Annotated in this window: 54 protein-coding genes and 1 pseudogene (1 of these 55 running past the window's edge); 30 read left to right on the forward strand and 25 right to left on the reverse strand. The window is 61.6% G+C overall.

Annotated features, from left to right (window positions below):
- Window positions 1–54: 54 nt before the first annotated feature.
- The 7 genes from QRN59_RS10375 to QRN59_RS10405 all read right to left on the reverse strand — a co-directional run bounded on the left by QRN59_RS10375 (window position 55) and on the right by QRN59_RS10405 (window position 7,362).
- Window positions 55–1,047 (reverse strand): hypothetical protein, encoded by a 993-nt coding sequence (locus QRN59_RS10375; RefSeq protein ID WP_284982430.1) that lies wholly within the window; start codon window positions 1,045–1,047, stop codon window positions 55–57.
- 51 nt (window positions 1,048–1,098) lie between these two features.
- A complete protein-coding gene (locus QRN59_RS10380; protein ID WP_284982431.1) occupies window positions 1,099–1,473 on the reverse strand; it encodes a hypothetical protein in 375 nt (124 codons plus the stop codon).
- 95 nt (window positions 1,474–1,568) lie between these two features.
- Window positions 1,569–2,294 (reverse strand): hypothetical protein, encoded by a 726-nt coding sequence (locus QRN59_RS10385; protein ID WP_284982432.1) that lies wholly within the window; start codon window positions 2,292–2,294, stop codon window positions 1,569–1,571.
- Window positions 2,291–3,259: a hypothetical protein gene (locus QRN59_RS10390; RefSeq protein ID WP_284982433.1), complete on the reverse strand. Its 969-nt coding sequence runs from the start codon at window positions 3,257–3,259 to the stop codon at window positions 2,291–2,293. The genes QRN59_RS10385 and QRN59_RS10390 overlap by 4 nt, the downstream gene beginning before the upstream one ends.
- A gap of 94 nt (window positions 3,260–3,353) precedes the next feature.
- Window positions 3,354–5,468 carry a phage tail tip lysozyme gene (locus tag QRN59_RS10395; RefSeq protein ID WP_284982434.1) on the reverse strand — a complete coding sequence of 705 codons (2,115 nt, stop codon included), beginning with the start codon at window positions 5,466–5,468 and terminating at the stop codon, window positions 3,354–3,356.
- Window positions 5,469–5,494: 26 nt separating this feature from the next.
- The gene (locus QRN59_RS10400; RefSeq protein ID WP_284982435.1) at window positions 5,495–6,811 is read right to left on the reverse strand and encodes a hypothetical protein; all 1,317 of its coding nucleotides are present in this window, start codon (window positions 6,809–6,811) and stop codon (window positions 5,495–5,497) included.
- Window positions 6,812–6,930: 119 nt separating this feature from the next.
- Window positions 6,931–7,362 carry a hypothetical protein gene (locus QRN59_RS10405; RefSeq protein WP_284982436.1) on the reverse strand — a complete coding sequence of 144 codons (432 nt, stop codon included), beginning with the start codon at window positions 7,360–7,362 and terminating at the stop codon, window positions 6,931–6,933.
- A 440-nt stretch (window positions 7,363–7,802) separates the two neighbouring features.
- On the opposite strand from QRN59_RS10405, the gene QRN59_RS10410 reads away from it, so the two are divergent.
- Window positions 7,803–8,225, forward strand: a complete 423-nt coding sequence (locus QRN59_RS10410) for a helix-turn-helix domain-containing protein (RefSeq protein WP_284982437.1) — start codon at window positions 7,803–7,805, stop codon at window positions 8,223–8,225.
- 26 nt (window positions 8,226–8,251) lie between these two features.
- On the opposite strand, the gene QRN59_RS10415 is transcribed toward QRN59_RS10410, so the two are convergent.
- Window positions 8,252–9,409 carry a hypothetical protein gene (locus QRN59_RS10415; protein ID WP_284982438.1) on the reverse strand — a complete coding sequence of 386 codons (1,158 nt, stop codon included), beginning with the start codon at window positions 9,407–9,409 and terminating at the stop codon, window positions 8,252–8,254.
- 202 nt (window positions 9,410–9,611) lie between these two features.
- Between QRN59_RS10415 and QRN59_RS10420 the strand changes: the two genes are divergently transcribed.
- From QRN59_RS10420 to QRN59_RS10445, 6 genes are all read left to right on the forward strand, one after another.
- The gene (locus QRN59_RS10420) at window positions 9,612–10,457 is read left to right on the forward strand and encodes a hypothetical protein (RefSeq protein ID WP_284982439.1); all 846 of its coding nucleotides are present in this window, start codon (window positions 9,612–9,614) and stop codon (window positions 10,455–10,457) included.
- Window positions 10,458–10,610: 153 nt separating this feature from the next.
- The gene (locus tag QRN59_RS10425; protein ID WP_284982440.1) at window positions 10,611–11,168 is read left to right on the forward strand and encodes a hypothetical protein; all 558 of its coding nucleotides are present in this window, start codon (window positions 10,611–10,613) and stop codon (window positions 11,166–11,168) included.
- Between the two features lie 159 nt (window positions 11,169–11,327).
- Entirely contained in the window at window positions 11,328–12,842 is a 1,515-nt protein-coding gene (locus QRN59_RS10430) for a type I restriction-modification system subunit M (protein WP_284982441.1), read from the forward strand.
- Complete coding sequence (locus tag QRN59_RS10435) at window positions 12,835–14,040, forward strand: restriction endonuclease subunit S (protein WP_284982442.1); 1,206 nt, start codon at window positions 12,835–12,837, stop codon at window positions 14,038–14,040. Before QRN59_RS10430 ends, QRN59_RS10435 begins: the two co-directional genes overlap by 8 nt.
- A gap of 1 nt (window position 14,041) precedes the next feature.
- Window positions 14,042–17,116, forward strand: a complete 3,075-nt coding sequence (locus tag QRN59_RS10440) for a type I restriction endonuclease subunit R (protein ID WP_284982443.1) — start codon at window positions 14,042–14,044, stop codon at window positions 17,114–17,116.
- A gap of 5 nt (window positions 17,117–17,121) precedes the next feature.
- Window positions 17,122–19,623 carry an HsdM family class I SAM-dependent methyltransferase gene (locus QRN59_RS10445; protein ID WP_284982444.1) on the forward strand — a complete coding sequence of 834 codons (2,502 nt, stop codon included), beginning with the start codon at window positions 17,122–17,124 and terminating at the stop codon, window positions 19,621–19,623.
- A 513-nt stretch (window positions 19,624–20,136) separates the two neighbouring features.
- Here QRN59_RS10445 and QRN59_RS10450 read toward each other — a convergent pair.
- Together QRN59_RS10450 and QRN59_RS10455 are read right to left on the reverse strand one after the other, a co-directional pair.
- Complete coding sequence (locus QRN59_RS10450; protein ID WP_284982445.1) at window positions 20,137–20,457, reverse strand: histone-like nucleoid-structuring protein Lsr2; 321 nt, start codon at window positions 20,455–20,457, stop codon at window positions 20,137–20,139.
- A gap of 12 nt (window positions 20,458–20,469) precedes the next feature.
- The gene (locus QRN59_RS10455) at window positions 20,470–21,249 is read right to left on the reverse strand and encodes a hypothetical protein (RefSeq protein WP_284982446.1); all 780 of its coding nucleotides are present in this window, start codon (window positions 21,247–21,249) and stop codon (window positions 20,470–20,472) included.
- Between the two features lie 255 nt (window positions 21,250–21,504).
- Here QRN59_RS10455 and QRN59_RS10460 point away from each other — a divergent pair, with 255 nt between their 5' ends.
- A complete protein-coding gene (locus QRN59_RS10460; protein ID WP_284982447.1) occupies window positions 21,505–21,999 on the forward strand; it encodes a DUF4429 domain-containing protein in 495 nt (164 codons plus the stop codon).
- Window positions 22,000–22,201: 202 nt separating this feature from the next.
- Here the strand turns inward: QRN59_RS10460 and QRN59_RS10465 are convergent, their stop codons facing one another.
- The 5 genes from QRN59_RS10465 to QRN59_RS10485 all read right to left on the reverse strand — a co-directional run bounded on the left by QRN59_RS10465 (window position 22,202) and on the right by QRN59_RS10485 (window position 27,380).
- Complete coding sequence (locus QRN59_RS10465; RefSeq protein WP_284982448.1) at window positions 22,202–23,437, reverse strand: hypothetical protein; 1,236 nt, start codon at window positions 23,435–23,437, stop codon at window positions 22,202–22,204.
- Between the two features lie 363 nt (window positions 23,438–23,800).
- Window positions 23,801–24,088: a hypothetical protein gene (locus QRN59_RS10470; protein ID WP_284982449.1), complete on the reverse strand. Its 288-nt coding sequence runs from the start codon at window positions 24,086–24,088 to the stop codon at window positions 23,801–23,803.
- A 75-nt stretch (window positions 24,089–24,163) separates the two neighbouring features.
- Entirely contained in the window at window positions 24,164–24,721 is a 558-nt protein-coding gene (locus QRN59_RS10475) for a DUF5067 domain-containing protein (RefSeq protein WP_284982450.1), read from the reverse strand.
- 308 nt (window positions 24,722–25,029) lie between these two features.
- Complete coding sequence (locus QRN59_RS10480; protein ID WP_350225229.1) at window positions 25,030–25,251, reverse strand: aldehyde dehydrogenase family protein; 222 nt, start codon at window positions 25,249–25,251, stop codon at window positions 25,030–25,032.
- A gap of 8 nt (window positions 25,252–25,259) precedes the next feature.
- Complete coding sequence (locus QRN59_RS10485; protein WP_284982451.1) at window positions 25,260–27,380, reverse strand: GmrSD restriction endonuclease domain-containing protein; 2,121 nt, start codon at window positions 27,378–27,380, stop codon at window positions 25,260–25,262.
- Window positions 27,381–27,745: 365 nt separating this feature from the next.
- Here QRN59_RS10485 and QRN59_RS10490 point away from each other — a divergent pair, with 365 nt between their 5' ends.
- Window positions 27,746–28,567 carry a nuclease-related domain-containing protein gene (locus QRN59_RS10490; RefSeq protein ID WP_284982452.1) on the forward strand — a complete coding sequence of 274 codons (822 nt, stop codon included), beginning with the start codon at window positions 27,746–27,748 and terminating at the stop codon, window positions 28,565–28,567.
- Between the two features lie 907 nt (window positions 28,568–29,474).
- Window positions 29,475–29,675 carry a hypothetical protein gene (locus QRN59_RS10500; RefSeq protein WP_284982453.1) on the forward strand — a complete coding sequence of 67 codons (201 nt, stop codon included), beginning with the start codon at window positions 29,475–29,477 and terminating at the stop codon, window positions 29,673–29,675.
- Between the two features lie 395 nt (window positions 29,676–30,070).
- On the opposite strand, the pseudogene QRN59_RS10505 reads toward QRN59_RS10500, so the two are convergent.
- Window positions 30,071–30,454: pseudogene (locus tag QRN59_RS10505) on the reverse strand (response regulator transcription factor); the annotation flags it as partial.
- 390 nt (window positions 30,455–30,844) lie between these two features.
- Here QRN59_RS10505 and QRN59_RS10510 point away from each other — a divergent pair.
- Window positions 30,845–30,979: a hypothetical protein gene (locus tag QRN59_RS10510; RefSeq protein WP_284982454.1), complete on the forward strand. Its 135-nt coding sequence runs from the start codon at window positions 30,845–30,847 to the stop codon at window positions 30,977–30,979.
- A 382-nt stretch (window positions 30,980–31,361) separates the two neighbouring features.
- Window positions 31,362–31,847: a GNAT family N-acetyltransferase gene (locus QRN59_RS10515; RefSeq protein ID WP_284982505.1), complete on the forward strand. Its 486-nt coding sequence runs from the start codon at window positions 31,362–31,364 to the stop codon at window positions 31,845–31,847.
- Window positions 31,848–31,900: 53 nt separating this feature from the next.
- Here QRN59_RS10515 and QRN59_RS10520 read toward each other — a convergent pair whose 3' ends face one another.
- Window positions 31,901–32,095 carry a hypothetical protein gene (locus QRN59_RS10520; RefSeq protein ID WP_284982455.1) on the reverse strand — a complete coding sequence of 65 codons (195 nt, stop codon included), beginning with the start codon at window positions 32,093–32,095 and terminating at the stop codon, window positions 31,901–31,903.
- Between the two features lie 672 nt (window positions 32,096–32,767).
- Between QRN59_RS10520 and QRN59_RS10525 the strand changes: the two genes are divergently transcribed.
- The gene (locus QRN59_RS10525; RefSeq protein WP_284982456.1) at window positions 32,768–33,619 is read left to right on the forward strand and encodes an AbiV family abortive infection protein; all 852 of its coding nucleotides are present in this window, start codon (window positions 32,768–32,770) and stop codon (window positions 33,617–33,619) included.
- Here the strand turns inward: QRN59_RS10525 and QRN59_RS24540 are convergent.
- Window positions 33,616–33,843 (reverse strand): GNAT family N-acetyltransferase, encoded by a 228-nt coding sequence (locus tag QRN59_RS24540; RefSeq protein ID WP_350225230.1) that lies wholly within the window; start codon window positions 33,841–33,843, stop codon window positions 33,616–33,618. The two genes, QRN59_RS10525 and QRN59_RS24540, sit on opposite strands and share 4 nt — an antisense overlap.
- 155 nt (window positions 33,844–33,998) lie before the next feature.
- Entirely contained in the window at window positions 33,999–34,838 is an 840-nt protein-coding gene (locus tag QRN59_RS10530; RefSeq protein WP_284982457.1) for a DUF998 domain-containing protein, read from the reverse strand.
- A 271-nt stretch (window positions 34,839–35,109) separates the two neighbouring features.
- On the opposite strand from QRN59_RS10530, the gene QRN59_RS10535 reads away from it, so the two are divergent.
- Window positions 35,110–35,667, forward strand: a complete 558-nt coding sequence (locus tag QRN59_RS10535) for a dihydrofolate reductase family protein (RefSeq protein ID WP_284982458.1) — start codon at window positions 35,110–35,112, stop codon at window positions 35,665–35,667.
- A 331-nt stretch (window positions 35,668–35,998) separates the two neighbouring features.
- Here QRN59_RS10535 and QRN59_RS10540 read toward each other — a convergent pair whose 3' ends face one another.
- Window positions 35,999–37,096: a helix-turn-helix transcriptional regulator gene (locus QRN59_RS10540; RefSeq protein WP_284982459.1), complete on the reverse strand. Its 1,098-nt coding sequence runs from the start codon at window positions 37,094–37,096 to the stop codon at window positions 35,999–36,001.
- A 364-nt stretch (window positions 37,097–37,460) separates the two neighbouring features.
- Window positions 37,461–37,772, reverse strand: a complete 312-nt coding sequence (locus tag QRN59_RS10545; RefSeq protein ID WP_284982460.1) for a hypothetical protein — start codon at window positions 37,770–37,772, stop codon at window positions 37,461–37,463.
- Between the two features lie 89 nt (window positions 37,773–37,861).
- Here QRN59_RS10545 and QRN59_RS10550 point away from each other — a divergent pair, with 89 nt between their 5' ends.
- A complete protein-coding gene (locus QRN59_RS10550; protein WP_284982461.1) occupies window positions 37,862–38,515 on the forward strand; it encodes a hypothetical protein in 654 nt (217 codons plus the stop codon).
- A gap of 246 nt (window positions 38,516–38,761) precedes the next feature.
- On the opposite strand, the gene QRN59_RS10555 is transcribed toward QRN59_RS10550, so the two are convergent.
- Window positions 38,762–39,361, reverse strand: coding sequence for a hypothetical protein (locus QRN59_RS10555; RefSeq protein ID WP_284982462.1), 600 nt, complete (start codon window positions 39,359–39,361; stop codon window positions 38,762–38,764).
- A gap of 150 nt (window positions 39,362–39,511) precedes the next feature.
- Between QRN59_RS10555 and QRN59_RS10560 the strand changes: the two genes are divergently transcribed.
- Window positions 39,512–40,024 (forward strand): hypothetical protein, encoded by a 513-nt coding sequence (locus tag QRN59_RS10560; protein WP_284982463.1) that lies wholly within the window; start codon window positions 39,512–39,514, stop codon window positions 40,022–40,024.
- A 206-nt stretch (window positions 40,025–40,230) separates the two neighbouring features.
- Window positions 40,231–42,894 (forward strand): UvrD-helicase domain-containing protein, encoded by a 2,664-nt coding sequence (locus tag QRN59_RS10565; protein WP_284982464.1) that lies wholly within the window; start codon window positions 40,231–40,233, stop codon window positions 42,892–42,894.
- A gap of 147 nt (window positions 42,895–43,041) precedes the next feature.
- Here QRN59_RS10565 and QRN59_RS10570 read toward each other — a convergent pair whose 3' ends face one another.
- Both QRN59_RS10570 and QRN59_RS10575 read right to left on the reverse strand, forming a co-directional pair.
- Entirely contained in the window at window positions 43,042–43,278 is a 237-nt protein-coding gene (locus QRN59_RS10570) for a hypothetical protein (RefSeq protein ID WP_284982465.1), read from the reverse strand.
- Window positions 43,279–43,341: 63 nt separating this feature from the next.
- On the reverse strand, window positions 43,342–44,868 hold the full coding sequence (locus tag QRN59_RS10575) for a recombinase family protein (RefSeq protein WP_284982466.1): 1,527 nt from the start codon (window positions 44,866–44,868) through the stop codon (window positions 43,342–43,344).
- 767 nt (window positions 44,869–45,635) lie between these two features.
- Here QRN59_RS10575 and QRN59_RS10580 point away from each other — a divergent pair.
- On the forward strand, window positions 45,636–46,598 hold the full coding sequence (locus QRN59_RS10580; RefSeq protein ID WP_284982467.1) for an AraC family transcriptional regulator: 963 nt from the start codon (window positions 45,636–45,638) through the stop codon (window positions 46,596–46,598).
- Here the strand turns inward: QRN59_RS10580 and QRN59_RS10585 are convergent.
- Window positions 46,584–47,300 (reverse strand): type 1 glutamine amidotransferase domain-containing protein, encoded by a 717-nt coding sequence (locus QRN59_RS10585; protein WP_284982468.1) that lies wholly within the window; start codon window positions 47,298–47,300, stop codon window positions 46,584–46,586. The two genes, QRN59_RS10580 and QRN59_RS10585, sit on opposite strands and share 15 nt — an antisense overlap.
- Window positions 47,301–48,234: 934 nt before the next feature.
- On the opposite strand from QRN59_RS10585, the gene QRN59_RS10590 reads away from it, so the two are divergent.
- The 12 genes in view from QRN59_RS10590 to glyA are tightly spaced (at most 40 nt apart) and all read left to right on the forward strand, a layout consistent with a single transcriptional unit that may run on beyond the window.
- Complete coding sequence (locus tag QRN59_RS10590) at window positions 48,235–49,272, forward strand: DJ-1/PfpI family protein (RefSeq protein ID WP_284982469.1); 1,038 nt, start codon at window positions 48,235–48,237, stop codon at window positions 49,270–49,272.
- A gap of 40 nt (window positions 49,273–49,312) precedes the next feature.
- On the forward strand, window positions 49,313–49,747 hold the full coding sequence (locus QRN59_RS10595) for a nuclear transport factor 2 family protein (protein ID WP_284982470.1): 435 nt from the start codon (window positions 49,313–49,315) through the stop codon (window positions 49,745–49,747).
- An 11-nt stretch (window positions 49,748–49,758) separates the two neighbouring features.
- Window positions 49,759–50,241 (forward strand): nuclear transport factor 2 family protein, encoded by a 483-nt coding sequence (locus QRN59_RS10600; protein WP_284982471.1) that lies wholly within the window; start codon window positions 49,759–49,761, stop codon window positions 50,239–50,241.
- Window positions 50,242–50,255: 14 nt separating this feature from the next.
- Window positions 50,256–51,788, forward strand: a complete 1,533-nt coding sequence (locus QRN59_RS10605; protein WP_284982472.1) for a ferritin family protein — start codon at window positions 50,256–50,258, stop codon at window positions 51,786–51,788.
- Entirely contained in the window at window positions 51,785–52,096 is a 312-nt protein-coding gene (locus QRN59_RS10610; RefSeq protein WP_284982473.1) for a toluene-4-monooxygenase system B family protein, read from the forward strand. Before QRN59_RS10605 ends, QRN59_RS10610 begins: the two co-directional genes overlap by 4 nt.
- Window positions 52,093–52,407, forward strand: coding sequence for an MmoB/DmpM family protein (locus tag QRN59_RS10615; RefSeq protein WP_284982474.1), 315 nt, complete (start codon window positions 52,093–52,095; stop codon window positions 52,405–52,407). The genes QRN59_RS10610 and QRN59_RS10615 overlap by 4 nt, the downstream gene beginning before the upstream one ends.
- Window positions 52,400–53,452, forward strand: a complete 1,053-nt coding sequence (locus tag QRN59_RS10620; protein WP_284982475.1) for a ferritin family protein — start codon at window positions 52,400–52,402, stop codon at window positions 53,450–53,452. Before QRN59_RS10615 ends, QRN59_RS10620 begins: the two co-directional genes overlap by 8 nt.
- Window positions 53,449–53,778, forward strand: coding sequence for a Rieske 2Fe-2S domain-containing protein (locus tag QRN59_RS10625; RefSeq protein WP_284982476.1), 330 nt, complete (start codon window positions 53,449–53,451; stop codon window positions 53,776–53,778). The genes QRN59_RS10620 and QRN59_RS10625 overlap by 4 nt, the downstream gene beginning before the upstream one ends.
- Window positions 53,775–55,025, forward strand: coding sequence for an NAD(P)/FAD-dependent oxidoreductase (locus QRN59_RS10630; RefSeq protein WP_284982477.1), 1,251 nt, complete (start codon window positions 53,775–53,777; stop codon window positions 55,023–55,025). The genes QRN59_RS10625 and QRN59_RS10630 overlap by 4 nt, the downstream gene beginning before the upstream one ends.
- On the forward strand, window positions 55,022–55,783 hold the full coding sequence (locus tag QRN59_RS24545) for an iron-sulfur cluster assembly protein (RefSeq protein WP_350225231.1): 762 nt from the start codon (window positions 55,022–55,024) through the stop codon (window positions 55,781–55,783). Before QRN59_RS10630 ends, QRN59_RS24545 begins: the two co-directional genes overlap by 4 nt.
- A 25-nt stretch (window positions 55,784–55,808) precedes the next feature.
- Window positions 55,809–56,108, forward strand: a complete 300-nt coding sequence (locus QRN59_RS10645; protein ID WP_141474104.1) for a putative quinol monooxygenase — start codon at window positions 55,809–55,811, stop codon at window positions 56,106–56,108.
- Window positions 56,109–56,128: 20 nt separating this feature from the next.
- Window positions 56,129–57,154, forward strand: the 5' portion of a protein-coding gene (gene glyA, locus QRN59_RS10650) for a serine hydroxymethyltransferase (RefSeq protein WP_284982478.1). Its footprint extends 252 nt past the window's final position; 1,026 of the gene's 1,278 nt are visible here — the first part of the coding sequence; it begins with the start codon at window positions 56,129–56,131; its stop codon lies off the right edge, out of view.

The following is a 57,154-nucleotide window of genomic DNA, read 5'->3' on the forward strand; positions in this document are numbered from 1 at the left end:
CATCCACGCGCCGGGGCCGCTGTTTTCGTGTGCTTCCGCTGGGTTTGCTATGGCTCAGCGGTGGTGCGCGAGCTCGGTGTCGTCGTGCTCCAGGTCGGCAGCACGGTGCTCAACTTTGCGCTTCAGCTGGTCGTACGTCGGCCGTGCCGGCGGGGCGGTCAAGGCGACCTCGTCGTCGAAGAATAGGTCCTCCGACTCGTAGGCTTCTGCGACCGGCTCGTCCACCGTCTCCAGGGCACTGGCAACCCGCTCACGGTAGGTGTTCTCCGGGGTGCCCTCCTGTGCAGCACGCTCCAGACGAAGTTGCTCCTCCTCGGCGGCCAGTTCGGCAGCGACGGCCTGCAGGCGCGCACTCATGTCGTCCTGTGCTTCCGGCTCTCCCTGCTCGGCCGAAACGACGCTGGTCGCTTCCTGCGTGTGCTCGAAGTCGGCGTCGTCGAACAGGGTGGCCATCTCACCCGAACGCTGGCGCAGGCTCTGTCCCTCGACCACCCGGGGCTCCACATGCGGTGCGCCATCGGTCGAGAAGTCCGCGAAGTATTCGGCAAGGTCGTAGCCGGAGGACTCCATGTCGACGTCGAGACTGCCAAGGTCATGGACCTTGACGAACACCACAGGAACATCCGGGGCACTCTCGGTGCTGCGCGCCGGATCACCGGCCGGGGCCAGCACGATCGCGTCCATCGTGGCCGGCAGCTCCCATTCGATGCCGACAACCTGTTCGGGCACCGTGAAGCCGGGGGAGAAGTACCCCCGCTTCGCCAGCAACGCCAGCTGCTTGTTGTCGAACTCGTAGAACACATCCACCGTCTCGCCGCCCCCGGTGGGGAAGGTCAGCGCATCGACGCCATAAGGCAGTCGCCGATGCGGTCGCACGCCGCGCAGCTCGCCGTTCAGGTGCAGATACGGCCTGAAGTTCTGCTCGGGTCCGTGGTGCGCCAGTTCCATCGTCTCGACGAACACGACGATGTCCGCCTGCTCATTCTCGATGCGCGTGGTCTCAACGCCTCGCTCGCGCAACACGCGGTGTGCCCACACATCGGTCATCGCCAATCCTGCGATTCGCATATCGGTTTCGCTTTCTCTCTTCTTGGTCGGTTACTTGCCGTTGGTCCTCCGGGCTACGCGGTGCTCGCGGATCGAGGCGATCCGGCGGCTGCCCGCGCGCCACAGCCAGCGCATCAGAGCGATCTCAGCAACCGCGAGCAGCGTCACGACGAAAAGGAGCGGGACGATCCACAGCGCCACAGTGCCGCTGGTCGTCAGCTCGTTCTGTGCGGCACCCGAGGCCTGATGCAGGTAGAGCCCGATCATCGGGATGATGCAGACGGCGGTCACCATGACCAGCAGGTAGTCGACGACCAAAGTCGCTGCCCGGATCACGATCGCCCACACCACCACCGGCAAGCCGGCCTTGGGCCCCTCGGCCGCCGCCGATCCTAAGCTCCGCTTCGGATACGTCTGCTGCGTCATTCCCGACCTTCTTTCCGCCCTATCAGGATTCAACTCGAATAAGAGGATAATCGTATCAGTTGACGAGTCGGAAGGGCAGTCGAATAACTATTTAATCATCCCGACTGCCGGGTCTCGCCTGACGCCGGGAAGCCGATCATCTGCGTCAGCCTGCCGGTGACATCGGTCGTCACGAGGATCAGCACGCGCCTCGTCGCAGTCGGTTTCGGCATCGGGTTGCCCTGGGCGTCGATCGCCGCGGGTCCGTTCGAGCCCACCACGGTGTCGGCCATGACCGCATATCGGTAGTTCGTCGCCGACACCTCGACTACCTCGATGTCGACGTTGCTGCCGAGCTTCGAGTTCAGGCCGATCGCGTCCAAGTAGTAGTAGCGCTTGCCCGACCGGTCCTGGTTGAACTGCGCCGGCGGCATGAAGGACTGCAGGAAGGCGTCCTCCTCGGTGAGGTCGAAGCGGCTCTTGAGCGTCGCCCGGGCCGTCTCGTAGGCATTTCCGGAGTTCCACCTGAACGCCATTGCCAGCAGCTGCTGGATTTCCACCGTGTCCTTCTTCACGCGAGAATCGCTCACGCCCAGCGCCCGGGAAGCGTTCTGGGCAGTCGTCTGCTCGATCTTCGCCTGTCGGCTGGCGGCGTCCTGCCGAAGCTGTGTGATCTGCGCAGTCTGTGATGCGACTGCCTGCGACTGGTCCGCTGCGCTGATCCCCGCCAGGCATCCGCCGACAGCCACCATGGCACCGAGCACCAGCACCCAGCGATTCCTCGACGAGAAGCCCTGCTTCTGGGTCTGCTCCGGCGTTTCGATCATCTCGGCCATCGTCATTCCCCCTTCCCTGTTCCGGTCAGCTCCGGCAGGAGCTCCGCCTTCGCCGCATCGGTCATCGACAGATGCTCGGCACCCTTGGCCGTGGTCACGACATCGAGCTGGCTGAACGTCCCGGTCTTGTTGGTGTAAGTCGCACTGGCCCAGGCGAGCACGGTGCTGTCCTGCTGCGCGCACGCCCACACGACGCGCACAGTGCCGGGTGCGTCGAGCTTGGGCATCACCGACTTGACGTTCCATGCGTACGTCTTCGGATCCGATGCCTTGAGCCCGTCGAAGCGGACGTACCAGGGAAACCGCGGATCGATCTGATCGCGCGAGAAGTAGGGGACCGTGGTCCAGACGTAGGCGAGCTTGGGATCGACAACGAACGACGCCGTATCCCAGGCCGCGGCCAGATCCTTGCGATGCTGGACCGCGGCCAGCGACTCGGCACTCGGTGTGCCGTTACCGCTGCTCTTCGCATTGTTCATCGCGGCGTACAGAACTGCATAGCCCTGCTGTCCTTCGGCGACCCTGGTCGCTGCCTCCGAGGCGCGTGTAGTGAGCGCGGCGATCGCCGCTGCGTCGATCGGCTTCGCGCTCTGCTGTTCTTGCGCCTGCCCGGCCGCGGCCTGCAGCTGGGCGATCTCGGCGGCGTTCTTCGCGCTCTGCTGATCGAAAGCACTGGTCGCGAGGCTGTTGAACACCGCCATGCCAACCAGTGCACAACCGAGACCCATACCGATGACCCGACGTGCCGATCGGCTCTTCATCCCGGGCGTATGCGCGGCCTTTTTCTCCCGCCTTGCCGTGGTCCAGCCGTCGAACTTCGCCTCGAGGACCGCGCCCTCCACAGGAGCCTTCAGCTCCGGCTTTTGGAAGTTCCAGCGCTTCTTCTTCGCAGGCCCCGTTGCCGCGTCCTTGTCCGTGCCGACATCGGCCCGGAAAGAACGCTGCTCGAGCTCAGTCGTTTCTTCCGTCATGTTCTTCCTCGTTCGGTCTGTCGTGTCTTCGACATCGCATATGTCTGGGGGCGGAGGCGATGGTCCAATGGGTCACCGGACCATCGCCTACCTGCTACGTCGTCGGCCGGGGCGGATTCACCTGGCCGTCGGGCAGCATCGCATCGGACATATCCACGAACTGCCACCCTTCGGCGGCCATCGCGGCTGCACTGTCGACGCGCACCCGGCCCATGAAGGCGCAGTACCCTGCCTCGCCGAGAATGACCTTGTCACCCTGGACGCCGAGCACCACGAGCGTGTGTCCGGCAGAACTGGTGCCCGGACCCGAGCCCACCGAATACGGTGTCGGCGTCGAGCTGAGCTTCTTCCCGGTGGTCTTGGCCACGTATCCGGCGGTGTCGATGCCGTCGCCCCAGGCGTACTGAGTGAAGGTCGTGTACTTGTTCAGGAAGTAGTTCGAGAACGACACGCAGTTCTCCGCGTGATTGTCGCCGCACGAGCCAGGGCCACCAGTGGGGCCGTACTTCTCGTCAAGCCACTTGTCGCCCTCCTGGTTGTAGAGGTCGACGAGCTTCTGAGCCTCATCCTGGGTCATGCCTCCGCTCTTCGGGGTGATGCTTCCGACACGTGATGCGTTCGCCTGGCAGGCGTTGCCGCCGAGGAACGTGCTGATGATCTTCGTCGCGTCCTTGATGAAGTCGCCGCCCTTGTCGATCGCGACGACCAGGCTCTGATTCACGCTCCAGCCGCTGATGATGCCGAACCACTTGTCGGCATTCGCCTCACGCTGCGCGGTGGAGTTGTCGGCCGAGCGCTCCCACTTGTCGTGGTAGTACTTCGCCGCTGCCCCGGGGGTCGGCTGCGGCGTCGAGATCATGCCCTGAACCACCTCGACGTCACTTGCGTTGTCACCGTTCTTGTCGAACATGAACGTCAGCTGCAGCTTGATGTCCCACCAGTCCGCGCCCTTCGCCGTGGCGTAGTTGCGCAGCAGGGTGTTCCGGCCGGAGGTCCACTGGCCCAGCCCAATGCCGTTGCTGACGTTCGTCGCAGCGGACTGCTTCTCGGCCGTCATCGTGTAGGTGCGCGTTGGAAAGGTCTGCACACTGGTCGGGTCGATTCCCGACTCCTGGTCCCAGTTGCCGAGAATGCCAGAGATGTTCACGTCCGACATTCCCGCGGACTTCAGCGTCGAATGGACCGTCTTCGCCATCTTCTGCACGTTCGCGTCGGTCGGACCACGATTTCCGATCGGGATGGCGTTACCGTGCGATGCCGGGCGGCAGTCTGCAGCCTGAGGTGCGTTATACGCTGCCACGTTGACGCTGAACATGCCGATGATGCCCGCCAGGAGCCCGAGGATAGTGAGACCCGAGACGGCCGCGACACCCGCTGCCGCAACCGACGTCGAGATCGCCGCTCCGCCTGTGACGAAGGCGATCGCGTTCGCCACCGCCGCGCCGGCCGCCTGGAATGGTGCAGTGAAGAAATTCCAGACCGCCCCGCCGATGCTTGCGGCCCAGGCCAGGAACATCTGCAGAAGGGTCAGCGCCTTCGCAAGCAGCGCGAAGAAGAAAGACTTCAGCCAGTTCAGGAACAGCAACAGCGTGGCGAAGAACGCGGCGTTCGGTGCTGCCACCGCACCGCCGGCACCGGCGGCCGTCTTCCCGATACCACTCTTCTTGTGATCTGCCTCGGCGTCGGCGTTTTTGTTCTGGTCCCGCGCGTAACTGGTACCGCCCGCCCCGAGCTGCTTCTCGTCAGGCTTCTGATCCTGCTCGTTCGCAGACTTGGCGTCGCCTTTCGACTTCTCATCGTCAGGCTTTCCACCGTTCTTCTTCTCCTGCGCCTGCGGGCCGGCTTCTTTGGCCGCACCGACACCTGCGCCTACCGCTGCACCGGCTCCGCCGCCCTGGGTCGCGCCTTCGGCCGCACCCCGTGCGGCTGCGACCACGAAACGCTTCTGATTACCGTTCAACCGGTCGCCGATGAGCTTGTTCGCAGCCGCCTCGGCGGCAGAACCCACGACCTGACTCTTCACGTCACCGGTTTTGTCTGCCACACCGCCAGCCGCACCAGGGCTCGCACCAGCGGGCCCCGGCGAAGCGGACGCCCGTGACGCATCTGCGTCCGGACCGCGCTTCGAAAGCTTCGGCTTCTCGTCCATGTCTCCTTCTTCCTTCTCGTAGATGGGGATGCCGCCGCGCTCATCGCGCAACCGCGGCATCCCTTGCTTTCGGCGGTCGCGTCAGATCAGCGGTAGGTGGTGAGGAAGCCCTCGCCGGTATTGGTCGTGCTGTTCGAGCGCACGTCCTTCAGATCGACGTCGAGCTTCAGCAGCTCGAGCAGCAGCGACCCCTGGTACTGCGCCTTGTTCGTCGCGTAGTCCTGGTACGCCTGTGAGAGGTTGTTCATCGCGGTGGTGAGCGGGCGCATGGTCACATCCGAGGTCCGGTAGTCCTTCGTCAGGCTCTTGCCGTTCGAGAGCGTCCACTGGATGTCGTTGATCCCGTTGGACGCGCTGGCGTTCGTACCCTGGGTCTCCGCGGCCTTGGCCTGCAGGAACTCGATGTAGCTCTTGCCCTTTGGCACGATCCCGTCCAGGTAGCCGTCGTATACGTTCCCCGAGCGCCAGTCGAAGTTGAACCCGCCCCGCACGACGTTCTTGGCATAAAGCGCCAGCGTCGACGTCTTGTCTTTGGTCTCCGACGCACGGTGCCCGGAGATCTCATCGCCTGCAACGATCGTCGGCACGGTCGGCGGGCGCAGGAACAGGCCGTCGACCTTGGTCGTGGCCAGATCGTCCGTGTACGAGGAGATCTGCGTCAGATTCGTACGCATTTCGGCGAGCTTGGTGTCCAGCGCCGTACGGGCGGCGTTCTCCTTGCTCTTGAGTGCAATCTCGTAGAAGGCCCGCGCCGGATCGAAGTTCGCAGCATCAAGCGTGGCCAGAGGCTTCGTCCCGGTCGCGCCCGGGTTGATGAAGACCCGCCACTGGTCGAACTTGGCGAACGACGCATCGCCGACTACATCTTCATTGCGCGCACCGGAGGCCTGCTGCTGGCTGAACGTGAGCTCGGCCTTCGCCCTCAGCGTGAGGTTCAGCACCTGCTGCTCGAACGGCTGCTTCGCCTCGAGCAGCACTCCCACGTATCCGGTCGATCCGAAGACGTAGAACGAGCCGGAGACCCCCGAGGTCGCCAGCTTCTCCGACTTGAGCTGCTCGTTCGAGCCCAGCAGGAACGCCTGGTAGTCGGAAGCGTTGTAGCTGATCTTCGCCCGGTCGTCGAAGTGCATCATCACCAGCGTCTTGTTCTTCAGCTGGTTCGTGTAGACCCCATCAACGTTGCCCTTGAGCTGCGTCTTGGAGGTGGTGAAGGTAGGCGTCCACAACGCCGTGTCGGCCAGCTGCGCACGCCCGGCCACGAACGCGGAAGCGCCAGAGGTCGTCAGCACGAGCAGCCCGGCGAGCGAGAGCACGCCGAAGAAGAGGCCGAAGCGTTCGATGGCGTGGTGCGAGTCGAGCTTGAAAGTCTTCGTGAACGTGGTGAGTCGGTCCTTGATACTCATGGTCTGTGTCCTGTGTCTTCATCTGTCTGCCGATGGGAACGTGAGCTGTGCCGACGCGAAGGACCGGGTCGGCAGGGCGGATCGCCCAGGCCGCCCGGTCCTGTGGTCGCGTTCTACGGTCAGCGTGCGGGGGAGCCGGGAAGCCCCGGGATCCCGCCGGTATTCGTCGCGTCTCCCCACGGCTGGACGATGATGGTGCCGCCGTTGCCGAGCTGCTCGATCGTGGTCTGGCCGCCCGAACCGACCGTGCTGATGAGCGTCCAGCCGCCGGTGCCCAACGCGCCGCCGACAAGGATGAGCAGCAGGATCTGACCCCAGCCATGCTGGCCACCCGACTGCTGGTTGCCCATGAGCTTCTTGACCAGGAGCACGCCGCCCCAGATCAGGCCTGCCACGCCGAGCAACATCAGGAGCAGACCACCCACGGTCTGAATCCAGGTCTTGGCGTTGGTCAGAAGGTTCTTGATGTCCCAGGCTGCGGTCACGTCACCCGGGAGAGTGGATTCTGCGTGAACCAGCGACATGGTCGCGGCCTCGTAGATTCGATTCATTGCTTGTCCCCTCGTCTTTCGGTCTACAATCCGGCGGGCGCGCGGACTCATTGAAGGCTCCTACATGAATAGTCTATCGACTCATGAACTATTCATCCACTCGAATCGCTATCGAATGGTTGCGAGCTATCGCGCACCCTTGCCGGACTTGCCCTGCAGGCGACTCGACAGGATGTACTGACACGCTCGGTACGCTGGTCCCTGATGCCGGCAAGGATTCCTCCGTGGTCTCTATCGCGCCACTAGGTCTGACGATTCACTGACGCGCGAGACAGGACTTTGCTCGCCATTCGTGTGCGAGTCGCCGTTTTCCCTCAAAAACGAGGCAAATCTGGCGCATACAATCACTGTGGATACCGCAGACCCGTGCCGGTATCGTGCGCTGCGCGCAGATGCGCAATTGCGTCGACCGCCTGAGACCGAGCCATGAGGACCCCGACATGAATGCACTGCCGTCCGACATCTTCGCCCGCCGCCTACGAGCAGAGCGCGAACGACAGGCTATGAGCCAGGTCGAGCTGGCGCGCCGGATGGCTACCATCCTTGGCGCGAACGTAGACCCGACGGCGATCACACGGATCGAGCAGCAGACCCGGTCCGTTCGCCTCGACGAAGCCGTAGCCATGGCCACAATCCTGGAGGTGCCTCTTTCCTCACTCGTCGTCGACAACGACGCTGAGGAGAGTGAAGCGCTCCTGCAGCGGTATCTGGCCGATCTTGCGGCCGCCCACCATCAATGGGAGCAGACGCGTCAGGAGATCGGACGGCTCACCCGGATCGTTCAGTCGCTCACCGGCGGTTACAAGTTGCTGCACCCTGAAGCCACCGCCGAGCATGCCGAACAGCAGGACGACAAGGCCTGACTTCGAGGGCCGTGTGCTCCGGGGCTTCAGAGCCCGAGACGCATAACGCTGTTGCGTGCCGCGGGGTTGAACTCGCGATCGTAGACGTTCACAGTCTCGGCCTTCCGCCAGCGACCGGCGCGCATGATTTCTTCGGTGCTCGCACCGTTGCGCCTGGCCTGCGTCACGTGCCCCGCACGCAGCGAGTGAAACCCGTACGCCGAGGGATTCATCCCGGCCTCTGCCATCCGCGCGAGCAACATCGTATGCAACGCATCGCCGGTGACACTTTGCTCGTGGATCCGGGCACTCTTGCGGTTTCTATAGGTCGCCCTCAGCAAGGGAGCATCTGACATCAGATCTGCGCTGCTGATGAGCCCTGGGCCGGTTCCGGCCTTTCCGCACACGTGCTCTTCAAGCTGGTAGGCGAACAGCAGCGTCATGGTCTGCCGACGATCGACTGCGTTCTTAAGCGCGACCCAGCGATGCACCGCACACGGTGCACACGTCGACGGTGTCTCGCCATAGGGCAGCACAACGACGTCGGGCAGAGTGTTGTCCTGATCGGCCTTCGATGCACCGACGTGAACATGCACGCCATCGAGCCGGTGCAGTGCGACGCTGTTCAGCTGAAGCCCTGCAGCTTCACTGCGACGAAGCGCGCCGGCGAAGCCAAGCCAGATCGCCAATGTGTCTCGTGCGGCCGAGACGCCGGCAGGATATACGTCGTGCTCCATCGAGCCGATGATTCGCAAGACGTCGTCCAGAAGCAACGGTCGCTTCCGTTCCGGCCGCACGGCACGCAGTTTCGCCAGGCCGCGAACCAGGCCGCTCACGCCACGGTGACCGGTTGGATCGAGCACTCCGTCGCGCAGATGCCGGTCCGCAACACCAGCGAGGCGCTGGCGGATCGTCGCGACGGAGAATCGGGGGAGACCGTGCTCGTCCAGCTGCATCGACATCCAAGCGACGTACCACCGCACGGTCTCCGGATGTGCCGGGAGCGGTTCCAAACTGTGCGCATCGCAGAACTCCTCGAAGGACCGCCACGCCGATTCATAGGCGCGACGCGTATTGGCCGAGAGAGTGTGTGTTTCCAAATCCAGTGAGACAGCCTCGAGCTCCCGCAGCTCATCATTGATCTCCGGCTCGAGAACCGCATCCGGAGCCTCCACTGCTGCCAGTCGTACTGGTGAACCACCCATCACTCCAGTGTGCAGAAGACGAGGGCAAATTAATAGCGGGTCCCTGATAAGGGCTCTTATCAGGGCATGGACGAGGTTTGCCCTCGCGTGACGCGATGGTTGTCGAGTTGCTCACTCCGAGTGCATGCCCATGCATGCGGAAGCTGATTTATGCAGCCAATAATCAGTAGCGCGCCCAGCACCCGGTGGGACAATCAAGAGGGTGACGACTGCCTTGCCCGACCTCTGGACCGACTGGTGCTCTGTCGCGGGCAAGCCCGCCGAACGGGTCGACGCCGCAGCCCTCGCTTTGTTCTCCCGACAGGCCGGAGCCTCCCAAGCTGTACTGGCGTCGCTGCGCAGAATGATCAGTCCGAAACCGGTCGTCGCCCCGGCCTGGCCCCGCGCCCATTGGGACGACCCCGAATCGCTCCGCCGGCTCGTGAAGCGCGCCACCGTCCATGTCCAGGACCCCGCGACCCACTGGGTGTTCCGTCTGCGCCTGCGGCGGATGCTCTTCGCCGCGGTACTGATCGCGCCGCCCAGGCACGGGGGACTGGGTCTGGACCGGGCGGGCGCACTAGGGCTTCGCCACGACGGGATGAAACAGCTGCGCCCACGCATCGGCATCGCCCCCGATCCACAGTCATGCCCTGCATGCGCCGTGTGGTCTTGGCTTGAAGTAGTCGGTACCTACAACGGATGGTCACAGGGGGCCGTCCGCGCCCTGGGCCACCGCCGCGACGAGGCGGGTGGGGAGCACAGGCATCTGCTGCCCGACGCCAGCCCCGACTGGCACCTCTGCGTCGGCATGCTGCCCGCCGTCGACCGCTGGGGCTGGATCGACTCCTACTCCTCGATGCACCCCTCCTCGCTGTCCGCGGTCATCAGCGCCATGAGCTTGGTGCTCGAAGGGCCCGAGCCGGTCCCGGCCCCGGTGCCCCAGCCGCGCCCGATCGGCCAGATCAGCCCGAGCCGCAAGATATCGCGGGAGGAAGAGCGGAGGATTCTCGCCAGGGCCGACGAGCTCACTGCTCGTGTCGCCAAGATCCTCCGCGAGTACGGCTGAACGATAAAGTCGTTCCTGTGGGATTCAACTGGGAGCAGGTCCTCGAGACCACTGACGTTGGCCTCTCCGACGCCTACGACGAACAGGCGTCGCGCTGTACCAAGACTATCTGCGATCAGCACCGCCGGGATCGCCCGTCGACCTGGGCGGTCGATGTACGGCGAGTGGGTCACGATGATCTTCTGGTTGCCCGCACTGCTCAGGAGATCTGCCGCCGTCCGCTGGCTGGTGGGCCGCGAGCTCCTCGTTGAACTGATCAAGGAGGGCCTTCAAGCCGTCCTCGCTGGTGCCGAGGTCTGCGGCTGCCAGGAGTGTGCGGGCCCTCCATCATTGATGCGCCGCGCGTTGCCCTCAAGTAGCGCCAGCCGAAGGCCTCAAGCTGATGGCGGCTCGGCCCTCGTTCATGGCCGCTCTCCGCAAAAACACCGGCGTATCGACACCGCTTCGTCGTCCTCGGGATCGGGCTCGACCACCATCTGGACCCAGAGGTACTCGCTGACCTGGTCCTCGGCGATGCTGATCTCCGACGGGAAAAGACGACGGCTCTCGTCAGTGAATCCCGATCACCAGGCGTTGACCACGAGAGGCTGCTCCTGGTCGCGCAGGTCGCTGCATTCACGGAACGCCGCGAAGGGCGACAGCCCGGGTCTCACGCCCCGCTCCAGCGAAGAACTGGACTCGAGCCACAGAGCATCAGTCCCTTCGAGATAATCTGGTGCGTCCCCCGGTCGCCGGTTGCCAGGCAATGTCCCAGCCCACGACTACGATTCGTAGGAGAGATATAGCTGGGCGAATCGTTCAGCGCTCACCTTGTCATGTCCGCTTGACGTCGGACATGACCTATCAGCAACGAGCAAAGGCATCAACTTAGTGACAATCACCCAGCAGGAGCTCGAGTCCCGTCTGTGGGACGCAGCCAATGCACTGCGCGGCCCTGTCGATCCGGCCGACTTCAAGACATACGTTTTTCCCATGCTCTTCTGGAAGTGGGTCTCGGACACTTGGGTGCACGAGCACGACGCCGCGCTCGACGAGTACGGTGACGACCTCGACGACGAGATTGAGGCCGACTTCCATCGGTTCGAGATGCCGGAGGGCACACTGTGGTCGGAGACCACGACGAAGGTCAAGAACCTCGGTGCCGAGATCGCCCGAACGTTCCAGCGGATCGAGAAGGCCAACCCGCGCTCACTCGCAGGGGTGTTCGGCGACGCGTCGTGGGGCAACAAGGAACGCATTCCCGAGTCGGCGCTGCTGGGGCTCATCAAGGCGTTCAACCAGATCCGCCTCGATCCGTCGACTGTCTCCCACGACCTGCTTGGCGCGGGCTACGAGTACCTGCTGAAGAACTTCGCCGACGAGTCCGGGAAAAAGGCGGGGGAGTTCTTCACGCCCCGTGCAGTGGTGAACCTGCTGGTCGCGATCCTCCAGCCGGAACCGGGCGAGTCCGTCTACGACCCGACCTGCGGCTCTGGCGGGATGCTCGTCGCTACCATCAATCAGCTGCGCGACGCGGGTATGGACCACCGCACATTGCGGGTATACGGCCAGGAGATCAACCTGACGACATCCTCGATCGCCCGGATGAACCTGTTCCTGCACGAGATCGAGGACTTCGACATCAAGCGCGGGGACACGCTTCGTGCGCCAGCATTCAAGGACACCAGCGGTGCAGTGCGCCAGTTCGACGCCGTGATCGCCAATCCGCCATTCTCGCTGTCGAACTGGGGAGCCGAGCGTTGGGCGTCCGATCCACGTGCGATCTGTGGTGTGCCGCCGGCGAAGAACGGCGACCTAGCCTTCGTGCAACACATGGTCTCGTCGATGAACCCTGGCACCGGTCGAGTCGGCGTAGTTATGCCTCACGGGGTGCTGTTCCGTGGTGGTGCAGAGGCAAAGATCCGGCAGTGCCTGATCGAGAAAGACCTCCTAGAAGCTGTGGTCGGTTTGCCACCGAACCTGTTCTATTCGACCTCGATCCCTGCATGCCTGCTGATCTTCCGTGACCAGAAAAGCCCCGAACACAAGGACCATGTACTCTTCATCGACGGCTCGGCGCGGTTTGACAAGGGTAAGAACCAGAACGTAATGGCTGAGCACCACGTCAAGGCACTTGTTAATGCCTACCGCACCGGTGAGGCCCCCGACGGCGAGGACGGTTCGGAGGTCCGTCTCGTGCCGTTCGAGGAGATCGAGGAGAACGGCTTCGACCTGAACATCGGCCGATACATTAAGGTCGCAGCCGAGGAGACCGCCGACCTCGGCACCGCGCTCGTCGCATACGCTGACGCTCGGCAGAGACGGATCGAGACCGAAAAGGCGATGTTCGAGGGCCTGGTGGCGGCAGGGATCGACCTGAGCATTTTCGAGGTGCCTGGTGAGTGAATGGGGGAAGGGGACGCTCAATGACGTTCTCGTGGAGGTGGATGTCCGGAACACGGATGAGTCCATCTCCCTCGTTCTGTCAGTCACAGAGGGTCGTGGGATCGTCCCGCAGGCAGAGGTCTTCAAGAAGCGCATCGCGACGGACGACACCACCAACTATAAGGTCGTCCAGCCGCTCGACATCGCCTGGAATCCGTATCTGCTGTGGACCGGTGCCGTTGGGCAGTGGCTGCGCAGAGCGCCAGGTGTCACGTCGCCGATCTACCCGATCTACCGGGCTCGGCCAGATCAGGATGGCCGCTATTGGGGCTTGCTTCTCAAGAGTGGATTGCTCACGCCCTACTTCGATAGCACCGCGGTGGGCTCGATTCAGCGTCGACGACGAACGACGCGTCCTGTGTTCCAGGCGGCATCTGTGTCGATTCCTCCTCTCGCTGACCAGCGCCGCATTGTCGACGTCATGGCCGCGGTGGACGCGCAGATCGAGGCGCTGGGGGCCGAGGTCGTTGCGGCGACACGAATACTCGACGCCCTTCGTGCCGATGTGCCTGAGGCCGAGGAAGTGCCTATCGCATCAGTAGTAGACGGCATCGACAGTGGTAAGAGCGTTCAGACCAAGGGGGAGGCACCGATACATGGCAAGGCACGAGTCCTGAAGTTGAGTGCAGTGCAGCTCGGCCAGTTCGATGCCAACGAAGCAAAGAGACTCGATGATCCTTCTGGGTACACGAAGACTCACCTTGTGGACGAGGGAGATCTGCTGATCACGCGATCGAATACACCCGAGCGCGTCGGCTATGTTGCAGTCGCCTTTGATGTGCCGCCAGACACCTACCTCCCTGATCTGATTTGGCGAATCCGTCCAGACGAGTCACGGTGTCTAGCCTCCTACCTGGCGCATCTGTTGTCATCTGCCGAAATGAGGTCCCGTATCACGGCTTCGGCGTCAGGCACGAGCTCTTCTATGCAGAAGATCAACAAGAAAGGCTTCGGGGCTATCAGGGTTCCTATTCCCGACACGATCACAGCGCAGGAGGCCTACATAACGAAGTGTGACTCGTTGATTGACGCCATCCGCGCACTCAAAGCAGAGCTTGCTCATCTCCGCACCTTCGGCTCCGCCCTCCTGACTACGCTCCTGAACCAGGAGATCGAGATCCCTGAGTCGTACGACTCCTTCCTTGAGAGGACAGCCTGACATGGGATGGACCGAAGCCAGCACCATCCAGCGCTCCTTGCTTGAGTGGGCCGAAGAAGCCGGATGGGAGCACATCCCCGGTGACGAGCTGCCGCGTGACGACCACGACGTCATCGTCGAGGGCTGGGCGCGTGAGGCGCTGCTCGCGTTGAATCCCGAGTTAGTCGACAGTCCCGAGTCCGCGGAGCTGGTGCTTCACGAGGTCAACCAGACGGTGCTGGATGCCCAGAACGGACTCGCTTCCGCCAACGAGCGGCTGACGGTAATGCTCCGTGGCGATCACTCGTTCACGTCTATCGACGGCGAGCATGTGCCTCGCCGGCTGATCGACTTTGAGGTCCTCGATAACAACCGCTTCACCGTGGCCGACGAGGTCAGGATCGCGGGCGCGGTGAAGGCACGTCGGTTCGACGTGGTCTACTACGTCAACGGGTTTCCGCTCGTCGTCGCGGAAACGAAGACTCCGGTGAAGCACCAGGTGTCCTGGGTGAACGCGGCGAAAGACATCCACGACGTCTATGAGGAGGAGTACCCGAATTTCTTCGCGACCAACGTTTTCAATGTCGCAACGGAGGGCCTCGAGCTTCGCATGGCCCCTGTCCGCGCGTTTCCGGATCCTGACTCCGACATCTGGGCTCCGTGGGGCTCGACGGAGGACGACCCCAGGGTGGTCACCGGGCCAGCTCGTGTCGAGCGCGCCGCTCGGCTGCTGCTGCGGCCGGAGACGATCCTACCGATCCTCAAGGACCTGGTGATGTTCCGTCACGCACGGGACGCCTCCGAAACCGACGTCAAGTTTCTCCCACGGTATCCGCAGTTCGAGGCCGCACTCGCGATCCACGCCAAAGTGCTCGCCGATCGCCCTGGTGGCTTGATCTGGCATCATCAGGGCTCGGGCAAGACGGAGCTCATGGCGTTCGCCGCGGCCCGCCTCCTGAGGGACGACGCCGTCCTTGAGAAGTTCGGCGGCGCGCCGACCGTAATCGTCATCGCCGACCGCAAAGATCTCGTTCGGCAGACCGCGGAGATGTTCGAGACCGCCGGGATGCCGCGCATGACGGTGCCTCACGACAGGCAGGAACTTCGCGCGCTGCTGCGGAGCGGTGAACCTGGCGTCATCATCACGACGGTCCACAAGTTCGCCGAGGCAGGGCACCTGAATGACCGGTCGAACATCATCGTCCTCGTCGATGAGGCGCACCGATCCCAAGAGGGAAAGTTCGGGGACGCGTGGCGCGCGGCTGTTCCGAACGCAAAGTTCTTCGGCGCGACTGGCACCGCGATCCAGGACAAGGACCGCTCGACCTTCAAGCTCTTCGGTGACCCGTCGGATCCGGACTTTGTCATGTCGCGATACACACCGGAGCAGTCGATCGCCGACGGGTTCACCAAGCCGGTCATCGTCGAAGGTCGCTCGGTGGGCTTCAGCCTGGACAAGGAGGCGCTCGACGAGGCCTTCGACGAGCTGGCCGTCGAGGAGGACCTGGACGAGGAGGAGAAAGTCTACCTGTCTGGCAAGGCGTCCCACATCGAGACGATCCTCTCCAACCCGGACCGCGTCGCCGCCGTGTGCGCCGACATCGTCGACCACTTCCTGGCCTACGTAGCGCAACTCGGCCAGAAGGCACAGGTCGTCGCGTACAACCAGAAGCTGGTCATCGCGTACGCGCGCGCCATCGAGGCGGAACTCGAGCGCCGTGGCCCGGTCATGCCCGACGGTCGGCTCCGCGAGGTGGGTGTGGTGATGCATGTTGCCGACAGCAAGGACACTCCGAAGGAGTACCGGAAGTACCTTCTCACGTCCGAGCAGGAAGAGGCCCTGAAGCGTCGGTTCAAGAAGGTGGACGACCCGATGTCGTTTGTCGTGGTCACCGCCAAATGGATGACCGGCTTCAACGCACCCATCGAAGGGGTGCTCTATCTCGACAAACCGGCCAAAGAGGCGAACCTCTTCCAGACGATTACGCGACCCAACCGACCCTGGAAGAACCCGATAACCGGACAGCGCAAGGACTACGGCCGCGTGGTCGACTACATCGGCCTCGCCAAGGCCATCGGCATTGCGATCGCCGGCCCCAAGGCGGGCGTGGACGAAGACGACGACCTGAATGTCGTTGACGCCTCCAAGCTGGCGGGAAAGTTTGTCTCGGACCTCACGAAGCTCCTACATCTTTTCGCGGGCATCGACACCACGGACGCATCGTTCGAGTCGCTCGCGACAGCGCACGAGCGGATCCCCGACGGCAGCGCGCAGCGCACTGAATTTGTGGAAGGCTACGTCGCCCTGCAGACCGTTTGGGAGTTCCTCGATCCGCACCCGATGCTACTGCCCTTCAAACAGCAGTACCTCTGGCTGGCGAAGGTGTACGAGTCGATTCGGCCGAAGGACGTCTCCAAGGCTTTCCTGTGGGCTCGTCTCGGCGCGAAGACCACTGAGTTGATCCACGGCCACATGAACGAGGTCGCCGTGAAGTCGATGGCGTCCAGAACCGTGACCCTTGACGCAGCGGGGCTCGCGCTGGTGAAGCGCATCGCTGAGCAGCTACGGCTGCCCACGGCCGAGCCATCGGGGGACCAGCAGATCGACGTCTACCAGCAGGTGCTCGACTCGATCGAGGCGCGACTCCACCGCCGTCTCGCGGAGAGCGAGAGCCCGGTGTACAAGTCACTCGCCGAGCGGATCGAGAAGCTCCGAACCAAGGCGATCGAGAACGTCGAGGACTCTTTGGCGTTCCTAGAGGAGGCCCTCAAGATCGCACAGGACGTCGTCGCCGCTGATCGTGCGGCAGAGGAGGGCGACGAAGAGACACTCGAGCGACTCGCCGACCCGAAGCGCGGCGTGCTCACGCAGATTGTCGAGGAGAGTACCCCACCGGGGCTGCATCAGATCGTGCCGGAGATCGTGGACCGCATCGACGCGATCGTTCACGAGGTCGCCTACACCGGGTGGACTTCGAGCGACTCGGGCGACAAGTCTGTTCGACGGGAGCTGCGCGCGGTGCTGAAAAATTACGGGCTCCCGATCAAGGGAGATCTATTCGACCGAACCTATCAGTACGTGCGGGAGAACTACTAGTCGTGATGAAAGCTCACCATCCAGCAGTTCAGGCGGCTCTCGATCTTCTGAAAGACACGAAGGTCGAGGGCGACCTCTATAACACGCAAACCACGAGTCTGTCCTTGGCGCGTGCGCTTGCTATCGGGAGCCTCAGCCGACTAGACCCTAGTCTCAGATCCATCGACATCTGGGACCCAGCGGTCGGCTCGGGCTTTGCCGGGTTCATGCTAACCGCCGCGCTTGAGTCGACCGGGGTGCATGTCCGCTTTCGCGGCCAGGACATCAGCGAAGCCGCGGTCGCGGCGAGCCGGCGTCGATTCGAAGCCGTTACCGACGCCGAACTCGCCGTCGGTAACACTCTGGCGCACGATCAATTCGGGGACTTCGAAGCCGATCTAGTGATCGTCGATGCGCCGTGGGGCATGAACTGGACGAGTTCAGCGGCTGCCGTGGCCGCTCGTCAAGAATCGGGTGCATTCGGTTTCGGCATTCCGCAGCGCACCGACAGCACGTGGCTCTTCATCTCCCTGGCTCTCGAAAAGCTGCGCCCGATCGCCGAAGGTGGCGGGCGGGTCGCAGCTCTGGTCAACCCCGGTGCGCTGAGCGCAGGAGGCGAAAGCGCCGCCGTAAGGCAGAAGATCGTGGGGGCCGGACTGCTTGAGTCGGTCACGCGGCTGCCCGAGGGCCTCGCGCCGAACACCTCCACACCCTTGTATCTCCTGACCTTCACGAACAAAGTGCGCGAGGTCGACCAGGGCAAGGCGAAGATCGCTGATCTTCAGGCCCAGTTCACGACTGAGCGCGGACACCGTTCGATGCCGGTTTCCGCCTTCAGCGAGCTCGAATTCGGGTTGCGGACGGGGAAGCCCGGGCCGCGCAACCGCAGCATCAGTGTCCGTCAGTTCATCCGCCGCGAGGCGCGGCTCTCACGGCTGACCAGCGAGGGCCGCCAGCTCTCGTGGCGTCTCACGACGTACAACGACACGGCGATCGACGATCATCTGCTGGAGTCTCGATACGGCCCTGATTCCGGAGTGTCAGTAGACGAGGCGTCCCGCGAGATCATGGACCTGAACCCCGGCCACATCTTTGGGGACGACTCACGTGAACTGCTGAAGGATATGGATGCCAAAGGTTGGCCCTGTGTCCGTCTGAGCAGCCTTCTTACAAGGGAACCTGAAGCCACCAAGGACGGGGTTGCCGGCGGGCCCGAAGGGCAGATCTTCATCCCGACCACCCGAGCTGGCAAGGTATCAGCGGAGCTGTCTGACACAGAGTCCCGCGGGCGGCTTCTCGCGATCCAGCTCAACAGCGAACTCGTCCAGCCGAGCTTCTTAACGGCATGGCTGAACTCGGAGGAGGGCGTCTTGAGCCGGCGTCGAGCGATCGAAGCCAGTAGTTCTGGAATGCATCTGAAGGCGCTGAGGTCAGACTCCAATTCTTTGATGCGTTGGGCCGACGAGCTCATCATTCCCGCGCCGGACCACAGTACACAGCTCGCGATTGCATCGGCAGACGAACAGCTTGGCTCGTTCCAGGCTGAACTGAGTAGCCAACGCGCAGGCATCTGGGCCGCTCCCGAGAGTGCGGAAGAGGTGGTGCACCGAATCGCACAAGCGTTCGACGACTCACTCGATTCCTGGCTGGACCAACTGCCGTTCCCCATCGCTTCAGCGCTGTGGACTGCTGCCACCGCATCGTCGCCCGGAGAGCAGCAGCGCGCATACCTCCACGCCTGGGAAGCCATCGTCACCTTCCACGCGACAGTTCTGCTCTCGGCCAGCCGAAGCGATCCTGGCAGCAGCAGCGAGGTCGAAGCCGCGATTCGCCGAACGCTGCAAGAACAGCACCTGGGCATTGAGCGCGCCTCCTTCGGTACGTGGGTAGTCATTATCGAGAAGACTTCCAAGGATTTCCGCCGAGCCCTCGAAACCGAAAATGCCGACGAGATCGCGCGCGTCCGCAGGGCCTTCGGCGACCTTACGTCGACCGGGATAGAGCGCCTGATCTCGAAGGACGTCGTTCAGAAGTTCAAGGAACTGAACTTCAAGCGGAACCGATGGCTCGGTCACAGCGGATATACGTCGGATGATGACTGGAGAGCGCAGGTCGTTTCACTCGTCTCTGACCTCAGAGACCTGCGTCTCCTCCTCGGTAACGTCTGGGCGCAGCTTCTCCTCGTTCGAGCAGGCAGCGCCAAGCGTGGCCACAACGGAATAGTGCAGTCGGCGGAGGTTGCGGTGGGGACCAGATCTCCTTTCGCCTCCAGAGATTTCAACGTCGGCGACGTCATGCTGGACGGTGAGCTGTACTTGGCGAGGGACGGTTCGCAGTCGCCGTTGCGTCTTGGGCAATTTGTGCAGCTTAGAGCAGCTCCGAGCAGCGCCCAGTACACCAGCTACTTCTACAACCGAACTGAAGGCAGCAGTATCCGCATGGTCAGCTACCAGTACGGTCCAGAGAGTGAGTTGAGCGATAAGGTGGACAGTTTTCGCGACGACTTCGGAGCCCTGGTCCTTGGATGATGAGGACACGGTCACGTGACGAGTCCCAATCGGATCGTCTGCGACGATGGCTCGCCCGAGCAGCTGCGCCGAAAGAGACCCAGGGAGACGACCGATGACACTGACGCTTGGCCCGATGGTGAGATGGGGCTTAACGCTAACTTGGAGTTCCGACAAGAACAGGGCCACCGCTTCGTGACGTCGTCGCAATTCCGGCAGACTTATGCAAGTTACCGACCCACGACGATGGACGACTATGGGTGCGAACGCCATGACTGAATCAGGGGGAGATATGGACGTCCGGACGAGCGCTGGTGACGTAGCTAGCACTCCTGCGGCCTAATGCTTACAAATAACCTTCATACCCTGATCCTGTTACCGGCAGAATCTGGAGGTAAATTAAACGAATCAGGGACTGAAGCTAATTTCTTCAGTCCCTGATCTCTTTTGTTGAATAGTCATTTCCGCCCCCATACGCTCAAATTACAGCCGGTGCCAGCTAGACGTCCACGAGTTTCCCGGTCGACGTCCTCCCTAGTGAGCGGCTTTGTAGCGCTCGATTACGTCGGCCTGAATGCGGCCCCGACTGTTGATCGGAATACCATTCTCAATCGCCCAAGCGCGGATAGCCTTAGTGTCGGTGCCGATAGCAGTAGCCCGGCGTGGAGGCGTCTTCACTCGCCCCACTTTGCGGGCAGCTGCCGTGAATTTGCTCACAGATTCACGCAGTTCGTTTGCATGGGCCGTATTGAGGTCGATAACGTATTCCACGCCATCCAGTCCGAACAGTACGGTTTCATCGGCCGTAGAGCCATCCAGGTCATCTTCCAAAAGTGTGACTATTTTCTGTGCCATAAATCAAGGTTATCACCTGCGGATAATCTCGATGTTTGTCTCATCGAGTTTCTTGGTCGTGTCTACGAGAGCCTTGCTAAACGTTGCACTGAGCATGTAGCCACCCGACCTCTTAATAAGAAAGTCGTTTGCAACCTCTTGGCGCTTTGTGTTCGTAGTCGCCATTTGCCAAGCGTGCTTTTGCCATAGCTCCGCAGCGACTTCGTCCAGTTCAGGAGCCAGGGATCGTTCAACTTGAAGGGCCACCCTCTCAACTTGGAGCGCCGCGCGGGCGATGGCTCGTTCAGCCGTCCAATCGTCAGTCTCGTGCTCACTGCCGGCTATCAGCGCGAGACCCAAACTCTTGCGTTTCCGCACCGGCGCGGCCCGGAACTCCGGTGATTCGGCGAGGAAGTTGATCAGTGCTTCGGACGCTACTTCTTGTGCCTTGCTTTGTGCGGACGATTCCAGCTGTACTTCAAGATTGGCTTTATCAATCTCGGCCGTCAGTTTTTGTCGCCAATCGGGCGTGTCGGTGGTCCAGCCGTAAGTCAGGCCGTTAGCCGCCCATCGCAGCCAAAGCCGTTCAGGTTCACCGTTGTGCTTGCCCGCGCTCTTGATCAGGCGGTCGCGTTTCCTGGCCGCAGCTGAGTCGTTCGGGTCACCGTACGGCGCATCCTCATCGAGCAGTTCTGCAGAATCGAAAACTTCCAGATCGAGCGAGATGAACGGTGCTCCCGTAATCACGGCAATATCTATGGCCTCTTCGATACCAACGCTGTCGTCGTCGATGATTACCTCCGCGACGTTCATGTAGAGAGCATTGAAGCTTCGTAGATTCCGGGCTGTGGCTAGCTCTGGCGCTCGTGCGGCCATCACTGCCAGGTCTGCTGAAGTTGGGCTGGTCGTCATAGTGAGGACTATAGGGGATGGAACTGGCAGGTTAGACCCTCTACCCCCATCCGGCAAAGCAACCAAACTGCGACGCCAAGGGGGGATTCTCGTTTTTTGTCTTCCGAAGGGGCTAGGTTATGCCTAAAGCAATTGCTTCATCGCTAGGGAGGAACCATGGAGATCTCAGCAAAAGGGCGCAGCGGCCAGATGTTCTTCGACGGAGCGTTCGTCACGATCACCCATGAGGGCTTCACGGCCAAAGCCACTCACGGCTTCGGCGGAGGTAAGAAATCAATTCCGATCAGGAGTATTGGCGCTGTGCAGTTCAAGCCAGCCACCTCGATGTTTCTTGGATACATCCAGCTCTCAATCATCGGTGAGAACGCCAGGGGCTACCGAGCGGCGACTCTCTCCGGTGTGTCACGAAACACTGATATTGCCAAGGACGAAAACGCAATCCTGTTCGCAAAGAAGGATACGAAGGATTTTGAAGCTTTGGCGGATGCTATTCGCGCCGCCATAGCCGCCCCGCCCACTGGTGCAGCTCCGCAGATTGTCGAAGCTGACCCGCTCAAGCAGATCGAAAGGCTCGCATCGCTCTTGGAGGCAGGTCACATCACCCAGGAAGAGTACGACGCTAAGAAGGGTGAGATACTTGACCGGCTCTAATCCAAAGCTCAGCTGTCCAAATGCTGAACTAGCTACCGACCCCGAGGGCAACGCGTCCGATCTGCACTCTTTGGATAACAAGGAGTGATCTCTCCCGTAGCTTCGCCCGGCGCGCGGCTAATGTGAATGATCCGGGCCTGTGATCACGCACATCGGGTCGCTATTCGGCGTCGAGGGAAGTTTCCCTGACTGTCTTGGCTGTTCACCAGTTCTGAGGATGCTGTCGTTTCCAATCTCTCCATTCGTCGAAGCTCAGGTCGGGGCGTTCGCCTTGAGGTAGCAAGATACGGCGGAACGGATCGGATTCTTCGAGGTGGGTCTTTGACCACTCGAGGTACTCGCCGAGGATCTCGGCATATTCATGCTTGGTTCCGCGCTGCTCGACTGCTTCGCGCAGGCCAGCGACTACCTCCGCTAGCTCACGGTGCCGTACGAACTCGTCCCGGAGCTGTTCAAGCGTCTTGAGCCAACTGCCGTATCGAGCCGCGCGGTTCCGGAGTTCCTGAGCGCGGCGCTGCTCTTCGAGTCGTTCGATGTCCATCTGGCGTCGGCGTTCAGCAGCTTTCCTGGCGTCGACAGACATCTGCTCGACCTTCTCGATGGCACGCAGGAGCTTGTCTTCGATGCGGGTGGCGACAGTGTCATCGAGGGTAAGCACCTCGTAGGAGCTCGCCCGGATCTCGAGCCGCATGCGTTCGGTCGGAACGTAGTCGTACTTCGGATAGCTTTGCCAATTGTTGCGGGCTTTGTCTGCGAGCTCCTTCTCGGTCGGTACATGAGCAACGCGTTTTTGCTGCATCTTCAGGCGTATCGCGGCCGGGGCGTCTCCGGCATCGATTGAAAGGAGATCCGGGCCAGGGTATACACGGGCCCGACGGCCGGTCCATTGATCTACCTCGAAGGTCGAGGGGGTCGCGATCACGTCCCACCCGCGGCGGGTTGCTTCCTGGGCAAGCGCGTGCAGGATGAGTAGTGCGCGCTGCCGCTGCCCCGTCTGGACGTCGAGACGAGCCTTGTGGTCGATGATCTCCCTCAACGCCTTGTGGGGACGCCGGACCTGATCCGGCATCGGGATCGTCTCGTCCTTGACGATACGCTCGGGCTTGGCCGGTGTCTCAGGCTCGGCGTTCTGATCAGAGTTCACATCGGTAGTCACCTCTTTTACGAAGCGCCCTTTCCGCTCAGGCTTCTGCCGTGCCGGCTCCTTTGGCGTTGATGCCTCCGCCTTGGGATGATGTCCGTGCTCCAGATAGAACGTCCCCGTATCGGTGATCGCGATACTCCAGCGGCCACGCCGTTTGTCGAGAGCGACGAGGCCACGGCTGTCGAGTGCGACTGCGCTCGTCTTGAAGGTGTCGTTGGGTGGGTTTTCGAGGTCACCGCCCTCGGCGACCCATTGAAGTACGAGAAGCTGTGCGTCATTGAGCGAAAGATTCATGCGTCCAGTCTGTCCGAGAGCTCCAAGGCACAGTTCTCCGCCCTACAGCCCAGCAGTTTCCTCAAGTGCGCGGTGTGCATGGCGGATGCATATCGTCATAAGTGGATGCCCATTGTTATACGGGGACAATTACGAGACCGTTCAGCCAGCAAGACCGGCCGTGGAGCTGCAGAGGAGGCCACCCTCGAGCTTCCACGACGACGGCACCGCGACCGGCTAAATGCTCCATTCAACATAAAGTCCCACCGCCGCCTGACGGAAAAGAAACGAACCACCTGTCTCCCATCCTCGACACACCTCATCCTGAAACACGAAGTGCACGCACCCCATACGGATCGGATGCTCCGCCCTATGGCCAGAGGATCACTCCATCGGCATTTGAGCGAGTGCTCTGACACCTGCGATGAACTCCTCAGGGTCCAGCCGGACATGACTCTTTCGAGGTGCCTGGCCGCGTTTCCGAAGTTCATCTATCTTGAGTTCGATGAGGGACGGCGGGACCAAGCGCGGCTTGGTCCGGTTGACCCAAGGCCAGCGATTCGCGTCGTCGCCATCCCTTTCCGAGGCCCATTCGACGTAGTCCTGCGGTCGGAACTTAGCCTCCGCGATCACCTCGACGACGGCGTCCGGCCTGTCTTGGAACCGGAACAATGGAAGAGCGCTTCATCCGGGAGGATGGGCGCTCTTCATACATTGCAGTGTTGGTCGATCCGTGACGAACCGGACCTACTTCAACGTGAAGGTGACCTTGCCGATCTTGTCCATGCCGAGTTTCTCCGACGCGACGAGGTCCACCGGAGTAGTCACATCATCAAGCTCATAGGCGATCGCGTTTTCAACGGTTCCGCCCTTCTTGATTTTCGCGGTTTGACTGTCAAGGAAGCGCGGATCTGGAAGGGAACCAACGTTGAGTTTGTTTTCCCTGTTCGGGTTGTTGTCTTGGTACGCCGTGATGTCAAAGATGAAGTCCATCGGGCTTACCTCTTTGTCACTCAGATTTGTGGTCTGGTACCAGAAGGCGATAACGGGTTTCTTCCCGTACTCGTTGCCTGCTGCCCCTACTGGGATGACTTTGTGGTCCGTGATAGCGATCTTCAATTTCGAAGTGGTGAGGACGCCGTCCTTGAAGGATGACTCACTCTTCGGAGCTGAAGCCGGAGCCGACTGGCTCGGTTTCGGTGTAACCGTGCTTTCCGACTGGTTGCTTGCCGCCGTTGTTCCAGAGCATGCGCTGAGCGCAATAGCAACCGACGTGCATGCGAGCACGACAAAGGACTTCTTCATTTAATACTTCTTCCCCCAAGCTTGCATCGCAAGCGGCCAGTGACAACCTGGATGTTATCCGAAAGTCATCACTTGAGCGTAATTCCTAGGAACCGGCGCGGTCGTGACGAGTGCATCAATAGTCGAAAGAGACTAAACCCACGGCGAGCCAGGTCTTTGTCCATCCACACCAGACGGTAACGACCATGAGCTGCGCGGTACCGGCATACTTCACACACCACACGGCGAGGCCGGCGTAATTGCTTACTGCGGCGGTGCTCGGCAGGGAGACCCCTCAATCGCGCTCGGAGTTCGCAGACTCTGCGATTTCAGCCCTCTAAGGGTACCCACCGGTCCGTGGCATCCGCAGGTTTAGATCGGTTATTCGAGGTCGGTATGGCGAATAGAAACCCCGGGCGAATGGGTCTCCTAGTGGCAAACTCGTCGAGTCCGTGGCGTCCGAATTTACGACCGAATCCAGAGGGCTTGACGCCGCCGAACGGTAGTTCGGCGGAATCGGCCCTGACAGAGTTGGTGAAGACCATTTTCATAATCCGACTCAGTACTCTGCGTCAGCCGGTACTGAAGTTGAGATGCTCTGGAATTGCGCGCGAAGGTCCCGCAGCCGACGCCCGTCCGCTACAGCCCAGAAGTACCAGCCGTTTGTGGCCTTCTTGCGCAGGTGGTGGCCGGCCGATGACGGGGCGGTGAAACGCTTGCCATCAAGCTCGATCGATCCGTCCGACCTTACTAGCGCTTCGACGCCCTTGAAGTCGCGGTGCGTGGCGATGAGCTTGTCGCCTGGGGAAAGGAGACCAGCGGCAATCAGATGCTTGAGCTGGACCCAATCTTCCGCCTTGGCCTGGGGGTCAACTACCTGGCCTTTGTGTCCCTCAGGGACAGGCCATACCCTGAGAAGCGTTTCGACCAGGACCTCTGTCCGGTGGTCAATGAGCGATTCACGCCACGCTTCTCCTTCGGTATCCGCGACCACGCGCCCCGTCAGACTGATCGTGTTGTGCTTGAGCATCGCGTCGCGTTTAGCCAGCCACGGGCCATTGGAGACCTTCGAGTTGAGGGGGCCGGTCAGGAGCGTCAGGTTGCCGAGGCGGTGCACATGAGCTTGACGATCCTGCTGTTCCTCGGGAGTCTCAACCGGCCAGTTCTCCTGCCACATCTGAGGAAGGATGTGCTCGATCGGAAGCCCGGCTCGCACGACCTGGGCCTGCTTGGTTTCGGCGCGGTAGCAATTCTCGATCGCCTCAAGGAACATGCGCAGGCGAGGGCGCGGGTAGCGGCGGTAGGCGGGCTCATCCTTGAGCGCCACCCTGATCTCGTCGTCCCCAGGCCAATACGTGCTGGAGACATTGAGACGGGTAAGGTACCCGGTGACGCGCTCGACCAGTTCGCTGGCCGCGGCGTCGGAGTTGACGTTGATGAGTTCGGCGACGATACGGCCGAGATCGGAGCCCGTGATGCGAAGGAGCTGCCGACGGATGACCCAGCTCTCGGCGGCACCGATCACGGCATCGATTACTTGCTGCGGAAGATCCCTCCCGGGTTCGTATAGCCAGAGCATGAGTGGCTTGAGAAGCTCTATGCCAGCGGCATTCATGCGGTGGAACGCCATCTCGACAGCGTCGAGGTTGCCGTCAGGCCTGAGCGAGGCTTCCGTCCACGTCTCATATAGCGCAGCTTGCTGCTTGATCACGGCGAGCAGGTCAACCATCTTGTGCCGGGCTGTGAGCTCGACGTACGACTTGAATCTGGTGAACGTCGACTGCGGGCTGATCTCCTCACCGGTGCGAGAGATCAACCACTGGTTGAAGAAGAGCGAGCTTCGAGTCACGAAGTAGCGACCGACGCTGACCTCCTTCGTCCAGAACCTGGCCTCGAAGGGCCAGTCCTCGCGGTAGGCCTTCTTGGTGTCTCCGCCTTCAGCTTCAAGCCGCTGGAACACAAAGTTCCGGATCAGATCCGACGCCGTCAGCGGAGTCCCGCGGGCGTTGAGCGTCTCGAAGATCTCCTGTGAGTTCTCCGAGGCCTTGAGCTCGATGGTCACGAGCTGCAGATCCTCGAGCAGGACGCGGGCGAGTTCTTTGGCCCTCGTCGTGAAGACGTCTGTTCCAGGGTTCCCAAGCCATTGGGTGACAGCGGTGGTGAAATACCGATGCGCATGGACGATCCGCGACTCGTGGTGTTTGAGGTCCGAGTGGTCGACAGGTGGCTCGGCTGTCATCACTTCGAGAAAGGCATCATGATCGTTGTTGAGGTGCCGAACCTTGAGCGGGCTTTCATCGTCCTCGATGAAGCTCTCGGAGTTGTGCGTCAGGCCTTCGAGCTGGCTGGCGTACTTCGAAAGCCCAGCCTGCGCGAAGATCGCGCACGTCGCGTCGGCGAGCAGCTGTAACGTCGTCAGTCGCTGCTGGCCGTCAATGACATTCCAGGTGGTGAGCCGTGCGCTCTCGGCTTCATGCGCCTGGAGCACCACGGCTCCCAGGAAGTGCTGGGGTGCGAGGTGCGGCTCACTGATGCGCAGCTCCGCCACTCTGCGAATATCCTTCCACAGCGGTTCCCACTGCTCATCCTCCTTCCAGACGTAGGGCCGCTGAAATAACGGGATCACGAAATGCTGTGGCAGGTTGAACAGCTGAAGCGGCGTTCGCTTGAAGGTCTCCACGAAGGTAATCCTGCCGTAATCGTCCGACGAATGCGGTCAGTCAACCCACATCAGAGCAACGTGTCGACCGGCGCAGACGACTGTTTATCTACTTTTTCCTGAGTGTAGGGCGTGGCCGGGAAACGCTAGAAATGACCGTTTGCCTCGAGTGTTCCGTTAGCCGATCCTTGGGTTCTTGCGGTGATTGCAACAATTAGCTGATGGGTGTTGTCATGGCGTGGTCTTTGGCACACCGTACGCGCGGCGCGCCCGGAAGAAGTTCCTGCCGTGGGTGAGGATTGAGCCATGGCAAAGCTCATCCGCGGTCTAACCGTCGTGATCTACAAGCAGACCGGGTCCGTGCCGGTGATGCAAAGTGCATCTTCATGAAGCAGATGAGGCTCCGGTACGCCGGAGCGTGTCGGTTGTGCGGTGCCTCTCTTCCGGCGGGGTCAGAAGCGATCTATGAGAGCGAGACGAAGACCGTCCGCTGCTTGGAGTGTGCCACCGAGACTACGGAAACCACGTCCACCGACCTGGAACGAGCTGATGATGAGTTGACGGCCAATGAGTCCGGAGTAGCAGGGTCGTCCGCCCGACGCGAATATGAGCGCCGCAAGGCGAAGGACGAGGAAAGGCTTCGCGAGAAATGGGGTCGCTTCGGTGGCCTCGCGGTCGCCCTCTCTGACGAGCGGCAAAGCACCAAGGCCTGGGACCAGGGTGCGATCGGTGAGGAACGCCTCGGCGCCCGGCTAAACGCCCTGGCCACCGATGGCTTCGCTGTCCTTCACGACCGACGCATCCCCGGTTCGAAGGCGAACATCGACCATATCGCTATAACCCGCAAAGGGATCTGGGTGATCGATGCCAAGCGGTACAAGGGACGGCCTGAACTGAAGATCGAGGGTGGCATCATTCGCCCACGCGTCGAGAAGCTCCTCGTGGGTCGGCGTGATTGCACGAAACTGGTCGATGGGGCGCTCAAACAGGTCGACGTAGTGCGCGACCTCGTCGGGGATGTGCCGGTCACCGGGGTGCTGTGCTTCGTCGAAGCCGAATGGCCCCTGATCGGGGGCGCGTTCTCGACTCGTGGCGTTCACGTGCTTTGGCCGAAACGGTTGGCCAAAGTGCTTATGGAGCAGACAGCCGGCGACGTAGATGTGGCGAGGACGCGCGAGTCGGTAGCCTCCCGGTTCAAGCCGGCGTGACGTCAGTTGTTATGTTCGAAGCTGTTCGGAAGCGCGCTATCAGACCGGTTTCAGGCACCAGTCGTGAGGCGCAGCCGCTTCGATGATGATGGCCTTGCATCGCTTCACCTCTGGAATGCTCACTTCAGGACCTCCATCTGGCGATCCGACAATGGTTGGTAGCGGTTGACCATGTGGACCATTGTCTCGGGGGAGGTGTGCAAGAGCTAGACACGAACGACGAACCGCCGAAGGCAAAAGCAAGCGTTAGATCCGTCGGTGCCTCAAGCGATACCTCTCCCGCCACCTCTACCGCACCCTAAACGCACTCCACACCGCCGACGACACCATCCCGACCACGGCTTGACAGATAGGGAAGATTCCCCCCCCCCAGAACAGACTGCGGGCAACTGGCAGGGCTGGTCATCACAGCCTGCATCGGGACGAATACCACTGAGTCCCAGCAGCCGGGCATCCTGATCCCGGGCTTGTCTAGCGGGGCATTATGACCGGTGCAGCGGTTGCAGCTAGGGAAAGCATGCAGCCCGTGAAACCCAGGCTCATAAGCGCGATCCGCCGGGAACCCCACGGATTGTCTTTCTGACGGGGGTGGCGCGACTCATAGATGGCAATGGGGAAAGTCATCACCACGCCGATCAACATGAGCAGTAGAACCAGTTGCGTGGGAAGCATCTTGAGGACTCGTTCCGGCTGACCCAGTCCGTAACCCTTGAACTAGGATCAATATCGACTCTATGGTCGCTCCTGGCGCATGTCTACGCGTCTCGTCGTCTACTTTCCTCAGATGCGCGGAACGACGGCCCGCCCCGTATCGTCCGACGGCATGTAGCGCAAAAACTCCGGGGAGTTCGCCGTCCCTGCCGACCTAGAACCGCGCAAGTCTTATGGCCCATCCGAAATACCTGAGGTGATCGTTTCGCCAGGCAAAGGCGGGAACGACAACTTGGCGACCCTGCCCGAGCAGGCGCAGGACATCATCGATCAAGTTCTGAGCGGCACTGATCCTGATGGTGAACGGCTCCGGGTGAAATTGAGGGCGAGCATTTCCCGACATCCTGGAAGGCCGGACCAAGCGCTCCTTGAGCACCTCATGAACCGCAACAACTGAACGGCTGGTTTTAGTGGACCCGCGGTAAAAAGCCCCCCACCGTGGGGGACGGTGAGGGGCTTAGTGTGTAGTCGTAGGGTGGGTACACGGCCCGCTGGGTTGCCGGCATCCCCACCTACGGGGCCGCATTCCGGCGCGGATCCGGCGCTGGCCGGATTGACCAAGCCTAATTGCATGATCCCGCGACGGGCAAGCTGTACGGCGGGGATCCCGCTAGGATGCAACAACGACCGCGGGATCGCTGTTCCGATATGGCCTCCAGCACGCACTCGGCGTCACTGCCCACTGTTGGCGCCCGCCTCCTGATCCAGGTCCAGTCGGTTGTGCCAGAGAACTTACTCTCCCGTCCAGCCCTCGGAAGGGAGAGGACTCAGCCGTGGGTCGGGGAAATGACTGCCCGCGGTCTGGGGCCGCGGCCGGCCCATCATCGCTACGATTCTGGCCTGCATCTCCCGCGGCCAGAAGGGCTTGGTGATGTATTCATCGGCTCCGCCGTCAAGGGCCGTCAGTTGATAAGGTTCGTCAGCCCGGCCGGTGAGCATCACGATATAGGCGTTGCTGAACTCCCGGATCCTGCGCAGTACCTCGAGCCCGTCAATGTCCGGCAGACCCACGTCCACGGTCACGACGTCGGGGTTGATGTCCCGAACCACCTCAACGCCTTCGCGGCCGTCGGATGCTGTATGGACTTCGAAACCCCATTGGAGAAGGATTCCCCCGATCAGGTTGCGCATGTCCTCGTCGTCTTCTATTACTACAGCCACGCCTAAGTCGCTCATGGCCCCCCATGTGTACTTCAAGAATCCGTGGCAGCCCAGCACCGACACGGTATTCAGACCTGTAGTTCCCAAGCTACAAGGAAAGGGCGGGCTTTGCATGAACTGTTTGAAAGAGGCAGCCCGGGCCGAACGAGAATGCCACGCTCCACGCGGCTTTCCGGCGAAACAAGTACCCGAACGCCGCGGCCGAATTCAAATGGGCATATAAACCCCCGGCCAGGGACCATCCCGCGAAGGTATCCGGAAGCGTTCAAGGGGTGGAGACCTGAATACGCCGGGGCAATATTAAGCAAATCCTGAGCTTTCCTTAGCGTCATCCTGAGCTTGACTGTGTATGCGCGACACCTTCTGGATACGATCGTCGGGTTGTCCTACTGAAAGGCACTTTTCGTGGATTTCATCCGCTATGCCACCGGCCTCGTGATCTTCCTGGGGGCCTCATTTGTGTTGATGCTTTCCGTTCACCTGCTCGTGCTGTGGCATGCGAAGCGGAAGAACGCGGCGTCGCCGGTACGCGAGAAGTAGCCGCGCCCATGCCCTACCTCGATATCAACCCACATCGACCGCGCCCGAAGTGGATCGGATACGTTGTACTGGCTGTCCTGACGGTCCTGACGGTCATTGTCGTCATCGCTGCACTCACCGGCCCATAGAATTTTTCAGCACTTTTCATCTCCGATGGTTCCGGTCCGGAAGTACGGCCGGATTGCCCCCGCTGTTGCTATTCAGCAGTCCGATGATTGGTTCCTGGAACTGCAGGTCAGGTGAAGGCGACTTTTCACAAACGTATGTAAGAATCGTGGAACTTGCCGGGTTCGTCAGTGACCGAGCCGCCCACTAATGCCGGTCAGGCCCTGCGGTCGGCAAGGTTTGTATCGAAGTAACCGCAGTATTTGGGGGAATGAGTTTGATTCAAATCATGGTCGATGATCCGTCACGTGAAGACGTCCAGGAGCTGTTGGGCGAGCATCTTGACGACATGTACGCGGCATCGCCCGCGGGAAGCGTGCACGCCCTGGACCATGTGGGATTGGCCGGCCCGGGCATCACGTTCTGGACGGCCAGGAGAGCGGGGATGCTCCTTGGGTGCGGGGCGCTGAAGGAACTCACGCCGGCAGCCGCGGAACTCAAATCAATGCGCACCACGGCATCTTCACGAAGGCAAGGGGTGGCAACCCGCCTCCTCGCCGTTCTCATCGAGGAAGCCAGCCAACGCGGCTACCGACGCCTGTATCTGGAAACCGGGGCACAGCGGTTCTTCGCACCGGCGCGGAGGCTGTACAGCAAATACGGTTTCACACCCTGCGGGCCATTCAACGGTTACCGGCCGGACCCCCACAGCGTCTTCATGACACTTGGCCTTCCGGCCATCCCCGGATCTGAGCACAGCTGACAGGACGCCAACGGCACGCGCCGTCCCGTGGGCCGTTCGGTTGCGATCTGCGGTCAAGCTGCCATGGCAGCGTCGGCGGATGAGCGGACGGAGATGTTGAGCTCTGACTGTTGGGGATCGATCAGGGCTGGAAGGCGGTGGGATTGCGAGCAGCTGCGGAGCGCTTCCATGGCCGCGGGGTCCACGTTGGCCCCGGTGACGTCGATTTCAAGGGCCAGACCATGCATGAGGGCGTTTGCCCGCCTCACGACAACATAGAGCGCGTGAAGGCTCCGGGTGGTTAGATGCCCGTGGGCTGTGATGCGGACCTGGGCAACAGGCAGCCGATTCGCCGGTGCGCCGACCGCTGTGCACCTTCCCTTCTCGGTCGCGGCTATTCCGATCAGGACCGTTGACGACAAACACCCGGCTTCGTCGGCCTGCTAGTTATGTTCCGTGGCCCAGCGTTCAGCCTTCCACGTCGCCACCTGGAGTCCTATGCTCGGTTAATCGCCGACCACATGCCCCGGGGGAATCATGGAGAATCGGAAGTCGAAGTACAAGTGCCCGAAATGTCGTACGCGGTTGTTTGAGACCTGGTATATCCAGACTGTTGGGGGTGTCGAGGTGGAGCATCGGCGAATTGGGCGACCCTTCTGCCCTAACGGACACACCATTACTTACTGGAATCTCGCAGGACAACCGGTCAAGGCCGTCTAGGCAGAACCTTTGCCAAGAGCCGAGCCCGGCAACCTTTCCGATGCCCCGCATGACGGGCGGCTATTTGGAGGAAACCTACACGGAGGTCCACCAACATTCTCCACCATGTTGCAACCCCTGCGCATCGCGGATCCTCGTCATCCTTACCCCTCCGGCGCATGGATCTAAGTCCTCGCACGGTAGACACGGCTTATGTCGGGGGCATACGGGAGAATACACTCATGGCCCGCCCGTTACGTCTCCCCGCCGATCTGTCTCCGTCGCAAGTCATCTCGCTCCAAGACGCCCTGCTCGCGAACGCCGACAAGCTCCTGCGAGCTGCGCTGACGATGCTTGAAAATGACAACGTGGCACTTGCCCGATCGCTCGCGATCCTTGGCATGGAGGAATCCGGCAAGGCGATCGCTCTGCACGAGCGCCGGGTGCACATGGCCTATGCCCCAGAGGGCGAGCCCTTCGTCGATGAACGTCTGCAGAAGCTCTGGGGGCTGCACGGACGCAAGCTCGAGATCGTGCACGGCTTCCTGATTCGCGAGGACTACTGGTTCGGCGTCGAGGCCGGGGATCCCGAGGAGAACGCCAGAGTGCTCGGCACGATCGAGGCATGGAAGCTTGACCACAACGTGCTCAAACAACGGGGCTTCTACGTGGACGTCACGCCGGCTGGCGAGCCTGCCACGCCAGCGGAGGTCGCTGACGGCGATTCCGTGCGCGATGTCATCGGATACGTACATCAGATCGGCTGGCAGCTCCGGCTCGGAGAGCATATCGAGGGCAGAGCTCGTCTCGAACGCGAGCGGGAGATTCCTCCTGCAACCGAAGCGGAGATCGAAAGCATGCGGAGCATGATGAAGCGCGTTGAACCTGCAATCGTCGAAAGGATCCTGAGTTCGATGCGACAAGGCACCGAGGGCGAGGGGCTGAACAACGCGGCTTATGCGTTCACGTTGCCGGAGAGCCCGTTCGAGAACATCGGGCGACCAGGTTACGAAGCACAGGACCGCGAGTTACAGGTGATCGCTGAAGAGACGTCGAGCACTGCCTCGGAAGCCCCGACGGGAACCACTGACTAACGGGCCCCTAGTCCGAGAGCCCCTCGTCGCGCAAGCCAGAGGCTAAAGCGCAAACCCAATTTCCGCCCCATGCTTCGGTAGAACGCCTGGGCACGCCGGTTTGGATCTGCAACCCACAGACCAGTGCTGACCTCAGGCTTGATTACTGCCGTAAGGAGTTCCGAACCTACGCCTTTCCGCCTGCCTCCTTTTTGCCTGCATGAGACTCCGTCGTCTAGCCCCAATCGCAGACGCAGACGTCACCTCTAGCGTCCTGGGCCGTCGTCCTCTGGCCTTCGGTGGATACAGAGCGGACACGTGTCCGCCAAGTGAACCATCCTGGCCGTCATCCGCGCGTTACCCGCCAACGAGGGGTGGGTTCCCGCAGCATGGTCGACTGCTAAACCTCGAGCACGGTCGCATGACGCCGCCTGAACGGTGCGACAAGCCGCCCAGCTTGGCGAGGCCCCCATAGCGGCTTTGTGGCTAGTCGCGGCTGAAGTTGGCCAATGCGCTCATTATGGGCCGCAGAACTGACCATGAAGCCAAGAATGGCCAGGCCGGCAATGAACGCGTAGATGACGCCACGCTCAAAAATGCCTGAGAAATCAGTTTTACCCCCGGTGAGCAGCATCAACAACCCCGATACACCGGCGACGATGGCCAGTCCGAAAAACCAAAGGCTTGCGTCGGTCCGTCTGAACCAGAGCACGCCGGTCGAGACGAGGGTTACGAAGATGCCAAAGGACAGAATGACGACGGCCGGGTCGTGGATTCCAATAGTGTGGCCTGCATTTGGATAGTCTTCGGGGAAGACGCCGATGGCGAAAATAGCTAGCCCGGTAACGGCGAGCGACCAACGAATGATGGTTGTCGTTACCTTGGCAAAGCCGGTGGGCTGCATTCGAATCTTGCCGTCAGTTTTGTCCCGGCCCACAGCCTTGTAGGCGTCATCAAGGTCGCCGGCATGTGCTGCAATCCAGAGCACCGGCGAGGTGATGAGACAGGCCGCTACGACGACGTTCACGCCGATGAAGATGAGAGCCAGATCCATCGCAGCGAAGGACGGAGAACACACGTAACGTGTAGGGTTGCCGACGTCGTCGCAGTGCACCGCGCCGAGGTCGCTGACGTAGTTCGACGCGTAGCTGTAGGTGCTATTACCCTTCCACCCAAGCTGAACAACCCACTCAAACACGATGAAACCAAGCATCGCTTTTGCGGCCCATGATCCGATCATGTGCCGAGTATCTGACGTCCTTGGTCGCCGCCCCAAACACCAGCCGCCGAGTAGCTCGATCCAGCTTTTCACCCTGTTCATAGCAAGGATTAAGGCGCGCGATTGGACAAAATACTAGAGGCTCCGCTACTCGAATGATGACCTGCGCATCCTTGCACTGAACTGAGTAGGGGAGAGCCTGCCGTGCTACGTGTTAACTAGTCCAGTGAATAGCCTCGCGCAAGGCGGTGATAGTCGAGGCATCAGTGAGTGGACGGCCTAGAATCGTCGTATGGCTCTCCTGACGTTCAGCATCAACGTCACCCTGGATGGTTGCGTCGACCACCAGGAAGGCATCGCCGACGACGAGACGCACGCCTACTTCACCCGCCTCATGGACGAGGGCGGCGCAATGCTCTGGGGCCGCACCACATACGAGATGATGGAGAGCTACTGGCCGGCGGTCGCCCGCGGCGACCAGGACGCGCCGCCTGCGATGCGCGAGTGGGCGCTCAAGCTGGAGGCCAAGCCGAAGTACGTTGTGTCGTCGACGCGAAGCGACTTCCCGTGGACCAACAGCCACCACGTCGTGGGCGACCTGCGCACGGCGGTGCAGGATCTCAAGGAAGCGACTCCCGGCGGGGTTCTCGTCGGCAGCGGCAAACTTGCGACAGAGCTGGACAGACTGGATCTGATCGACGAGTACAAGTTCCTTGTCCATCCCATGATTGCTGGCCACGGCCCCACCCTTTACCAGGGCGGGCTGCCCCGCACCCGACGCCTCGATCTGATCTCGGCGGAGCCGCTCAGCAACGGTGCGGTCGCGATGCACTATCGACGGGCTGAGTGAGGGTGGCTGCCCGTCGCTCGTGAGCTTCGGCTGAGACGAGTCTGGTGGGGGCCACTTAGTCTCGTTCGGATGACCGGTGTACACCTGCTCCAGAAAAACCGTGCGCTTGTGGAGGTAGAACCAGATGCGTGCGGTGACTTTCGACGTCGGTTTGTGCTGCCAGCGCTCAATGACGCCGTGTTCGCCCTTCAACAAGTACCGTGACAGACCTGAAGGTGGAACAAAAAAGATCTGCCGGACCGCCGGTTCGACTGGTGTTCAGTCACACAAAATCCTGTCGCCTGCATAAAGCTGTAGATGCTTGGAATACCTGGCGGCATCGGTGGTGAGACTAATCACGAGGCAGCCCTGGCGCTTCCGGTCTCCCGGGCTCGGCCGCCCGGTGGACATGGTGGAAGAGCCCCTTGCGGGTCTGAGTCCGTGTTTTGCGGCGGGCGTTCGCGAGGTGACTCTCAACGGTCCTGATGCTGACTCCGAGCCGTGAAGCGATTTCCCGGTTGTCCAGATTCCCGGCCAACAGGGCGACTTCTGCCTCTCGCTTGGTGAGGCGTTGACCCGCGCTCCCGGGAGTAACGGCCGCCCCGGGCTGGTCTTCCAGGCCGTATCGTTTGCTGAGCTCTTTGATGGCGGCCTCGGTCGCTGGTACTGGTCTGAAGTCATCGGCGGGGCTCCTCTCGCGTAAGCCGCGGACTTGGTTCCTGAGGTAGTCGGCGATCAACGGAGGAACGACGGACGCGGCCAGGACCCCGTCCGCACCTGCAACGACCGCGAGGAGGCCGCGGTGTTCCAATCGGCCGAGCACGTCAGCTCCGATCGTGGTGCGATGGTCCAGACGCCAGAAACCGGTGATCGCTATGGTGCGCAATGCGGTGCGCTCATCGCGTTCAAGGCCGTAAAGCAGGCCCTCGACGGTGCCGTGAAGATGTACGTTCATCAAGGTGCGGCCGTTGATGTGCCAGGAGCCGCCCCGGAGGACGAGCCTTTCGCTCACCACAGCGCTTTCGAGGATCCTTGCCACGAGACGGGGGTTGCCGCCGGACCATGAAAAGACCCGTGCGACGACATCGTCATCGGCCGGCGCGCCGAGAATTTCCGCGCTGACAGCTTCGACCTGCACATAACCGAGGGGCTGGAGCGGGACGGTGACAGCGGGCCAGCAATCCAGACCAAGCAGAGGAGTGGAACCGGACGGGCTATCGCTCATCGTTACGATGAGGGGCCGCTGGGTGCGTTTCTGGGCAACGTCGATAACAGCCAGAGTTTCGCTGTCCAGGTTTTCGATGTCATCGACAAGGATGAACCGGGGTCCTTGTTTTGCCAGAAGCCCCGACAAAACGTCGGACAGGCCGACGATGCCTGAGCCTCGGTTCCGATGCCCCAATTCCAAGGAGTGGAGGCCGGCAAACGGGACGCCTTTGAGGGAACGCATTGCAAAGATGCTGTAAACGTTCGCGCCGCGGTCTTCCAGATGGTCGACAACCTTCCTCGCCACGGTGGTTCTCCCGCTGCCTGGTGCTCCGATGACCCGAACACTTAAACCCCGGCAGGCGAACTCCAGAATGCGGGTGATCTCCCGCTCAAACAGCACCGTGATCGCTCCTCCAGATTCCACTGATTCCCAAAACCGCAGGGTCCTCCAGAAGATATGTGCGGGGTGGGGCCGCTGCGTGTCGAAATTTTGAAATTAGGTGGCGAACGGGGTCCAAATGAGTGGTCGGTGTTTGCCGCACAGCCTTTTGTGTTGAACCCTCCACCTAATGGCTGTCAGCGACCGGCAGCGACGTCCCCCGCCTTCACGGCCGGTAGGTAGGGGCGGGCAATGCGCCGTCACCGGATCTGGTCGCCATATCGAACCAACAGCGCTCTTCCGCGGCTCCAAGGACGTCCTGCGGCCACTGGGTCAGAAAGGACCACGGCATGGTCTCCTCACCGAGGAAGTTCACCCGCACCCAGGGGTCCAAGCCATTGGGACGGCCCGGATAAACATCTCGGACTGCGGAACGCTCGAGCCGCCAACGGCCGAAGAAGTGTGCGAGCCAACGGAACCTCAGCGGGAGTCTATCGTCACCGTGCTTCTGCTGCCGTTCGGTGCCTCCCTTAGGCATTTCCAGGAATGCTAGGCAATTCTCTGGCTTGTAGTACGCTCAGTTCGGCTTTGACGTTGGCGTCGACTGGGTAGCTCATGGGGTGGGAATTGGATTACGGAATAGTTTCGCGGGACATCGCTCTGCTTGTACTGGAGTTTCTGAAGGTACTTGCTTGGCCAGGCGTGGTCCTGGCTGGCTTGTGGACTTTTCGGGATCAGATCAGACACATTCTCCATCGGGTAAAGGAAGCAGCTTTCGGCGGGGCAACGATCTCGTTCGCTGAAAATACCAGCGAATTGTCGGAGATGGTGGAGAGGATCCCCAACGAGCTGAAAAAGAAGGATGAAGGCTCCGTACCCCCGCCCTCCGTTGCCCATGAACCGGAAGAACCGGACTCGGAAACCACCGAACTTTTGGACGCTGCCAACGCGCAAATCATCAGTAGGTGGGCCGCTCTCACAAACGACACCTGGAAGTTGCATCAAACCGTTTTTATGGGATCGGGGGGGACATCAACATCCTATGCCCAACCAAAGACTCTCCTGCAGGCGGTGTCGGATTTCCAGCGCAACGGACTGATCAACAACGACACCCTGGAAGCGTTCCGATTCGCACAGAATCTCAAGACCAATCTTCTGCACGACACCAACGCGGCGACATTCGAGGCTTACCGACAATTTCTCAGCACAATCGATCAACTTAGTGGCCACGTTCGGTCATGGATAAGCAAATGGACCTCGGTTGCGTCGCCTGACCGATGAGTTTTTCCGCCAAGGCGAGGCTCCTGAGCACAGGAAGCGGGATGGCCTCCGTAGCAACCTGGAGAAGGTGGGTTTCGTGCGGCTAATCGATCGTTAGAGGTGACTGGAAACAGATCGAAGCGGGCAAACGGCCTGGTTTTGCCACAGGTCGGCGCGACGGCCTGCCCCGAGTGGTCCACATCCGAAACTGGCAACAAGAATATTGGGTAGAGACGGCACCGGCCGGAACCGTCCGTCTCACTTCGTTTATTTTTGACCGCCGAGCCAAAAGAGCGCGGTGTCGACGTCTCTCGCAGTCCATGCGTGCCGGTGCAGGTTTGCCGTGGAGCGCAGATCCTCCACCAGCTCCATGTAGCGTCCATACCTGCCACGTGCTGCCGAGAGTGAAAGACCCAAAGTCTCCAGGCCGGTTTGGGCCCGGTCATCGTATATCGCCATGCGCCCGGGAGCTGCAGCCAGCAGAAGCGCCGACGCGAGTGCATCTCCTGTCTTGAACCCGGGCAACGCGGCGAGTTCACGGCGTCCGGCGGAAGCGGCCTCAGGTACGGTCAGCGACTCGTCGTTGACTGCGGCCACGGCCTTCGCCGTCACTGCGCGGACGTCTTGTTCCGGCGTGGTCATCAATTCCCGGACCCAGGTCGTGTCCGCCCGGAGGCGCTTCCAGAACAGCAGGGCCCCGATATCGGCCTTGCCGATGCTGGCCGTCGTTCGGATCCGGTCCGCGACTTCGATGAGGACCTCGTCGTACACCGGCGAAGTGCCTGATTGGTAGGCAGCATGGGAGCCGCGAAGCATTTCCCAATATCGCGGGTCGAGGACTTGGAATGTCCGGTCCGGCATATTCATGGTTCGAGGATGCCACAAGCCGATCGTTTCCCCGGGCGGCGCGTGTCGGTTCCCGCAAAAAAATATGCCCTTCAGCGTTGCCTGCACCGGGGAATACCATGGGGAAAAGGCCGCAGTACATACTGACTCCCACCCGTCCGGACACACATCATGCCACGCAAACTCATCGGGGACAGCAACAAGGGCAACGGGACCCCCGCTGCAATCGCACTTCGCCCCGGCCATCGGATCAGGGAAATCCGACAGGAGCTTCACCACCGGCACCCGGGCTCTGACGGATATCAGGTCATTGACGCTCACACTGCCCCGCTTTCGCCCTTCGCGAAGGCGTCTGTGGTGTCAGTGACTTCCGATCGCTACCAGGAACGCCTCTACATCAGGTCCCGCAGCCACAACGCCAGTGAAAGACTCTCAGCGGTCCGCGATTCCATCGCGACATCACCTTATACGTGGGAAGACCTGGCAGCCGACGGCGTCAAAGAATGGGTGGAGGAATCCGTCGAGGATGATGTACTCCTGGCTGCCGCGGTCGAGTCCCTGGGAGAACTCGAACCCGCCGAACGCCCCTACTTGGGGAAGTTCACCGTGGAGAGGATCTACGAGATACTCACGAACGCCGAAGCGGCATACTGGCGCAGGATCTTCCCTGTCGGCCGCAGCTGATATTGACTCACCGTGCTTTCGCGAGCTCCGCATCGAGCCCCGGCGCATTTCTCATTCATCGTGCCGTATCTGAATCACACGGCCACGTGCTATTCCGTCTGGAACCAGGCCCGGGATCATCTACCGGCCACCGATGGGCGTGTCGCTGCCGCTGATACCGTGGAATGACGACACATGGCTGGTTTTTGAGCTTTTTTGGGGGGAGCATGACGGAGTGGAAGCCAGGCTGGTGGGCGAAAGCGTTCAGGGGCGCTGGGGCATGGGTGCTGTCGATAGGCGAGGGCCGTCTGCATGTCCGCGGAATACCAGGAGCGGTCGACGTCGATGTCCAGGACATCCTTGGACTCCATGGTGATGAGGGTTCGAAGCAGATCGTCATCACTTTCGCCCACCGGACAGAAACGGTGCTTACCGGGCTCTCTCACCGTGCGGTGCGTGAGATCGCGGTCGCATACCGTTCTGAGGTCGACGAGCGACGGCAGCTAGCTGCTCTCCTTTCAAAGGCGGAGGAAGAGGGAGAGGCTGCCCGCCTGTGGTGGGCCCGGGTCCGAGAAGTGATGGACCGACCCAGATGGGCGGACCAGGACTCGATCGCCGCGCTCGAGGGCTCCCGTCCTGATGTTGCTGTGTGGCTCGTTGCTGACAGCGATCCACGGCTCCGAGGGTTTCCCGAGGCCAAGCGCGAGGACCAGCGAGCCGCTGTCGACGCTTGTCGTACCACTGACTTACCAAGGTGGGCTGCCCAGAGAAACGAGGCGTTCCTGGAGTGGGAGAAGAACGATCTGGCGGACTTCTTCAGCACGGTGGAGAAGTCGCCGTTGACGGAAGAACAGACCAGAGCCACCGTCTGCTTCGACAACCGGGTGCGCGTGATCGCGGCCGCCGGCTCCGGAAAGACCTCGACGATGGTGGCGCGTGCTGGCTATGCGATCCGGCGCGGCATCGCACAGCCGGTTGAGATCCTGGCTCTCGCGTTCAATAAGAAGGCAGCCGGTGAACTCTCGGACCGCTTCATCGCCCGACTCGGCGATGACGGTGCCGGGGTGGCGTCGAGCACGTTCCATGCCTTCGGGCTGCGCATCATCGGTGAGGTCAGCGGCCGCAAGCCCTCCATTCCGGATGACCTCCCCCGGGACAACGGGATCGGACGGCTCGCGGCGATCGTGGATGTCCTCCGCGACCGGGATCAGGCCTTCCGGCGGGACTGGGACCTTTTCCGGCTCGTGTTCGGCAGGCAGCTGCCGGACCTCGGGGATGAAGCTGATCCTGAGAAGTCAGACCGGAACACCGGTACCAACGGTTTTGGAACTCTCGCCGGGGAGGTAGTGAAGAGCCAGGAAGAGGTCATGATCGCCAACTGGCTCTTCCTGAACGGCGTCCGGTACGAGTACGAGCGGCCGTATGCTCACGACGTCGCAGACGCGCACCACCGGCAATACCAGCCCGACTTCTACTACCCGGACATCGACGTCTGGCATGAGCACTGGGCACTAGGCCCGGACGGGACTCCGCCGCCGCACTTCGACGGGTATGCCGAGAGCATGGAGTGGCGGCGTCAGACCCACACCCGCTACGGCACCGGGCTGATCGAGACGACCTCGGCGACCATTCGGGACGGGTCCGGATTCGAACACCTCGAGAAGGAGCTCCGCCGACACGGAATCCAACTTGTGGAAGACCCGTACCTGGAGGCGGTCGGCGAGCCGCCGATCAGCGACCAGGCGATGGTCGCATTGATGCGGTCGTTCATGTCACATGCGAAGGGCAACCGCCTCACTCCGGAGGAGCTGGCGCAGCGGGCCGGCCGGACCTTGCGGGCCAGACTCTTCACGCAGCTATACGGCGTCATCCTCGCCGAATGGGATCATCAGCTCCGCGCGGCGGGCCAGATTGATTTCGAGGACATGCTGAATCTCGCTGTAGATCATGTCGAGTCGGACCGGTGGGAGAGTCCCTACCGGCTCGTCATGGTCGACGAGATGCAGGACACCAGCACGGCCCGTGCGGCTCTCGTCCGGGCGCTGCTGAAGACTCCCGGAACCTACCTATACGCGGTGGGTGATGACTGGCAGTCAATCAACCGCTTCGCCGGCTCGGACCTGAGCGTGATGACGCACTTTGACGACTGGTTCGGCACAGGATCGACGATCTGGCTTGACCGCACTTTCCGGTCCCCGCAGTCCCTATGCGACATCGCCGGCGGGTTTGTGATGAAGAACCCCGTTCAGATTTCCAAGAATGTCCGGTCCTCTAGACCGGACACGGACGAGACCGTGCTCGCGGTCAGCGTACGGGAACGCAGTCAGTACAGCTCAGTCGTCCGGCAACACCTCATGGGCATCGACGAGCAACTCACCTCGCTCGCGAAAGTTCTGCTGCTTGGCCGGTATGCGCGCTCAAAGGACGATGTCACCTCCGTACTGGATGCCCGTTACGCCAACTTGACCGTCGAGTTCAACACCGTGCATGCCTCGAAAGGAAAGGAAGCCGACTACGTCGTTGTCCTCGGCCTTGAGAAGCGTGGCTTCCCCAGCGCCATCGAGGATGATCCGCTCCTGCAATTGGCCATGGCCGAGCCCGATCCCTACCCGCATGCTGAGGAACGACGCCTGTTCTACGTCGCCTTGACCCGTGCCAAGCGCTCAGCTCTCCTGGTCACCCGCGCTGGTGGGGAATCGGCATTCCTCCTTGAACTGGTCAGAGACCAGGTCGTCAAGATCCGATCCGCCAAAGGCGACGATATTACCCCGGTGGTCTGCCCGAAATGCAGGAAGCGCACCATGAAGGAACGAGAAGGGCGATACGGGCAGTTCTTCGGCTGCACCGGGTACCCGATTTGCAACGGAACGATGAAGCTCACCGAATCCTAGGGGCCGGGACAAGACCCCCAAAGGGGAAACCGAGATACTCGCCCGGGCCGACGAGCTCAACAAGTGTGGCAGTGCTTCTCGCCGAGTTCTAGTAGACGGCGAGCAAGATTTGGCCCACCGTACGGAACGCAGACCGATCAACTGCACCTACGCGGCACTCCGAACGTCATCGTCGATCTGCGCCTGATCCTTATCCGTGACCCTGACGGTGATGGGCTGATCCGCTGCCTGAGTGAAGAAACCGAGCAGCTGCATGACCTGAACATCAGAAGGCGGCGGGGCCTCAGCCACGGTCCGAGTACACCACTCTGCGAACGACTCGCCAGTGCTCGCAACACGTACGTCGCGCAGCAATGCGGCCCTCTCGTTCGCTTTCGAAATCATGATTCGAATCGTATGCGATAGACCATTCGAATGGCAAGCGAATAGAGGCCCTTACGCGAGTCGTCAGCGCCAGTCCATGACGACTCGATCAGGGTCCACGCCGCGGACACCCCTCTTCGCCGCTCTCATGATCTTGGGAGTGGCCACCGTGCGGATCACATGGCGGCACCAGTCAAGATCTCCCGCCTCCTCGCGCTCAGACCAGATCTCTCGGACGCGGCCAGAGCGTGCCAGATCCAGAACCACAGGATCAACATCGGCCAAAAGCAGCAGCTTCGCCTCGGCAGCATCGATCTTCGGCTGCACGATGTCCTCCTGCTTCGTGAGGTAGCTAAGGTCCCGACGGCGCTCGGCCTCGACATGCACCTGCTTGAGCCACTCTTGGTGACCCTCGATCTCTTTCAGCAGCTCCTGACGCTCGGAGTCGACGTCCCTGTCCTGCTGTCCAATGCGAGCCATGAAATCGGGACGCTCGATCCACGCGAGCACGAGTTCGATCACGATCGCATCGAGGTGCGTCTCCTTCATCGCGACATGGAAGCCGGTCCTGCCGGGCACGCCGACGCAGAGATACGTGTTGTAGTGCTGGCGGGGGAGGAGATTGCCTTCCTCGTCGACCCGCTGCCGGCCCTTGTTCTGCTTGCCGATTCGAGCGCCTGCTCCGCACACGCCGCAGACTGCAATTCCCGAGAGCAGGTGCTTCGCTGGCCAGACGTTCGTCCGCTTCCTCCACTCCGGGTTCATGATCACCTGCAGCTTCCGCCACGCCGTCGGATCGATGAGCGGCTTCCAGATCGCACCGCCGAGGATCTCCCCCTGGTGCTGCCGCAGCCCTGCGTAGGCAGGCGTCCCCAGCATCTGCTTGATCGCGACGGCTGTCCAACCCAGGTTCTGGCGCTGCTCCCGGTACGCTATTCTGCGCGGCGGGATGCTGCGGCTGTTGAAATCCTTGGCGATCATGTAGAAAGTTTCACCGGCCAGCACTCGCCGCGCAGCTTCTTTGACTATTGCGGCCTGTTCAGGATGGGGGATGACCTCGATCAGCTTTCGCGTCTCCTGGTCGTAAATCCGCTGGTACCCGTAGATCTGCTTGCCGTGAGGCCGGCCCTTCTCGGCGTTCGCACGGACATCACGGAGCAGACGCTCGGAGGTCTTGTCACTTTCGTACTCAGCATCGGAGGCGTCCTCGCGCAGGCTTCGGCGATCGCGGGCATTGTTCGGGTCATAGACGCGGCCATGGGTGAGGACCCAAATCTTGACATGCCGCTCCATGCACAGGTCAATGAGCTCAAGCCACTCGCTCGTGCGCCTCGATCCTCGGGAAGACTCCCATATGCCCAGCAGGTCAGCCCCGAAGGTCCCGGCCTTGAGGTCGGCCATGAGCTCGAGGAAGCCCTCACGGGTCTTGCGGGCGTAACGGCTTGCGCTGCGATTGTCGTCCCGATATGGCACCGGGTGTAACCGCCAGTTCCGCGCCCGGCACTCGCGCCCCATCTCGTCGTGCTGCTGGTCCGGGCTCTTGCCGATGCCCGAGCGGTCCTGGGACACACGCAGGTACTCCCTGACGGTGACGTTCGCGAGGTCGATCATGGACCCATCTTCTCATTCATCTTTGTCCCACAGAACCATGTGAGGTGACACACGCCTCGGTGTGACTACGAGAACTCCGTGGTACAAAAGTTGATATACGAGGTAGGTACCAAAATCCCCGGAATTACACGGGTTATGGTCAATTCTTGGATGTCTTTGTGGCACACAGCGAACCATCTCATTAGTAACGTTGGTGCCTTTTTTTACCGCCGTGGCGTGCGTCAGGGAATGCGAAGTGGGGGAGTGGAACGGCATCACCGATCCCGCGGTTTCGATCTTGTGGGCGGCCTCGACGTCCTCCTGCAGCACACGACTGCCAAGGGACCGCGGACGCCGCCGATTGCGGTTCCTCCACCGGGAGGCCCGCGATGATGGCCAGGCCGTGCTTGGTCCGGCCCCGGCTTGTGAAGACGTCCTCCAACGAGCGTCGTGGGAGATGGCGAACAACCACCCAGCAGCAACCGGGTCTCCCCAGGTGACAGACTTATGACCGTCGGCACCGGAACTTCATTCGGGTAGAGAAAAAGCCCGCCGGCGCCACTGTCCTACGGACGTTCTCAGTCTCGTCGACGAGGGACCCTGTCCTCTCCTTCTCTACCCATAGGGTAGTTCCACTTCGCATTTGGACGATGAATGACTTGTGCGGCGACGAGGCGTAGCATCGATTTACATCCACGAGGAAGCCAGGACCCCAGATCTCGACGAAGCGGCTGCTGCGGGCCCATATATTGCGTTGCGGCGTGTCTCGATGACGGAAGGTCCGATCAATGACTGTTATCAATCAAATCGAGCACAGGATCACGTCCGGTGATCTTATTGCTGCGCTCGCCACGCTGGCGCCGCGGGTCGGTGGCAACGACGGCGGATGGCCAGGACTGACTATCTATCGATTCACCGAACCGATGGAGCCGCAGTGGGAAGAAATCCAGTCACTATCTCTGGGCATCGTCGCGCAGGGACGCAAGGCAGTGACCGTCGAGGGTAAGCGCTACGTGTACGACCCGTTCAATTACCTTGTGCTAAGCAGTAATCTGCATTTTCAAGCAGAGATTCTCGAGGCGTCTGCACGTCTGCCCTTCCTGTCGTTCGTTCTGCAGATCGACCCAGCGCTCGTCCGCAAGGTGTCGACGGATATGCTCGAGCGTCGAGTCGCGTCGTTCCCGCCGGTACGCTTCGACGCAGAACGCGACAAGTGCGTGGTATCGGCACTAGACCAGGACCTCATGGGCACGGTGCTGCGTTTCTTGCAATCGCTGTCGGCGGGACCTGATCGCCGCGTGCTGGCTCCGCTATACATGCAGGAAATGGTGTATCGCGTCCTGCAGAGGGAGCAATTCTCGCGAATGTTGCATATCGCCGCACAGCAGGCGGCGGGCAATCCGGTCGCGGCTGCGTTGACCTACATCCGCGCCCATCTCGGCGAACCGATGACTGTCACGGATATGGCTGAGCAGGTGAGTCTGAGCCCGTCGGCATTTTCGCATCTGTTCCGCGAGGTGACAGGCCGGTCGCCGTACCAGTTCGTGAAGGAGATTCGCCTCGACCGCGCACGCGAACTGCTCGTTGACGGTCGACTCGCTGTCACCGAGGTGTCGCGTGCGGTGGGCTACTCCAGCGTTTCCCACTTCATCAAGGAATTCCGGGGGCGATTCGGGGTAACGCCCAGAGCCTATACAGATGCACAGGCCCTGGGCGAGGAAATGCGGGCGATTCGCTCAGACGCGAGCTGAGAGCAGCGCCGCAACCAGTGACTCCGCCAACGGCCTCGATGATGCTGGATTCTGACCGGTGTAGAGGTTGCCGTCCACGGAGACATGCTCCTGCCATGGCGAGCCGCTCTCTTCGAACACGCCTCCGCTCTCAATGAGCCGGTTCTGTAGTAGCCACGGCGCCTTGTCTGCGAACCCCACCTGAGATTCCTCGGCGTTACTGAATCCCGTGACACGGCGGCCTTTGAACAGCCATGATCCGTCTCCGTTGCGGGCCGGCAACAGCGCTGCCGGTCCATGGCACACCGCGGCGACGGGTTTACTCTGCGCAACGAATTCGCCGATGAGTGCGCCGAAAGTATCCGACACTGCAAGGTCTTCCATGGGCCCATGCCCCCCTGGGACGAAGACCAGGTCGAAGTCCTCCGCGCGGACACCATTCAGATCGGTTGGCACCGAAAGGATCTCGGCAATGCCGTCGAGGTAGGAACGAAATCGATCTCCGGGTTCGGTTGTGCCGCCGTTCATTTCCGGCGAAAACCCGGCCTCGTCTGCTGCCGGGCGGACGCCGCCCGGAGTAGCGATCGTGATCTCGAACCCGGCGTCGGTGAACACTTCGTGCGGGACAGCCAACTCTTCGGGCCAGTATCCACAGGGGTGCACAGTGCCGTCGGCCAGTGTCCAACTATCTGATCCGGTCACGGCAAAAAGTATGCGGGACATTGATGATCCTCCATCGTGTAGGTGACAACGCGGCCGAAGGCCGCGCAACCCCACGTTAAGTCCGAGACGGTTGAGATAGTCGCTACTGAGTTCGATTCCGATACAAGTCCGTCGGTCTGCGATATCGGTATTTCAGAGTCGCTCGGAATGGGCACAGAGTGAGTCGGAACGCAGTACCGCTGCGGTTTCGGGTGGGGTTTGCTTGAGGTAAGAGACAGTCCGACGCCGACCGGCGCCGCCGCTGGAGGGAGGTAAATCCGATGATGTCCCGTCGTGTTGCACACCAGCATTGGGTGGACTTCCGTGAGCGCGAAGCGGCAGCCGCTGCAACGCATCGAGCTGACGATCGGGAGCTTCTTGATGGCTCCGTTTCTTATCCGGGGGACCAGACTCGCCTGCTTGGTCTTGGAGCGCTCGGCCGCTTTGGTCTTGGAGCGCTCGACCGCTGGTGGGGCCGATGGACGGGCTCAGACTGGCCTCGCCGCCCATTCCCATCCCTGACATCACGCCGGCCATCGCTGGCTGCGGTCACGAGTGTTGGCTGCCGCGGAAGCCCTCGACCCGCCGATCACGCAGCGGATCTGATCCCCTTTTTGAGAGCTGGTGATGTTCACATCGCACAGGCCTGGTGGTTCCCGGACCTCCGAAGCGTGCGGTTCAGCTCACTGGATTGGGGGTGAGAATCTGTATGGGTGACAACGCGGCCGAAGGCCGCGCAACCCCCACGCTAGGTCCGAGACGGTTGAGATAGTCGCTACTGAGTTCGATTCCGATACAAGCCCGTCGGTCTGCGATATCGGTATTTCAGAGTCGCTCGGAATGGGCACACATTGAGTTGGAACGCAGTACCGCTGAGGTTGCGGGTGGGGTTTGCTTTGAGAGCGATGTAATCGCAGTCACATTCTCACCATCCAACGACGCAGGAGGAAGCCCGATGACGCGCATTGCCTACCTGGTCTCGAGCGCAACCGAGATCACCATGGCCGATGGCACGACCCATCCGACAGGGTACTTCGCCGAGGAAGCGATCAAGCCCATCGAAAGTTTCACCGCGGCTGGTTTCGACGTCGCCGTCATTACCCCCGACGGCAAGAAACCCACAGCCGATCCCTACGGACTGACCTGGTACTTCCACTATCCGGAAGAAGACAAGGACTATCTCAACTCCGTCGTGCGCACCTTCGCCCACGATGTCGACGACATCCGATTCACGCTGCACCAAAACACCGAACTAGGACTTGCCGCCAGTCGCCGGATTGCAGCTGCACTCGAAGGCAAGGGCATGACACCGGCGCAGGCACACGATCAGGTCAGCAAGGCAGCCAAGATCGCGTGGCGGCACGATCGACACCTTGCCGATGTAATGCTGGAGGACGGCCTGACCGCAGGACTGAGCCAGGTAGAGATTCACCAGGCCGTCGCGACACAACGCGCAGCGAGTGAAGAACTTGCCTCCGAACGAAAAGCACGACTCGACGAGATCGACGGATTCAACCACCCACTGGATCTGAGCAGCCTCGGCGACGACGAACTGGCCGGCTTCGATGCGGTGTTCGCCCCGGGTGGGCACGGACCGATGGTCGACCTGGCAGACAACCCCGATGTCGGGCGACTGCTGGTTGCCTTGCACGAGAAGCGTGCGCCGATCGCATCTCTGTGTCACGGCCCTGCGCTGATGCTCTCGGCGCCCGAACGTGCTGACGGTCAATGGCTTTTCGACGGCTACCGGATGACGTGCTTCACCGACGAGGAGGAGAACCAAACCGAACCGGGCCTCCTCGGCCTGCCCTGGTACGTCGACACCGCGTTAAAGAATGCCGGCGCCGTGTTCGACGACGGCCCGTCCGCGTGGGCAAGCCACGTTGTTGTCGACCGGCACGTCATCACGGGCCAGAACCCGGGTTCGACCGAGGCCGTCGCCGCCGCCGTCATCACAGCGCTGAAAGCCGCGCCCTCGGCGAAGGCAGCCTGAGGTGCTGTCGTTCCTGCGCAAGACCAGAAGGAGTACCCCTGTGAACAGTCGCAGCCCGCAGAAAGTCGTCAGCGACTTTCTCGATGACTTCGCCGGACGTGACATCGACGGAGCCCTCGGCAACACAGCCGAAGACATCAACGTCAACGTCTACGGACTCGGTCGCCATGATACCGGGCGAGGCATCATCCGCACCGTCCTCGCCGACATTGTCGAGGCCTTCCCCGATCTGATCGTCACCGTGAAAAGGATCATCACCGCAGGCAACGTGGTCACCACCGTGATCAACGTCCAGGGCACCCAAGCCGCCCCCTATGCCGGTGCGATCAACCAGGAGAAACACGTCGACTTGGACGAAGTGTGGCGTTTCGTCGTCGCCGAGGACCGCATCACGCAGATCGACGCGTACTGGTGCCAACAGCAGCTCTACCGCCGCCTCGGGGTCAAGCGGTTCGACCAAATAGCAATCGTATGAGGAGCTCACCCATGTCCAGTGCATCAGTAATTGTGTCGTCGCGCACTGCAGCACAAAACGCTGCGGTGGTGACTGAGTTCTTCGACCGGTACCGCGCACACGACGTCGACGGGATGGTGGATCTCTGCACGATCAACGCAGACTTCTCCTACCCGCCCTTCGAAGTGTGGGGTAAACAGCGCGTACTGCGTGGCGACGGCAAGGTGGGAACAGTCGGCAAGCCGATCTGGACGGGCCTGATCAACGCGTTTCCCAACCTGTCCAATGTCGTGCATTCCGTCGACGCCAACGACGAGGGCGACGTCGTCGTCCAGGTCGATATCGGCGGAACTCAGCAGCAGCCATGGGGCTTGGTCCTCCCCGCAGGCAAGACCTTCAGCGAACCACACATATTCATCTTCCGGCTCAACAGCGACGGTCTCATCGAATCGGTGACCGGTTATTGGAACAACGCCGGAATCAGCCAACAGCTCGGCCACATGGAAGTCGACTAGAGGAGCACAACATTATGACCTTATTGAAGCGAGAAGAGTGGCAGGGATTCGTCCGCGACGTCGATTGGACGCCCACTTACGTCGACTACGAGGCAATCTATCCTGAATGGCATTGCGGTACAGGGAAAGTACCGCGCGAGGCGTGGCAGGGATGGGAGGAGTCCTACAAAGTCAGCTATCCCGAATATGTGGCAACCCAACGTGAAAAGGAATCATCCACCTACGCGGTCAAGGCCGCATTGCAGCGCTCGAATACATTTCAAGATCTCGACGAGGGGTGGAAGTCGGCCACCAAAATGCATTTCGGCGGGGTCGCACTGGTCGAATATGCTGCGGTGATCGGTGAGCTGAAGATGGCACGGTTCGGACTGAATGGATCCTGGCGCAACATGGCGACGTTCGGTCAGCTCGACGAGATGCGGCACGCGCAGATCACCACGTTCTTCGGACACGAGTTCGTCGGCCAAGACGCACAGTACGACTGGACCCAGAAAACGTTCCACACCAACGACTGGGTACCTATAGCGCTACGAAACCTGTTCGACGGCATGATGGTTGCACCCAACGTCGTCGACCTCGCGATCGAGCTGCCGTTCACCTTCGAGACCGGCTTCACCAATCTGCAGTTCATTGCTCTCTCGGCGGACGCACTGGAATCGGGCGACGTGAACTTCGCCAACATGATCTCCTCGATCCAGACCGACGAAGCTCGCCACTCCCAACAGGGTGGCCCCACGATGGAGATCCTGGTCGAGCATGACCCGGTCCGCGCGCAGTGGGTGATCGACAAAAGCTTCTGGGGCTCGGCCCGAGCCTTCGCCGCGCTCACCGGGCCGGCGATGGATTATTACACCCCTCTCGAACACCGCAAGCAGTCTTACCGGGAGTTCATGGAGGAGTGGATCATCGACCAGTACATCCACACGATCGAAGACTATGGACTGAAGAAGCCGTGGTACTGGGATGAGTTCATCACTGGACTGGACACCTGGCACCACGGGTTGCATATGGGTCTGTGGTACTGGCGTCCCACCGTGTGGTGGCGTCCGAAGGCCGGCGTCAGCAAAGACGAACGCGCTTGGCTCGCTTCCAAATACCCCAACTGGGAGAACGTCTACGGCGACAAATGGGACGTGATGATCGACCAAGTCAACGCAAACAATGTCGCGGCGACATTGCCCGAAACGCTGCCGTGGCTGTGCAGCACCTGCCATCTCCCGTGTTGCAACGCGACCCCGTCGCGCAACGGGGAGTGGAAGGTTCGCACGTGGCAGCTCGACTACGACGGCAAGAAATACCACTTCTGCACCAACGCCTGCCGGCAGATCTTCTGGAAAGACCGTGACAATGTCAATCACGAGACGCTCATCGACCGGTTCCTGGCCGGTCAGATCCAGCCGATGGATGTCGGCGGGATCCTGAACTACATGGGTATGACGCCCGACGCCATGGGCGACGACCCCGACTACGGCGCCTGGACCCGCGACTATATCGGCCGCGCGGTCGAGGGTATCGCTGCCGCAACGGTTCAGGGGGCGACGCAATGACACAGTCTCGAGAAACAGTCGAGCTGGGGCCCGCGGACCGGGCACCGGAGCTGGTACCGCTCAACGCGATCTTCGCGACGGACTTCGTCCAGATCCTGGTGCCGGTGACCACCGCTGACACCATGACCGAAGTGGCGGCGGCGGTCGCCCATCACGTCGAGGGCAAACGTGTGCGTGCCCTTCCGTATGAGAAGGTCGTCATCCACAACGGTCGGGTCGTCCCCGCGGAGATGACCGTCGCCGATGCCGGCTTCGCACCGCTCGACCACATCGCGGTCGAGTACCTCGTGCCCAAGGGAGTGTCATGAACAGTGTTGTCGGTCCCATCCTGCGCATGGGCGACCAGATCGAAGAAGTCATCGCCGCCATCCGTGATGACAATCCCGACCAAGACATCGAGGTCGTCGACCGCGGGTCGTATGTGCGGATCCAAGGACATGACCGAATTCGTGTCACGCAGAACACACTTCGCGGATATCTGGGCGCAGACTACGAGATTCGTTCCTTCGGAACGATGATGTCGTCTTTCGTCGGCCGTGTCGTCAACAACAGCGACGAAATCGTGTGGGAGAACATCAAACGCACCGCGTCGCCCGAAGGAGTACTCGCTCATGACTGAACAAGTTCGCAAACCACGCGCCCGCCGCACGTTCAGTGCGTTCGGTGAAATTCGCAAGATGCCGAGCGAATACGAGATCGTGACGCACGGGCAGAACTGGACAACGCGGCAGAACCGTACGTCGGCGTTCGAACAGAATCCATCCTCAGCGCCCAACATGTGGTTCAAGACGTACCGGGACAACTCGGCCCTCCAAGCCCATGACTGGGAGCAGTTTCGCGACCCGGACCAGTACACCTATCGGACGTACGTCAACGCCCAAGCGGAGTCCGAGTTGAAGGTGCACGGCGTGCTTGAGGAGTACTCGGCGGCCGGTTCCGCTGCGGCCCTTGCTCCGGGCTGGGTCGAGACGCTCGCCACCCTGTACACACCGTCGCGCTATCCCGTGCACGGTTTTCAACAAATCGAGGCCTACATCGGCCACATGGCGCCGACATCCTACGTCACGAATGCGGCAGGGCTCGCCACCGCGGACTTCCTGCGTCGGGTCACCACGATCGCGTACCGCACTCGGGAATTGCAACTAGCACAACCGAGCTCCGACATCGGCACCGATCATGAACGCAGAGTGTGGGAGACACACCCCGGATGGCAACCCGCCCGCAAGGCAGTCGAGAGCGTGCTCGCCACCTACGACTGGGGCGAAGCATTCACTGCGCTCAACCTCGTGCTGCTGCCGACGTTGGACGACGTTCTGAGCCGCCAATTCGGTGAGATAGCCCGTGACAACGGCGACGAACTGACCTGGCTTCTGCACGGCTTCCTCGATGCGGACAACCAGCGACGAAACCGGTGGAGCATCGCCCTGGCGGAGTTCGCGATCACCCAGCAGCCCACCAGCGCATCGGCAATCGACAAATGGGTGGCCAGGTGGTCCCCGATCGCCGATGCCGCTGCACAAGGGCTCGCGACGATCCTCGCGGAGACTCCCGAAATCCCACGCAACGCCGACGCCGTCACTGCCGGTGCCAAGGCCGCACGCGAAGGCTTGTTGCGCGGCATCCTGGCACCAGCCGAGGCGGTGGCGAAGGTGAGCGCGCCATGATGACAGACGACGCCACCCGGCGCTGGCAGGACGCTCAGCACATCGACGACTTGTGGGAAGGCGACATGGTCGGTATCGAGATCGACGGCACAAAGGTTCTCGTGGTGAATGTCGACGGCGCAGTCCGTGCCTTCGAAAACAAATGCCCGCACCAGGCATGGCTCCTCGACGAAGGCGACTTCGACGGTGAATCGATCACCTGCCTCCGGCACATGTGGACCTTCGCTGCCGATACCGGCGCAGGTATCAACCCTGACGACACCACACTGAAGTCGTTCCCGTGCAGGGTGAATGCCGACGGCATGATCCAGGTGGACGTCGAATGAGCACCGTACGACACGTCGTCGTCGGAGGAGGGGTGGCGGCGGCCTCGGCCGTGGCCACCCTTCGGTCCGGCGGCTTCGACGGCGAACTCGTCCTCGTCAGTGACGACGACACTGTGCCCTACGAGCGACCACCGCTGTCGAAAGACTTCCTGGAACCTGGTTCACCCCCGACACCGACGCTGATTCGCGAGCCACAGTGGTACGCCGACCACCAAGTACAGACCCTTCTCGGGGTAAAGGCTCAAGGCCTCGACCCACGAGCAAGGCGCTTGAAACTCTCGACCGGCGAATCGCTGTCCTACGACGGACTCGTCTTGGCGACCGGAGTCCGCGCCCGGCCGGCACCGGGCGAGGCGAGCGACCGAATACTCACGCTGCGGTCATTCGCGGACGCCAAGTTGTTGCGTTCTCGGCTCGCATCAGCCGAACACGTCGCGGTTCTCGGCGGCGGATTCATCGGCTGCGAGGTCGCGGCAACTGCCGTGGGTCTTGGGAAGCGCGCCACCATCGTGGAACGCGGCGACGTCTTGATGAACAAAGCACTCGGCCATTCGATCGGCACCGTTTTCACCGACATACACCGCGCCAAAGGGGTTGGGCTGCATCTCAACAGCGTCGTACTCGGCGTCCACGACACCGGTTCGTCGGCTGTCGTGCGAACCAATCACGGTTCCATCGAGGCCGACCTCGTCGTCGTCGGAGCGGGCTCATTGCCCAACGTAGAACTGGCCGCCGAGGCCGGCATCGTCACCGACAACGGCATCGTCACCGACCAATTCTGCCGAACGAACGTGCCGAACGTGTATGCCGCCGGCGACGTCGCCTCCTCCTATCACCCGTTCTACGACCAGCACCTGCGGGTCGAACACCACGACACCGCCACCCGGCACGGCGCGGCGGCAGCGCGCAATCTTCTCGGCCACGACGAGCCGTTCCTCGAGGCGCACTGGTTCTGGTCCGATCAATACGAACACAACCTGCAGCGGACGGGGCGCGCCGAGGGATCGGACGAAGTCGTCATCCGTGGCTCGCTCGAGGACCTGAAGTTCTCGGCATTCGCCTTGCGGGACGGGCGCATTCGCAGCGTAATCTCGCTCAACCAGCCGCGCGACGTGATTGCGGTGCGCCGGTTGCTGTTCGTCGACCATGATGTGACGGCCGACAAGCTGCGGGACCAGGCGATGCCGCTCAACCGACTGCGCTCACGCGTACCCGCCAGCGCCCCAGCAGAGGAGAGGACCTCATGACTCTCGTGACCGCACTGACAATTAACGAGTCGCAAGTGCGCGTGCCGTGCGAGGAGGCGCGTGCGGCACTCGACACCGTCTCTGGGCTCACCGCACCCCAGGCGCGGGAAAAGCTCCGCTTCGCGGCTGGCCACACCTGCGAACCGGTCGCCCGCATCATCGACAAAGCGATGTCGGATGCGCGCTCTTCGGGCCTCGACCCGCGACAGCTCGTGGTCACCGCCGCAACCGTGACCGCGGGTGAGGACATTGTGCGGGTACGACGGAAGGCGCACGGGAAAGCCGACTGGATCGCCAGCGCCACCAGCGACATCCGGTTCGACCTGACCCCGAGAGGCCTCTACGAGGCGACCGGTGCACACGTCGCGCCGGCTCCGTCGCCGACTGTTTCACGCCCCGAGGATGACATGGCGGATCGCAGAGCTGCCGACCGTGATCCGCTGGCCGACTCTGTCCGTGAACTCTTGTACGAGGTCATCGATCCCGACCTCGGTATCAACATCGTGGACCTGGGGTTCGTTCGCAACGTGACGGTCGAGCAGGGCCGCGTGGCCATCATCACCATGACATTGACGTCCGCGGCCTGCCCGCTGACCGAGATCATGTCCGACCAGATGCGCGCCGAGCTGCTGCCGGCAGAAGGTGATCGGCTCGTCTCCGACTTCCGCATCGAGTGGCAATGGGTTCCAGCATGGAAGCCGTCCGACATCACTGCCGACGGCCGCGAGCAACTGCAGGCCATCGGCTTCACCATCTGACATCACCCACCGGAAGGAACACATCATGGGACACGTCATCATCGCCACCTGGACCGCAAGAGAAGGCGAGGCCGACTACATCCGGTCAATCCTCGAGAAAATGACCCCGGGCAACCGCGCCGAAGAGAAGTCGGTCCACTTCCAAGCGCAGGTCAGTAACGACGACCCGAACACTTTCGTCGTCTACGAGCATTACACCGACGCGACCGGCTACGAGGAACACCGCGCCTCCGAGCCGTTTCAAACGCTCGTCCTCGGAGAGGTCATTCCGCGTCTGCAGAGCCGCTCGGTGACAACGTTCACGACCGTCGGCGACGAAGCGTGAGCACATGTCTTCAGTCCGTCATGGACCTGCCACTCGCTGACGTCGACCCCGAGCTCGCCGCCGCGATGGCTGGCGAGCTAGGGCGGCAACGCTCGACGCTCGAAATGATCGCCTCCGAGAACCTCGTACCGCGTGCGGTATTGGAGGCCCAAGGCTCAGTTCTGACCAACAAATATGCTGAGGGGTACCCCCGGCGTAGGTATTACGGCGGCTGCGAGTTCGTCGACGTCGTTGAGCAACTCGCGATAGACCGCCTCAAAGCGCTGTTCGGAGCTGAGCACGCCAACGTCCAGCCACATGCCGGTGCGCAGGCGAGTGCAGCCGCGTTGAGCACCTTCGCCCAACCCGGGGACACCATCTTGGGTTTGGACCTTGCACATGGCGGTCACCTTACCCACGGCATGCGGCTCAATTTCTCGGGCAAGCTCTATCGCGCGGCGGCCTATCAGGTCGATCCTCGGACGTCGCGGATCGACATGGACAAGGTGCTCACGATTGCCCGCGCCGAACGCCCGCGGGTCCTCATCGCCGGATGGTCGGCGTATCCACGAGAACTTGACTTCGAGGCATTCCGCGTTGTGGCCGACGACGTGGGGGCCACGCTGTGGGTGGACATGGCACATTTCGCCGGGCTTGTCGCCGCGGGACTTCACCCGTCGCCGATTCCGTATGCCGATGTCGTCACCACCACGGTGCACAAGACCCTCGGCGGGCCGCGTTCCGCGGTTATCCTCACGACGGCGGAGCATGCAAAGGCCATAGACAGCAACGTCTTTCCCGGTCAGCAGGGCGGACCCCTAATGCACGCCATTGCGGCCAAGGCTGTTGCGATCAAGATCGCTGCCACCGCGGAGTTCCGTACCAGGCAGCGCAACTCGGTCGAGGGGGCACGGCTGCTCGCGGCCCGTCTGTCGGAGACCGACGTGCGGAGCAAAGGGATCGCCGTCCTCACCGGCGGTACCGACGTACACCTCGCGATGGTGGACCTGCGCGACTCACCTTTGACCGGACGCGACGGCGAAGACGCCCTGCACCGTGTCGGAATC

The organism is Arthrobacter sp. efr-133-TYG-118 (assembly GCF_030209755.1).
In the GTDB taxonomy this organism is placed as follows: Bacteria; Actinomycetota; Actinomycetes; order Actinomycetales; family Micrococcaceae; genus Arthrobacter.

Coding starts and splice junctions, on each gene's coding strand:
- QRN59_RS10410 (WP_284982437.1), top strand. CDS start 7,803: ATGAATGCACTGCCGTCCGACATCTTCGCCCGCCGCCTACGAGCAGAG.
- QRN59_RS10575 (WP_284982466.1), bottom strand. CDS start 44,868: ATGATCGACCTCGCGAACGTCACCGTCAGGGAGTACCTGCGTGTGTCC.
- QRN59_RS10620 (WP_284982475.1), top strand. CDS start 52,400: ATGACTGAACAAGTTCGCAAACCACGCGCCCGCCGCACGTTCAGTGCG.
- QRN59_RS10645 (WP_141474104.1), top strand. CDS start 55,809: ATGGGACACGTCATCATCGCCACCTGGACCGCAAGAGAAGGCGAGGCC.
- QRN59_RS10475 (WP_284982450.1), bottom strand. CDS start 24,721: ATGAAGAAGTCCTTTGTCGTGCTCGCATGCACGTCGGTTGCTATTGCG.
- QRN59_RS10540 (WP_284982459.1), bottom strand. CDS start 37,096: ATGCGTTCCCTCAAAGGCGTCCCGTTTGCCGGCCTCCACTCCTTGGAA.
- QRN59_RS10560 (WP_284982463.1), top strand. CDS start 39,512: ATGCCACGCAAACTCATCGGGGACAGCAACAAGGGCAACGGGACCCCC.
- QRN59_RS10630 (WP_284982477.1), top strand. CDS start 53,775: ATGAGCACCGTACGACACGTCGTCGTCGGAGGAGGGGTGGCGGCGGCC.
- QRN59_RS10490 (WP_284982452.1), top strand. CDS start 27,746: ATGAAGCAGATGAGGCTCCGGTACGCCGGAGCGTGTCGGTTGTGCGGT.
- QRN59_RS10480 (WP_350225229.1), bottom strand. CDS start 25,251: ATGAAAATGGTCTTCACCAACTCTGTCAGGGCCGATTCCGCCGAACTA.
- QRN59_RS10570 (WP_284982465.1), bottom strand. CDS start 43,278: ATGATTTCGAAAGCGAACGAGAGGGCCGCATTGCTGCGCGACGTACGT.
- QRN59_RS10395 (WP_284982434.1), bottom strand. CDS start 5,468: ATGCCGCGGTTGCGCGATGAGCGCGGCGGCATCCCCATCTACGAGAAG.
- QRN59_RS10460 (WP_284982447.1), top strand. CDS start 21,505: ATGGAGATCTCAGCAAAAGGGCGCAGCGGCCAGATGTTCTTCGACGGA.
- QRN59_RS10400 (WP_284982435.1), bottom strand. CDS start 6,811: ATGAGTATCAAGGACCGACTCACCACGTTCACGAAGACTTTCAAGCTC.
- QRN59_RS10535 (WP_284982458.1), top strand. CDS start 35,110: ATGGCTCTCCTGACGTTCAGCATCAACGTCACCCTGGATGGTTGCGTC.
- QRN59_RS10565 (WP_284982464.1), top strand. CDS start 40,231: ATGACGGAGTGGAAGCCAGGCTGGTGGGCGAAAGCGTTCAGGGGCGCT.
- QRN59_RS10530 (WP_284982457.1), bottom strand. CDS start 34,838: ATGATCGGATCATGGGCCGCAAAAGCGATGCTTGGTTTCATCGTGTTT.
- QRN59_RS10525 (WP_284982456.1), top strand. CDS start 32,768: ATGGCCCGCCCGTTACGTCTCCCCGCCGATCTGTCTCCGTCGCAAGTC.
- QRN59_RS10585 (WP_284982468.1), bottom strand. CDS start 47,300: ATGTCCCGCATACTTTTTGCCGTGACCGGATCAGATAGTTGGACACTG.
- QRN59_RS10580 (WP_284982467.1), top strand. CDS start 45,636: ATGACTGTTATCAATCAAATCGAGCACAGGATCACGTCCGGTGATCTT.
- QRN59_RS10390 (WP_284982433.1), bottom strand. CDS start 3,259: ATGACGGAAGAAACGACTGAGCTCGAGCAGCGTTCTTTCCGGGCCGAT.
- QRN59_RS10440 (WP_284982443.1), top strand. CDS start 14,042: ATGGGATGGACCGAAGCCAGCACCATCCAGCGCTCCTTGCTTGAGTGG.
- QRN59_RS10405 (WP_284982436.1), bottom strand. CDS start 7,362: ATGAATCGAATCTACGAGGCCGCGACCATGTCGCTGGTTCACGCAGAA.
- QRN59_RS10385 (WP_284982432.1), bottom strand. CDS start 2,294: ATGACGATGGCCGAGATGATCGAAACGCCGGAGCAGACCCAGAAGCAG.
- QRN59_RS10455 (WP_284982446.1), bottom strand. CDS start 21,249: ATGAACGTCGCGGAGGTAATCATCGACGACGACAGCGTTGGTATCGAA.
- QRN59_RS10610 (WP_284982473.1), top strand. CDS start 51,785: ATGACACAGTCTCGAGAAACAGTCGAGCTGGGGCCCGCGGACCGGGCA.
- QRN59_RS10450 (WP_284982445.1), bottom strand. CDS start 20,457: ATGGCACAGAAAATAGTCACACTTTTGGAAGATGACCTGGATGGCTCT.
- QRN59_RS10625 (WP_284982476.1), top strand. CDS start 53,449: ATGATGACAGACGACGCCACCCGGCGCTGGCAGGACGCTCAGCACATC.
- QRN59_RS10555 (WP_284982462.1), bottom strand. CDS start 39,361: ATGAATATGCCGGACCGGACATTCCAAGTCCTCGACCCGCGATATTGG.
- QRN59_RS10600 (WP_284982471.1), top strand. CDS start 49,759: ATGTCCAGTGCATCAGTAATTGTGTCGTCGCGCACTGCAGCACAAAAC.
- QRN59_RS10375 (WP_284982430.1), bottom strand. CDS start 1,047: ATGACCGATGTGTGGGCACACCGCGTGTTGCGCGAGCGAGGCGTTGAG.
- QRN59_RS10415 (WP_284982438.1), bottom strand. CDS start 9,409: ATGGGTGGTTCACCAGTACGACTGGCAGCAGTGGAGGCTCCGGATGCG.
- QRN59_RS24545 (WP_350225231.1), top strand. CDS start 55,022: ATGACTCTCGTGACCGCACTGACAATTAACGAGTCGCAAGTGCGCGTG.
- QRN59_RS10590 (WP_284982469.1), top strand. CDS start 48,235: ATGACGCGCATTGCCTACCTGGTCTCGAGCGCAACCGAGATCACCATG.
- QRN59_RS10380 (WP_284982431.1), bottom strand. CDS start 1,473: ATGACGCAGCAGACGTATCCGAAGCGGAGCTTAGGATCGGCGGCGGCC.
- QRN59_RS10425 (WP_284982440.1), top strand. CDS start 10,611: ATGTACGGCGAGTGGGTCACGATGATCTTCTGGTTGCCCGCACTGCTC.
- QRN59_RS10545 (WP_284982460.1), bottom strand. CDS start 37,772: ATGCCTAAGGGAGGCACCGAACGGCAGCAGAAGCACGGTGACGATAGA.
- QRN59_RS10615 (WP_284982474.1), top strand. CDS start 52,093: ATGAACAGTGTTGTCGGTCCCATCCTGCGCATGGGCGACCAGATCGAA.
- QRN59_RS10465 (WP_284982448.1), bottom strand. CDS start 23,437: ATGAATCTTTCGCTCAATGACGCACAGCTTCTCGTACTTCAATGGGTC.
- QRN59_RS10445 (WP_284982444.1), top strand. CDS start 17,122: ATGAAAGCTCACCATCCAGCAGTTCAGGCGGCTCTCGATCTTCTGAAA.
- QRN59_RS10605 (WP_284982472.1), top strand. CDS start 50,256: ATGACCTTATTGAAGCGAGAAGAGTGGCAGGGATTCGTCCGCGACGTC.